Below are 57064 nucleotides of genomic sequence, written 5' to 3'. Positions count from 1 at the left end.
AATCTTCTTACAAAAATGATACAAAAAAATATAGCCTTGATTGCTATGCATACAAATTTTGATTTAAGTCATTTAAATACTTATTTTACTAGCGAAATTTTGGGTTTTAAGATCAAAGAACAAAATGAATTTTTGATCTATTGTGATGTAGATTTTCAATTAGATACATTAGTTGATCATGTTAAAAAGTGTTTAAAACTTAATCATATTAGGGTTGTTAATGCTCATCAAGAAAAAATAAAAACTTTAGCAATATGTACAGGCAGTGGTGGAGATTTGATTTCTAGTGTAAAAGCAGATTGTTTTTTAAGTGGGGATTTTAAGTATCATCAGGCCTTAGAAAGTTATCATAATAAACTCAATTTGATTGATATGGGTCACTATGAAAGTGAGTCATACTTTGGTGAAATTTTAGCAAAAGATTTGCAAAAATTTCATTTAGAAGTTATAATATCAGTTTCAAAAAATCCATTTCAATATTTTTAAGGAAAAAATCAATGAATAAATATTTAGAACAACTTATAGCTTTATCGCAAATTGATAAAGAGTTAGATGGTTTTGCAAATAAAGTAGAAGATGCTACAAAGGATTTAAAAGAAAAGCGCAATTTGCTTGATAAAACTGAAGAAGAAATTGCAGGTTTTGAAAAAGATATTAAAGATATAGAAAATCAAAAAATACAAAACAATAACCATATTGCAGAATTTGGTGTGAAAATTAAAGAAATAGCCAAAAAAAGTGCTGCAGTGAAAACTGAAAAAGAAGCAAATGCTTTAAAAATCGAAGAAGATATAGCTAAAGAGCAACTTGATGCAGCAAATGAAGAGATAGAAAGATTAGATAAAATTTTAGAAAACAAAGAAAAATTTATACAAGAATTGCAAGCTAAGAGAACTGAACTTGAAAATGAAGTGGATCAAATAGATGCTCAAACAAAAGTTGTATTAGTTGATATTGAAAAAGAAAGATTAGAGATTTATGATAAAAAAGTAAAGCTGGTTGGCGAAATAAATCAAAAAGTTTTAACTTTTTATGAAAAAATTAGAAAATGGGCGGGAAATAGTGCTGTAGTTCCTGTGAAAAAACATGCTTGTTATGGCTGTTTTATGAGAATTTATGATAAAACTTATTTAGCAGTTTTAAAAGGTGATGAAATCGTAACTTGTCCGCATTGTGGAAGAATTTTATATAAAGAAAAAGAAGAAAATCAAAATTGATTTTTTTTTATTACATTTTTGCTGTGATTATATATGTAATCGCAGTTCCTTTTTTGTTGATTTTAAGTTTTTGTAAAGAAAAATATAAAGTATCTCTAAAATCTAGATTTTTTCTTTACAAAAACTTAAAACAAGAACAAGGAGATATATATTTTCATGCTTGCTCCTTTGGGGAGATTAAAAGCATTGTTCCCTTAATAAAACTTTTTCCAACTTGTAAAATTTCAACTATCACGCAAACCGGATTTAATGAAGCTTTAAGACATTCTAAAAAAGTAAATTTTTTACCATTTGAAATTTTTATACCTTTTTGGATGAAACCTTGCAAAGTTTTGATTATTTTTGAAGCAGAGCTTTGGCTTATGCTTGTATTGATGGCTAAATTTTATAATGCAAAAGTTATTTTATTAAATGCTAGGATTAGTGATAGATCTTTAAAAAACTACAAGCGTTTTAGCTTTTTTTATCGTTTGATTTTTAAATATATTGATGTTGTGTTTGCGCAAAGTCAAAAAGACAAAGAAAGGTTAGAGCGTTTGGGTGCTAAAAATGTTGCAGCATATAAAAATATCAAAGCATATATAAAACAAGAACAAGTGAAAAATTATTCAAAACCTAAGGCTAGGGTTATTATATTTGCTAGTACGCATGAAAATGAAGAACTATTATTGCTTAATGAGATTAAACTAGAAGAAAATGATAGATTAATTATCGCTCCAAGACATCCGGAGCGTTTTGGCGAGGTTGAGGGGATTTTAAAAGATTTTTGCCAAAAAAATCATTATAATATGCAAAAATTTTCAGACTTTACTTTAAGTGAAAATGATTTTGCAAATTTTTTTAAGACCAAGTGTTTATTACTAGATACTTTGGGTGAGCTAGAAAGTTTTTATAAGATTAGTGATGTGGTTTTTTTGTGTGGCTCTTTTGTAAATAATATAGGCGGGCATAATCCTATAGAGGCAGCTAGATGGAATAATGTTATTATCTCAGGGAAATATTATTTTAATCAAGAAAGTTTATATCAAGAAGTTGATGATTTGTATATTTGTGAGAGTGTAAAAGATATAAATGATTTTTTAAAGCAAAAATTATCACAAGCACGAGTCAAAGAGCAAAATGATTTAAATGAAATTATATTAAGTATAAAAGAAGGTTTAGATGCAAGAAAAAGCTTATAAGTTGCTTGCAATGCAAGAAAAAATTTCCAATAATGCAGCAAAAGATTTGATTGATAAAGGTTGTGTTTTTGCTATGGGAAAAAAGGTTGTTATAGCTAGAGCTTTGATGAGCTCAAAAACAAGATTTGTCGTGCAAAAAATAAAAAAAGCAAAAATACTTTTTGAAGATGATAAAATCATAGCTTTAAATAAGCCTTATGGGGAAATTAGCGAGAATTTAGAAGGTGTTTATAATGCTAAATTAATTAACAGGCTTGATAAAGAAACAAGCGGGGTTTTGCTTTTAAGCAAAGATGAGGAATTTAGACTAAAATGCATTCAAGAGTATAAAAAACAAAATGTTCATAAAAGCTATTTAGCTATTGTCGATGGAGTAATTGCTGAAGAACTTGAAATTTGTGAAAAAATAACTACTATAAAAAATAAATCCGGAGCCTTTAGTAAAATCGATAAATTTGGCTTAGAAGCTCATACTCAGGTTATACCTTTAATGGTAAATGCAAAAAAAACTTTAATAAAAGCAGTCATTAAAACAGGTAGAACACATCAAATCAGAGTGCATTTAAATCATATAAAACATGGTATTATTGGCGATGAAAAATATGCAAAAAATAGCTCTTCTAGAATGTATTTGCATTCTTATGAAACGCATATTTTTGATTATCAATTTAAAGCTTTACTTGACGAGAGTTTTAATGCTTATGGTTTTGAAATAAAAAATTTAAATTTTTAAAGGCGTTTAAAGCTAAAAGGGTTTATAATTTAGCTTTTTAAAATTTTAATAAAGGGAAAATAAAGTGTTTGAAATAGTTAGTGAGTCATTTAAATCCGCGGTTAATAAACTTCGTTTTGTTGATGATGAAAAAGCTTTAAAAAATGCTCTTGACACTTTAAAAAAAGCCCTTTTAAAAGCAGATGTACATCATAAAGTTACGAAAGAATTACTCACTTTAGTAGAAAATGATGTAAAAACTAATGGCATAGGCCAAAAGCAATTTTTAGACTCAATTAAGAAAAATTTAGAAGAAATTCTTAGTGTTAAAGGTAAAAATCAAGGTTTTGTATTTGCTAGTAAGCCACCTACGGTTGTTTTGATGTGTGGTTTGCAAGGTGGTGGTAAAACAACTACTACGGTAAAAATTGCTAATTACTTAAAACTAAGAAATAAAAAAGTATTAATTGCTGCATGTGACTTGCAAAGATTAGCTGCGGTAGAGCAATTAAGACAACTCACTCAAGCTAATGAGCTTGATTTATTTTTCATAGAAAATGAAAGTAATCCTTTAAATGTAGCTAAACAAGCTTTAGAAAAAGCAAAAAATTCTATGTATGATGTTTTGCTTGTAGATACTGCCGGCCGTTTGGCAATTGATATAGCTTTGATGAATGAGCTTAAAGAAGTAAAAGCTATTTTAAATCCTGATGAAGTATTTTATGTAGCTGATGCTATGAGTGGTCAAGATGGAGTTAAAACAGCAAGTAGCTTTAATGAAGCTTTAGAAATCACTGGGGTTATTTTAAGTAAATTTGATGCAGATACTAAAGGTGGTGTTGCGCTAGGTATAGCTAAACAAATTGGTGTGCCTTTAAGATTTATTGGTGTTGGTGAGAAAGTAGCTGATTTAGAAGTGTTTATCCCTGATAGAATTGTTAATCGTATCATGGGCGAGGGTGATTTAGCGACTTTGGCTGAAAAAACTGCCGCTATTATAGATGAAAAAGAAGCAAAAAAACTTAATAAAAAAATCAAAAAAGGTGAATTTAATTTCAATGACTTTTTAAATCAAATGGAAAGTGTTAAAAAACTTGGTAGTATGAAATCAATCATTGGTATGATACCTGGTTTATCATCTATGGCAGCAAATATTAAAGATATTGATTTGGATAATTCTAAAGAAATTATTCATATTAAAGCAATGATTTCATCAATGACGCCAAAAGAAAGAGAAAATCCTGATTTGTTAAACAACGCAAGAAAGCGTCGTATTGCAGAGGGTGCTGGTTTATCTCAAATGGAAGTAAATCGCTTTTTAAAACAATTTAGTAATGCGGCTAAGTTGGCAAAGAAATTTTCAAACAAAAAAGGAATGGAAAATTTTATGAATATGTTGCAGCAAGCTAAAAGACCGCAATAATTAAAGCTTTTTTATGGATATATGAGTTAAAATATCTATAACAAAATTTTAATTTTTTTAGGAGTATTAAAATGACAGTAATCAGACTTACAAAAATGGGACGCAAAAAAAGACCATTTTATCGTATAGTTGTAACTGATAGTAGAAAAAGACGCGATGGTAGTTGGATAGAAAGCATTGGATATTATAATCCTATGGTTGAACCTGAAGTAGTAAAATTTGATGCTGAGCGTTTAGCTTATTGGAAGAGCGTAGGTGCTAAATTAAGCGATAGAGTAGCAGCTATTACAAGCAAATAAAAATGGTTGAAAATTTTTTAAGAGAATACGCAAAATTAATTGTTGATTTTCCTGAAAAAGTTGATATACAAAAACAAAATTTAGAAAACAATTTTGCTGAAATTATCATTTATGTTGATCCAACTGATACTGGTAAGTTGATCGGAAAAAACGGGAAATTAATCAACGCAATAAAAACAGTTATTATGGCTTATAAAGTTAAAGATGCAACTTCATATCGTATAACGGTAAAAGCTATTGAAGAATGATTTGGTCCAAGTTGCTAAACTTGGGAAAAGTGTTGGTTTGAAAGGTTATGTAAAATTACATAACTTAAGTGATTTTTATGAGCAGTTTAAAGCAGGTGCTAAATTTTTTGATGGTAATCAAAAAATTTACACCATAAAAGCTTTTGATAAAACAAGATCTTTGGTTTTATTTGAAGATTTTGAGAATTTAGAATCTGCAAAAAAACTAACTAATATTACACTATTTCAAAGCATAAAAACTACAAAAGAAACTTGTAAGTTAAAAAAAGATGAGTATTTTTATTTTGATATTATAGGCTGTGAAATTTTTGAAAATGAACAAAAATTAGGTGTAGTTGAAGATATTTTAGAAAATGGAGTTGGATTTTTATTCTATATAAAATGCGATGAAAAACTACAGACAAAGGTTAAAAACTTTTATATTCCTTATGTTGATAAATATATTCAAAAAGTTGATATAGAAAATAAAAAAATATTCACACAATCTGCTTTAGATATTTTAGAAAATTCATGAAATATACTTTTGTAAGTTTATTCCCAGAGCTTATTGAGCCTTATTTTAAAACTTCTATTTTGGCAAGGGCAAAAGAAAAAGGAATTTTAGAATTTGATTTTGTTAATCCTAGAAATTTTACTACAAATAAACATCTAAAAGTAGATGATTATAAAATAGGCGGTGGTGCGGGACTTTTATTACAAGCTCAGCCTTTATATGATTGTTTAACGCATATTAAAAGCCAAGATAAAAATACGCATTTTATTTTTCTTTTACCATGTGCTAAAACTTTTAAGCAAATAGATGCTAAAAGATTAAGCGTCAAAGAGCATATTTGTTTTGTATGTAGTAGATATGAGGGTTTAGATGAGCGTATTGTGGAAGAATTTGCTAATGAAGTGTTTTCTATAGGAGATTTTATACTTACAGGTGGAGAGTTGGCATCTTTGGTGATGTGTGATGCTATTAGTAGAAATATTCAAGATGTTCTTGGAAATAGTGAAAGTTTAAGTGAAGAAAGTTTTGAAAATGATTTATTAGAAGCACCATCATTTTCTAAGCCATTTGTTTTTGAAAAGGAAAATAAAAAATTTTATGTTCCTTCAGAGTTTTTAAAGGGAAATCACGCTAAAATCACAGCTTTAAAAACTACTTTGGCGTCTTGCAAAACGAAATATTTTCGTCCTGATTTGTATCAAAAGCATGAACGCAAATTTTAAGGAATATCGTTATGAAAAATAAATACATTGAGCAATTTGAGCAAAAACAAATTGAAGGTAAAAATGTTCCAGAATTTCGTGCTGGAGATACTTTAAGACTTGCTATTCGCATTAAAGAAGGCGATAAAACAAGAATTCAAAATTTTGAAGGTATTTGTATAGCGCGTAGAGGAAATGGTGTAGATGAAACTTTCATTGTGCGTAAAATAGGCGCTAATAATGTAGGTGTTGAAAGAATTTTCCCTATTTATAGTGAAAGTTTAGAAAGTATTACAGTATTAAGAAGAGGTCGTGTACGCCGTGCTAGATTATTCTATTTAAGAGATAGAAGAGGTAAGGCTGCTCGTATTAAAGAACTTAAAAAATAAAATGAAATTTAGAACTCAAATGCATGAAGTAATTTCTTGGGAACAAGAAATTGAAAATGGCATAAATATATCTAAAAAAATAGAAAATGCTTATGCTAAGGAAATATGCATAAATATGTCAAAGGATAGCTTTATGAAAGATCATAAAGCACCTTTTGATATTACTATACAAGTATTAAAAGGCTCTATTGATTTTGGAGTTTTAAATCAGCAAATTCTACTTAAATCTTTAGATAGCATTAGTTTAAAAGCTAATGAAATTCATAATCTTTTAGCACTAGAAGATTCTATAGTGCGTTTAACTCTATATAAACAAGATAGCCTTGAACGCGTTGAGAGTGTTTTGAAATCTTAATTTAAGTCTCATTTTGTATAATTTTAGCTTACTTAAAATTAGGAAGTTAAGCTATGAAATGGACTAAAGATTCTTGGAAAAATTATAAAATTCAGCAACAGCCGCAATATCCTGATGAAAATGAATTACAAGATGTTGTTAAAAAATTAGAAAAATTACCACCACTTGTTTTTGCAGGTGAGGTAGATAAGTTAAAAAAATCCCTTGCTAAGGTTGTAAATTCTCAAGCATTTTTACTCCAAGGAGGAGATTGTGCAGAGAGTTTTGTAAATTTTGGTGCTGATAATATAAGAGATATGTTTAAAGTTATGCTTCAAATGGCCATAGTACTTACTTTTGCAGGATCTTGTCCTATTGTTAAAGTAGGGCGTGTTGCAGGACAATTTGCAAAGCCAAGAAGTAGTGATTTTGAAGAAGTAGATGGAGTAACACTTCCAAGTTATCGTGGGGATATTATTAATGGTTTTGAATTTAATGAAAAATCAAGAATAGCCGATCCTAAAAGAATGTTAGAAGCGTATTATCAAAGTGCTACAACTTTAAATTTATTAAGAGCTTTTTCAAGAGGTGGTTTAGCGGATTTAAGAGTAGTGCATAAGTGGAATTTGGGTTTTTTAAAAAAAGCAGAGCTTGGGAAAAAATATAATGAACTTAGTGAAAAAATCACTCAAGCTTTAGCTTTTATGCAAGCTTGTGGTATCACTGATACCCCAAATCTTTCCCAAACAGCCTTTTATACTTCCCATGAAGCCTTGCTTTTGCCTTATGAAGAAGCTTTAACTAGAGTAGATAGTTTAAGCGGGGAAATTTATGATTGTTCAGCACATATGCTTTGGATAGGTGAGCGTACTAGAAAAGCAGATGAAGCACATGTGCATTTTTTAAGTGGAGTAAAAAATCCACTCGGTGTTAAGCTTAGTGCTAATTATGATTTAGATGAAATAAAAAAGCTAGCAAGTATTTTAAATCCGCATAATGAAGCAGGAAGATTAAATTTCATCATCCGTATGGGATGTGATAAGATAGAAAATGCCTTGCCAAAATTATTTAAAGAGTTAAAACAAGAAGGGTTTAATATACTTTATAGCATAGATCCTATGCATGCAAATACGGTTAAATCAGGTAATTTTAAAACAAGAGAATTTGATAAAATTATTCAAGAAGTGCGTGCGTTTTTTGAGATAGCTATGAGTGAAGGAGTGTATCCTGGTGGGGTACATTTGGAAATGACAGGGCAAAATGTAACAGAATGTGTAGGAGGCTCTTTAAATATCACTCAAGAAGAACTTTCCAAACGCTATGAAACACAATGTGATCCAAGATTAAATGCTGACCAAGCTTTAGAATTAGCATTTATCATAGCAGACTTAGTTAAAAAGGCAAGAAAATGTTAAAATTTTATGGTATTAAAAATTGTAATAGTGTTAAAAAGGCCATGGATTATTTAAATTCTAAGCAAATTGAATTTGAATTTTTAGACATTAAAAAGCTAGATGAAGAAACTTTAAATTTTTGGCTTAGCAAAAGGAGTGTTTTAGAGCTTGTAAATACAGCGGGTATGAGTGCTAGAAAATTAGGGTTAAATAAAGAAAAACTTCAAAATTTAAACCAAGATGAAATTAAAGTGATGATTTTGCAAAATCCAACGCTTATAAAACGCCCATTAATTATAAAAGATGATGAAGTTTTTATAGCTAAAGAGTATGAGAGTTTTTAAAATGCTAGAGTGAAAAACTCTAGCATTTAGGAGTTTCTCAAAAAATATTTTTTTTAGAATTTGTATTTAAAACCTACTTGACCACTTACATAAGTTTCATTTTTACCATCTGTTTTACCAGCTAGTATTTGTTTAGCCCCAACACCTGCATTTAGGCTAAATTGCTCGTTAATATCTACATTTCCACCTATGATGATTTGTCCATAAGTTTTTTTCTTATCATCACTTTTTACGCTAGGTAGTGCTACTCCATTTAAACTCGCTACATAATCATCTCCATTATTCATTACATATTGTTCTATTTTTGGAGTGATAAATAAATACGATGTTTCGCTCATATATTTTCTAAATTCAGCACCAAGTTCTAAAGAAATAGAATTATTACTAGCGCTATTGACATCTTTTCCTGCAATTCCGTTTTCTTTATAGCTTGGGGTATGTGCATAGTAGTAGTTTGCTCCGGCAAAAGGTTTGATAAATAAGGTATTACTACTAAAATCAAAAATATATCCCATGTTAGCACTCAAACCAAGGAATTTTCTATTAAAGTCAGCACTATTTGTAGTGTTAAATCCTCTATTTACAATATCTTGATCTGTTGGAGAAATTTGAGCATAAGCCTTAACATTAACTTCTACCTTTGGACTTATATGGATATTAGAATAAGCACCAAATTGGAAATTATCTGATTTTTGGGTTAAAAGATTATCTTTTATTTCAGCGTTTGCATAAGTAAAATAAGCACCAATAATAACATCATCATTGACTTTTCTATCCATACCTATAGTGGCTCCATATAAAGCACCACTATCTCCATCTATGATGTTTGCACCGCCTATTACATTACCCCAAATGCTGTTATTATAATTATCAACATAATTTCCTCTATAATCATTAGTAGCAAATCTTATTTGAGATAATTTTGTAGCGTAATTTCCATAAGGATTATTTAACATAGCTACACGAGAACCTATGGATACATCATTTGATACATTGATAGTCGAGTTTATACCTGATGAGGCTTGATTTACATTTGAGATAGATTTAGCTGAATCTTTTATATCATTTGCTACTTGTTCCCCGACTTTATCAAATTTAATACTACCTATTGCATTTAAATCTCCACCAATTTTAAGTCCATCTAAAATTTTAGAAACAAAGTCTTTGTTAGAAGCTGAAACACTAGAATCGTTTTTAATATAATCATCATTAGAGATTTCTCCACTTCCAGCATTGCTAATCATATCTTGAATTTGTTTTATTTGCTCATTAATTTTTGCAATAGCTTCATCAATTTTTTCTATATTAACACCTTCATCATCTTTGGCATCTTCTAAATCAGTTTTAACTAATTCTAGATATTTTTTATCGCTTTCTAGAATCATCTTATTGTTATTTACATTTTCATTTGCACCACCACTAATTAAAAGCTTATTATCTTTTGTAGAAAGTTCATATTCAACAAAATCTTTTACATCCATAGCTCTTACAACTTCATAATCAAGTCCTAAGTCTTTGTTGCTCATACCAACAATGCTTTCAAAATTTTTACTTATGTTTGCACTTGCTTTGTTTGAGCTTGTTATATCTTCATTAAATCCTTCACTTGCACTCATAAAAACATAATTATTTAAAGCTAAATCACCAAAACTTGTTGTTCCTATGGAAAAGTTTGAATTTGTGATATTTGTTTTACCATTTACTTGTATATGATTTTGACTTTTATTACCACCTATAGTAAATAGAGTAGATTGATCTGCTGTAAAATTTCCATTTACTTCAAGAGAGCCTCGTAGGCCATGTCCATCGCCGATTAAAATAGCTGAAGATTTTATATCATCTAAAACACCTTCTGTAGGACTAGATGAACCTTTTATACTAAAATCTCCATTTACGATAGATTTTCCATTTGTGCTTTGAAATATTACATCTATAGCTTCAGTTTTTTTAGCATTGATGGTATAATTTGTTACATAGGTAGAAATATCTCCATGTGAAATATTTTTAATAGTAAGATCATTAGAGCCTAAATTAATATTCACTGTCGCAAGATCTTCATAGCCTTCTTTTGCTATGCTGTTAGGTAGATCTGTATTGTTGATATTTATGGTTAAATTGCCATTAGTATAATCATTTTTTAAAGTAAAATGTTGCCCATCATTTGTTTCAAAATGTTGTTCCATACTACCATCGCCATCAGCAATAGTAATTTCTTGAGCTAAAGCAGCACCGCTTAATAAAGCACTAATGCTAACTCCCATTAAAACTTTACTTGTGTAATAAGAAAGTTTCATTTGATTACTCCTTGTAAATTTAAATTGAAAAAAGCATTATACCCCCCCCCATAAATTTAAGTTTAAAGTAAATGAAAAAAATATAAATATTAGATTATTGCAAAGTAAGAAAGTTTTTAAGTAGCTTTTTGCCATTTTGACTTAGTATGGCTTCAGGGTGGAATTGAACTCCATAAATATCGTATTTTTTATGTTTTAAAGCTATGATGATATTATCTTCACTATGGGCTAAAATTTCACATTTTTTACCTATATGATTAACATAAAGAGAGTGATATAAACAAATTTTAAAATTTTGCTCAAGGTTTTTAAAAAGTGGGTTTGGTTTAAATTTTATAGTTTTTACCTTACCATGAGTTGGATTTGGAAGTTTAGAAATTTTACCACCAAAAGCATGTGCTATGCATTGGTGTCCTAGACAAATTCCAAGAATTTTTTTATCTTTTTTAAAATACTTTATAGCTTTTAAACTTAACTTTGATTCTTTTGGAGAATTTGGTCCAGGGGAGATTAAAAGATGGGTAAAATCATATTTTTTAAGCTTTTTTGGATTTTTGATTTTATCGTTTTTAATAATTTTATAAGCAATGTTTAATTCTTTTAAATAAAAGGCTATGGTGTAGGTAAAAGAATCATAATTATCTATAATCAAAACTTTCACAAAAATACCTTTTTTAAGCCTCTTAAAGAATTAATAGCATAAATTTCTTTAGCATTTAAAAGCTCATCTTTAGTGATATCTTTTTCTTTGATGAGCTTGTGTTTTAAGAGTGTTTGTCTATAAATACCATTTAGGCAGTTTTTAGCATAAGGGGTAAAATACTCATCATTTAAATTTATAATAATGTTACTTCTTGAACCCTCACAAAGTATGCCTTTTTCATCAAAAAAAACTATGTCATAGCAAATATTTTCTTTCCATAGATGAGAATTTGTCTCATATAAACTACGCAGAGAAGTTTTATGGTGTGTTAAAAGATTTACTTTTATGATGTCTTTATTTATGAGTAGTTTTTTGCTTGAATTTTCTTGTATATTGCTAAAATCAAACTCATAAAGGCCATTTTTAAAAAGTTTTAATTTAATAGCCTTTGAGCCTTTTTGAGTAAAATTACTTTTTGTAAAAAAATGATGATGATTGAAAACAAAATTGTTAAAATTTTGTAAAGATTTAAAATGGAATTTTTTATCTTTGCTCTCTAGTATATTTTTAAAATCATGTTTTAATCTTTGAGTATCAAAGCCAAAAAAATTAGCTGAGTTTAAAATTCTTGTCAAATGTTCTTTGAAAAATAAAATAGAGTGATTTTTATAATACATTGTTTCAAATAAATAAAAGTTAGGTTTTAAAATTTTACTTTTTAGTTTTAATTCTTCAAATTCATCTTGTTTTTGTGAGTCCCACACAAGTCCGCTTCCTACACCATATCTTAAAAAATCATCATTATTTTTTTTCTCTAAAGTGCGTATGGCTACGCTAAATTTTGCTTTATCTTTATGGATTAAACCTATCGCTCCACAATAAATCCCGCGTTTTCTTTGCTCTAAATTTTCTATGAGTTTAATAGTTTCTATTTTGGGCGCACCTGTGATAGATCCACATGGAAAAAGGGCTTTGAAAATTTTAAAATAATCATTTTCTTGTTTTAATTTCCCACTTATTTTTGAAATGAGTTGGTGTAAGGTAGGGTAGGTTTTAACCTTAAAAAGTTTGCATTTTAAAGAATGTTTTTTGATGAGTTTTGAAATATCATTGCGTAATAAATCAACTATCATTACATTTTCGCTAATAGTTTTTTCATCGCATTTTAAAAAGTTTTTTAGATTTTCATCTTCTTTTGGATTATTTGAGCGTTTGATTGTGCCTTTCATGGGTTTTGTGATGATTTTTTTATTTTTGATTTTAAAAAAAAGTTCAGGTGAAAATGAAGCCAATTCTAAAAATTCATTTTTCATATAAGCTTTATAGGGGGTATTTTGCTTAGGATAAAGGCTTAAAAAACTCTCATACACATTAAGATTTGATTGTAAATGTAGTTCTTGAGTAAGATTAACTTGATAACTTTGACCTTTAGCTATGGCTTCTTTGACTTTGTCAAAGTTTTCAAAATACTTTTCTTGGTTTAAATTGGATGAAAAACTTGGATAAAAGTCTAAATTTTTTTCTTCGTTTGTAAAGATTTTTTTTGATTTAAAAGCAAAAAAATATAAAAAAGGCTCTTTGCTTTTATAATTTTTATCTTCTAGATATTTATAGAATTCATATTGAATATAGCCTAAAAAATAATATTGATTTTTATATTTTTCTATGATTTTAAAAGCTTTTTTACTTTCTTTTTGAGTGTGAGCTTTAAGAGTGAAGGCAAGATTATCATAAAGGTATTTTCCAAATATAGCAAATGCCATTTAAAATCTTTGATTTAGAAAAATACAAATAAAGCTAATAATACACATATTTTTGCTCTAAATTGCTAAGTTAAAAAGCTTTTGACGAGATTTTGTATAAGCAAATTCCATCCATCTACCAAAACAAAAATAAGCAATTTAAAAGGCATGGAAATCATAACAGGTGGTAACATCATCATACCCATAGCCATTAGCACTGAGCTTACTACCATATCAATAACTAAAAATGGCAAGAAAAGTAAAAAGCCTATTTCAAAGGCAGTTTTGAGTTCACTTATCATAAAAGCAGGCACTAAAACCGTTAAAGGAACATCATCTATGGTTTTTGGATTTTCTAAATTTCTGATCCTATAAAAAAGTGCTAAGTCTTTTTCTCTGGTATTTTTTAACATGAAATCTTTAAAAGGTTTAACGCCTTTAGCAAAGGCTTCTTCATAGCCTATTTGTTCAGCAATATATGGTTTTATGCCTTCATTGTATGATTTTGTAGCAACAGGTTCCATAATAAAAAAAGTTAAAATCAAAGCTAGTGTCGCTAAGATGGTATTTGGAGGCATGGTTTGTGTGCCAAGAGCAGTTCTTAGAAAAGAAAAAACTACTATAAGTCTTAAAAATGAAGTCATTACAAAGATGATAGTTGGAGCAAGTGCTAGTATAGTTAAAACTATAATTATATTTAAAGTTGTTACGAGCTGTTGAGGGCTATTTGGGGCACTAAGGCTTAAATTTACAGTTGGTATAGTTGCTTCAGCGCCAAAAAGAGCTAGGCTTGATAAAAATAAAACTAGTAAAACCCTCAAAATATTTCCTTGGTTAAAATTAAAAGCATTATTTTAGCAATTTTACTCTTAAAAATGCAATTTATATGATTGAATTAATGGTTTATTTTTAAAATGCTAGAGTGAAAAACTCTAGCATTTAGGAGTTTCTCAAAAAATATTTTTTTTAGAATTTGTATTTAAAACCTACTTGACCACTTACATAAGTTTCATTTTTACCATCTGTTTTACCAGCTAGTATTTGTTTAGCTCCAACACCTGCATTTAAGCTAAATTGCTCACTAATATCTACATTTCCACCTATGATGATTTGTCCATAAGTTTTTTTCTTATCATTACCTTTGATGATAAAATTTGAATTTGATCCAACAAATCCAGCTACATAATCATCTCCATTATTCATTACATATTGTTCTATTTTTGGAGTGATAAATAAATATGATGTTTCGCTCATATATTTTCTAAATTCAGTACCAAGTTCTAAAGATATGGAATTATTTGTCATACTTTGAACATCTTTTGCAAACATACCACTTTCTTTATAACTTGGAGTGTGTGCGTAGTAGTAATTTATACCAGCAAAAGGCTTGATGAATAATGATGATGAATTTGGATTAAAAATTCTACCGGCATTAGCACTTAAACCAAAGAATTTACTATCAAAATCAGCCTTATTAGAATCATTTAACATTACAACACTTTGATCTGTTGGAGAAATTTGCCCGTAAGCTCTTAGATTAATTTCCCATTGATCGTTTGGATTAATTAAAGAATAAATACCAAATTGATAGTTATCTGATTTTTGTTCCATAACTCCATCTTTGATAGTTGAATCAGCATAAGTAAAGTAAAAACCAAGCAAAGCATTATCATTGATTTTTCTATCAGCACCTAGTGTAAATCCATATAAAGCACCACTATCTCCATCTATGATATTTGCACCACCAAAAACATTACCCCAAAAGCTATTATTAAATGAAGAATTTCCATAATAATTATAAACATCGCTTGCTAGTGCTGCTATATGGGTTGTAGCAAATTTTTCTACTAAAGCTTTATCTTGATAAGGATTTGAAAGTTTTGCTATTCTTGTTCCAATTGCTAGGTCATTTGCTACACCTATAGATGAATTAACAGAAGAATTTTGAGCATTATTTACTATAGCTTTTGCACTTGCTTTTGTATTTGTGGTAAGTGTGTTTAGATTTTTTCCTGTGGTATCTAGAGTGAGTGCTGCGATAGCATCATTGCTAAGTTTAGAATCTAAAATACTATTTAGCATATTTACAGCTAAATTTTTATTTTCTAAGCTAACATCTTTCATATTTTCAACTAAATCACTACCATCAAATTTTCCATCATTATCTTGTATATCTTGGATTTGTTGTTCTAATTTTTTAATTTGTTCTTGCAGTTCTTTTTCTGCTTGTGCTATGGCTTCAAGCATAGCATCATCGCCAATATATCCTGGTTTTTGGTAGGTTCCAAATCCAGAATTTTCTAAATTTTCATTTCTTTTAATATCTTCTTTTATATTATTAAAGCTATCTAAAGCTTCTTTTCTAATATCAATTTCAGATTTTAATATTTTTGATAAATCTCTTACATTTTCATTAGCACCACCGCTAATTAAAAGACTTTTGCCATCATTAGAAACACTAAGTTTATAATCTGTAAATTGAGCCAAATCAGTATCTTCAAAAAATTCATTTTTTGGAAGTAAATTTAAATTGAAAAAAGCATTATACCCCCCCCATAAATTTAAGTTTAAAGTAAATGAAAATCTGTAAAAAACAAATAACAACTAGTAAGAATTTTTACTTTAGCTTGTTAAAATAAGCAATAATTTTTAAAACAAAGGTAAATTATGAAAATTTCTGTGCTTATTTTGGCTGCTGGACTTGGCACGCGTATGAAATCACACAATCCAAAAGTGCTTCAAAAAATTTGCTCAAAAGCAATGATTTTACATATTTTAAAACAAGCATATAAAATTAGTGATGATGTATGTGTGGTGCTTTCTCATCAAAAAGAAAAGGTTGAACAAGTTGTTTTAGAGTATTTTCCAAATACACGCTTTTTAGAACAAGACTTGCAAAATTTTCCAGGTACTGCAGGGGCTTTAAGGGGTTATGAGAGTAAGCATGAAAAAGTATTGATTTTATGTGGCGATATGCCTTTAGTTAAAGCAGATGGTTTAGAAAAAATAGCTTTAAATGAGAGTGATTTTAATGTGGCAGTTTTTGAGGCAAAAGATCCAAAAAGTTATGGAAGAATAGTTTTAAAAGAAAATAAAATTCAAAAAATAGTAGAAACAAAAGATGCAAGCAAAGAAGAGCTTGCTATAAACATTTGCAATAGTGGTGTTTATGCTATAAAAGCACAAATTTTAAAAGAAGTATTGCCTTTGATAAAAAATGATAATAAAGCTAAAGAGTATTATTTAACCGATGCGGTTTATTTAGCAAAAGAAAAGGGCTATGAAATCGATGCGGTGTTTGTAAATGAGCAAGATTTTATGGGGGTAAATGATAAAATTGAGCTTTGCCTAGCTCAAGATCTTATGCAAGAAGCGATTAAAAAAGAATGGATGAAGCAAGGAGTGATTTTTCACATGCCTGCGACGACTTTTATTTCAGATGAAGTTGAGTTTGTAGGTGAGTGTGAAGTGTATGAAAATGTGCGTATAGAAGGAAAATCAAAAATCATTAATTCTATCATTAAAAGTTCAAGTGTGATTGAAGATAGTATAGTAGAAAATAGCGATGTAGGGCCTTTAGCGCATTTGCGTCCAAAATGCCAGCTTAAAAATACCCATATAGGAAATTTCGTAGAATGTAAAAATGCTTTATTAAATGGAGTTAAAGCAGGGCATTTGAGTTATTTAGGGGATTGTGAGATAGATGAGGGAACTAACATAGGTTGTGGCACTATCACTTGTAATTATGATGGGGTTAAAAAGCATAAGACCAAAATAGGTAAAAATGTTTTTGTGGGTTCAGATACGCAATTTATCGCTCCGGTTGAGATAAAAGATGAGGTAATCATCGCAGCAGGAAGCACCGTGTGTAAGGATGTAGAAAAAGGCTCTTTGTATATTAATAGAGCAAAGACGCAAATTATAGAAGATTTTTACTATAAAAAACTAGGTAAAAAATGAAAACAATCTTACTAGCAGTAAGTGGAAGCATAGCCTTTTATAAAGCTTATGAGCTGATTTCTTTATTAAAAAAAGAAGGCTTTAGGGTTAAAGTTTTGCTAAGTTTGGGAGTTTTAAAATTTGGCACTAAGCTTAGCTTTGAAGCTTTAGCGGATGAAATTTTATGTGAAGATAATGAAAGTTGGCAAAATACTAATAATCATATAGCTTTTAGCAAGACTTGCGATTGTGTGCTTTTTGCGCCTGCTAGTATAAATTCTATTAATAAATTAAACTATGGTATAGCAGATAATTTATTTATTCAAACTTTAATAGCAGTAGATAAAAATAAACCATTTTTAATCGCACCCGCTGCAAATACAAACATGTATTTACATTTTAGCACTCAAAATTCTTTAAAAAATTTAAAAGAGCAAGGTTATATTATCATTGATCCTATAGTTAAAACTCTAGCTTGTAAAGATGAGGGCTTAGGAGCTTTGGCTGAGCTTGATAGTATTATAAATGCTTTAAAAAGAAGTCTAATGCAAGAAGATTTTTTTAAAGATAAAAGTTTTGTTATAAGCGGTGGCGGTACTAAAGAAAAGATCGATGATGTAAGATGTATTAGTAATTTTTCAAGTGGAAAAATGGCAAAGGCGGTTGCTGATGCTTTATATTTTTTAGGTGCTAAGGTGGTGCTAGTTAGCTCAGTAGAGTTTAAAACACCTTATAAATTAGAAAAATTTGAATCTTCTTTAGAACTAAAAGAAAAATTGCAAAAATACAAAGATTTTGATGCTTTAATTATGGCTGCTGCTGTGAGTGATTTTACTCTAAAAGCTTATAAGGGGAAGATTAAGAAAAATGAGCATTTAAACGGACTTGATTTAAAATTAAAGCTTAATGAGGATATCTTAAAAAATTTAGATTTTAAAGGCAAAAAAATAGGCTTTAAAATGGAATTTGATGCGCAAAATGCTTTAGAAAATGCTAAAAAATCTTTAGTTAGTAAAAATTTAGATATGGTGTGTTTAAATGTCTTAAATGAGCAAATGAACTTTGGAAGTGATGAAAATAGCATTTGTTTTATCACTAAAGATAGCATCTCTCAAAGTTCTAAACAAAGCAAAGAAAAACTTGGTTTTATTTTAGCACAAGAATTAAGGAAACTTTGGTGAATATCATCAACTCAACCTTACCTGTAAGAATGCAAATTTTAGAAAAACGCGCATATAATCGCTATGTATTGCTTTTAAACACTAAAAAGCTTGAAACAAAAAGTATGATAGAGCTTGAAGTAGGGGAGGAGTATTTAGCTGAAGTTTATGAAGACAAAGGCGTGATTTCTTTTAAAAATCTTTTGAAAAAGCCTAAAATTAGACTTTTTGAAGAAGGGACTGAACTTATAGAAAAGCTTTTACAAGAAGGTGATGAAAAAGCTTGGTATAAAAAATTCATTATCCAAAGACTTATGGAAAGCAAAAGCGCATATGAGTTTGAAATTTATAAGGAAATGTTTTTTGCGTTTTTTGAAGGAATTTATCATATACCTTTTGTTTATGAGGGAAATAGAGCTTTATTTGAAGCTAAGAAAAATGGAAATATTTTAGAGGTGTATTTGTATTTTGAAATTTTTGGTGCTTTAAAAATTATAATTGATAATGGTAAAATCACACGCATACAAACACCTTTTGCCAAAGTAGCACATTTTTTAAACGAGTATTTTAAATTTGAAGTAGTTAATACGCTCAATCCTATGTTTGTTTTTAAAAGATTGATGGATATAAAGGGATAGAATGAATGAGTTAAAGCATCTTGCCGTAGTAATGGATGGTAATAGAAGATGGGCTAGAAAAAATGGACTTTTAGAAAAAATTGGCTATAGTCAAGGTGCTAAAGTTGTTGAAAAAATTATAGAAGTATGTATAGATGAAAAAATTCAAAATCTAACCCTTTATGCTTTTAGTACAGAAAATTGGCAAAGACCAAAAGAAGAAGTGGAGTTTCTTTTTAAACTATTAAATAAATATCTTGATGAATCTTTAAACAAATTTGTAGCTAATGAAGTGCGTTTTAAAGCTATAGGAAATTTAAGTCTTTTAGATGAATTAACCTTGAAAAAAATACAAAATTTTCAAGAACAAACTAAAAATTACACAAAATTATGCGTAAATTTAGCTATTTCTTATGGAAGCAAGGATGAAATAGTTAGAGCGGTTAAAAAGGTGATTGAAAAAAATCTTGAAATTAATGAAGCAAATATACAAGCTAATCTTGACTTAAGTGAAGATGTGGATTTGTTTTTAAGGGTAGGGAGCGCTAAAAGAATTTCAAATTTTTTATTATGGCAATCAAGTTATGCAGAAATTTATTTTAGTCAAACCTTATTTCCTGCACTTACTAAAAAAGAAATCACAAATATCATTACTGAGTTTAAAAAACGCAAAAGAACTTTTGGTAAATGATATTTTTATTTTTATTACTAGGGCTTTGTGTGGGTTCTTTTGTCAATGTTTTGATTTTAAGAACGATTAATAAAGAAAGTATAATAAGTCCAGGATCAAAATGCCCTAAGTGTTTTAAAACTTTGAAATTTTATCATCTTTTTCCTTTGTTATCTTTTGTATTTTTAAAAGGCAAATGTGCCTTTTGTAAAGAAAGAATTTCTTTGATTTATCCTTTTAATGAATTTATTTGTGCGTGTTTGTTTGTCTTTGCTTTTTATTTAATTGAAGATGTTTTTCAAATTTTAATTTTTGCTTGTATGCTAGCTGTATTATTAGCACTTTCTTGGATGGATTATTATCTAAAAGCAGTGAGTGAGCTATGGCTTTGGATTTTATTTATTTTAGCTTTTTGTTTTGATTTTTTGCAAAATGGTTTAAATTTAGAGGATTTTCAAGATAGCTTTTTATTTAGAGTGTGTTTTGGAGCGGGGTTAATTTTTATACTAAAAAGTGTGATTAATTTTATTAAAAATTTTAAAAAAAGAGATGAAATTTTAGAAAGTTTAGGGGAAGGTGATGTTATAATAATAGCTTTGATTTTTGGAATTTTTGGCTATGAAAAAGGCTTTTTGATTTTATTTATTGCAAGTTTTTTAAGTCTTTTGATGTTTATAAAAATAGCCAAGAAAGATTATCAAATGCCTATGATTCCTTTTTTATTTTGTGGAATTTTGATTAATCTAAGTATAGAAAGTATATTATGAAACTAGTTTATAAGTATTTGCTTAATCAGTTTTTAAGTACAATGTTATCTTTATTTTTTACTTTATTTATTATTGTTTCGATTATTTTTTTTATACAACTTGCTAAAATTACTGCTTATATTGAAATTACTTTTTTTGAATTAATCAAATTATATATTTTTCTTTTACCAAAGATATTAATTTTTACTCTACCCATATCTTTTTTCATAGCTTTGACTTTGGCCTTTTATAGGCTTTCTAGGGAAAATGAAAGCACAGTGTTATTTGCTTTGAGTATAGCTCCAAGCATGATAGCAAGTTTTTTTGCAAAAATTGCAGCTTTGGTAAGTGCTTTTATGCTTGTGGTGGTTTTGGTTTTTATACCTATATCTTTTGAACTTTTTGATAATTTTGTAGATTATAAAAAAATTAGTGCTAAAGTAAGTATAAAAACAGGGGAATTTGGACAAAGATATGGAGAATGGCTTGTTTTTATCGATGCCAAAAATTCTGATGAAACTTATAAAAATATCATAATGTATCATCCAAAGAAAAACCCACAAGATAAAGAACAAGTGATTTTAGCTAAAGAAGGAAAGTTAGAAACAAATGATGGTGTTATTACTTTTAAACTAGATGAAGGAAAAGCTTATGAGATTAAAGAAGAAGATTGGCATATTTCTAGTTTTAAAAATTTATTAATTAAAAGCAAACTTTCTTCTAAAGAATTAAATACTCAAAGTTTTTATGGGTATTGGTCTGATGTAACAAGCAATAAAGAAAAAGCAAAAGAATTTGTTATTTATATTCTTATAGCTTTATTTCCTTTAGCTAGCGTGCTTTTTGCACTCTCTTTTGGTATAGTAACTTATCGTTATGAAAAAGGTTTTGCTTATTTTGGAATTTTTGTGATTATTTTTGCTTATTTTATGCTTTTGATTAGTTTTTATAATCCTCCTTTTGTAGCTATTGCTGTGATTTTTTCAAGCTTTTTAATTACTTCTTTGTTTTATTTTAAAGCAAAAATTGCAAGTAAGTATTAATGCTTTTAAAATTAACTTTTTCTTATGATGGTTCTAAATTTCAAGGTTCAGCCACCCAGCCACATAAGCTTAGTGTTCAAGATACCTTAGCGCAGGCCTTGTCGCATTTGGGTATTTATGAAAAGCCTTTATTTGCTTCAAGAACTGATAAAGGTGTGCATGCATTTAATGCAGTCGCTTGCGTAAAAGCGGGAGAACATTTTAAAGATTTTGTATATTTAAAAAATAAAATCAATCATTTTGTACACCCATTTATACATATAAAGCATATCCAAAGAATGCAAGAAAATTTCCAAGTACGTTTTGATGTGCAAAAAAGAGCATATCGCTATATTATAAGTCATGGAAAATATAATCCCTTTTTAGCCTCATATGTGTATTTTTATCCAAAAATAAATATTAAATTAGCCAAGGAAATTGCTTTTTTATTTGAAGGAGAGCATAATTTTAAACTCTTTCAAAAAGAAGGCTCTGATAATAAAACAAGTATAAGAAAAATGTATAAAACTAGAGTTTATGCTTATAAAAATTACACTGTGTTTTATTTTGAAGCAAATGGTTTTTTAAGATCTCAAATTAGAATGATGATGGCAAGTATTTTAAAAGTATTAGAAGGAAAAATGAGCAAAAATGAGCTTTTAGATCAAATCAATGCCAAAAAAGCTCATTATAGATTTTTAGCTCCTGCTAGTGGTTTGTATTTGAGTAAGATTTCTTATTATAATAATGCATGATTTTTTTATGTATAAAAAATGAAAAAAGAATGATCAAGGTCCCTATGCAAAAAGGTAGTAGCTCTACATCTACTCCAAAAATACTCATATTGATAAAAATACTTATAGGTATAATGGCATTATTCATCAAAGCTAAAACCCCGCTATCTACTTCAGTAGAGCCTTTGTTCCATAAAAAATATCCAAATCCTGAAGCAATAGTCCCAAGATAAATCAAAGCTATCCAAGAACTTAAATTGGATGGTAAATTATTATAATCTCCAAAAAATAAAAAAGCAGGTAAGGTTATACTGGTTGCGCCTAAATAAAAATAAGCGAAAGCTTCTTTTTGATTTAAGTTTGTATTTTTTTCTAATAAAATTTTATAAAAACTTTGTCCAGCGCCAAATACTAAATTAGCTCCTTGAATAAGTAAAAAGCCATATAAAAAATTAGAGTTAATATTATCAAATTTAACTACAAAAGCACCTACAATACATATAAAAATACTTATAAAATATAAATATCTAAGATTTTTTGAAAAAAGCCCATAAAAAAGTACAACATAAAAAGGTGTAAAAATCGTAAAAAGTGCCACTTCGCTTACACTTAAATATAAAAAAGAATGATAATAAAATAAATTCATCACACCAAGTTGTAAAGCTCCAATGCTTATGAGTTTTAGTTTTAAATGCAAATTCAGCTTAAAATTTAAAAAAGGTAAAAATACTAATAAAGACAAAAAAACTTTTGCAAATGCAGCAAAAAAACTATCCATTTCTAAGGTTATAAAATGCCCAATTAATGGAAAAGAAAAAGCCCAAATAAAACTTGCTAGTAATAAACTTGGCATTTTAAAGCACACCTTCTAATTTAAGTAAAGCTTCTTTGATAAATAAACCACCATTGTATCCGCCTAAGTGATTTTTAGCTACCACTCTATGACAAGGTATAAAAATTGCAAGTTTGTTTTTAGAATTTGCATTACCTACCGCTCTAAAAGCTTTTGGATGATTGATAAAAGAAGCAATTTCTTGATATGTTTTAGTTTGTCCATAGGGAATTTTAATTAAAGCTTTATATACTTTTTGCTCAAATTCGCTCCCCTGAAGAGCTAGGGGTGTATTAAAGAAAAAAAGTTTTTTATTAAAATAAAGGTCTAACTCTTCTAAGGCTTGTTCTAAAATAGCGTGTTTATCTTTAGTAAAATTGGGCTTATATGTTATAAAATCAACATTGATAAGTTTATTTTCATTGCTCTGCAAAAGAATATAAGCAAAACTAGCTTTGTAAAAACTTTGATACATTTTTTCCTCATTTTAAAATAATCATTGTATGAATTTTAAATTAATTAATTGTTATTAAAGCAAAAATTTAGTTAAAATAGTGATTTAATTTATATCAAAGGAAAATATTTGAGGATTTTATTATTTAGTTTGATTATAAGTTTAAATGCATTAGCTTTAGATTACACTTGTGGGTATGTCAAAGAAAATAAGATGGATTTTTTTAAAGAGTTTAAACCACAAGTTTCTCAAGATTTTGCTCAAGTAGATTTAAATTGCGATTTTTCTTTAAAAAATAGTCAAATTACAAAAAGATTATATGAGCTTGCTAATGAAATTAGAGGAAGTAATAGTGCCTGTATGGGAGGGGAATATTTTAGCGATTTGAGAAAATTTGATTTTAAATTATTAGAAATTGCGCTTGATCCGCAAGTTTATCAAAAAACTTTACAAGATCCTATAATACTTGAAGAAAAATTTGCAAAATTAAAAGCTTATTTTAGATTTTGGGCTTATCAAAGTATAGGAAATTTTAAGCTCTTTAAGGAATTTTGGAAAGAATATAATAATGCGATTAATCCTTTAACAAAATATTTTCAAAACGAATTTAATCTAGATAAAGCAAGTGCTATTTACTTTGCTAGTAATGCTTTGAATGAATTTTTAAATTGGGCAGTTGGCGAGACTAAAATCTTTAAAGATATTTCGGACTTTGAAAAATTTGTGGCTAATAAAAACAACTCTTTAGAACAAATAAAAGAATATATTTATTCTAAAAAAATTAGCAATTTAGAATTAAATAATGGTTTTAAATCTGCTTTGTTAAACAATAGAGAAAGTCAAATTATAAGTGAGTTTATAAAATTAGGTGTAAAAATAAATGAAGGTTATGAGTCTGCTTTGTTTTTTGCATTAGATAGTGCAGATAATGTCAAGCTTTTATTAGAAAATGGGGCTATTATTGATTATAGAAATTCTTTTGGAAAAACACCTTTGTTTTATGCAGTTGAATACAACAATTATAAGGTTGCAAAAGTTTTATTAGAAAATGGAGCTAATGTAAATCAAAAATACATTAACGATAATGAAAAACTTTCTATTGCTAGTATGGGAAGTAATACGCCATATTTCATTACTTTATGTGCACTTGAGCATACTTCTAAAAATATTTTTATGCATGGAGCAAACTATGCAGATGTAAAAATGCTTAAGTTACTTATAGATTACAAAGCAAATTATAAAGAAATTGATGATTTGGGATTTAACGCTCTTGATTTTGCCATAATTGCAAAAAAAGAACAAAATATTAAATATCTAAAAAAACTTGGTTTAAAGGAAAATGAGAATTTGATGCTATATGAAGAGACACAACCATGAAAACTGCTTTAATAACTGGAGTAAGTTCAGGTTTTGGACTAGAGAGTTTAAAAGCTTTAATAGAACTTGATTATAAAGTTATAGCTATAGCAAGACGCAAAGATAGATTAGAAAAACTACAAGAGCTTTATGGGGATAAAATTTATCCCATAGAACTTGATGTTAGAGATAAACAAGCAGTTTTTGCATCAATTGAAAATTTACCTCAAGATTTTGGCAATATTTCTTTGCTTATTAACAACGCAGGTCTTGCTTTAGGTTTAAATGAATTTGATTCTTTGGATATTGAAGATATTGAAGCCATGGTAGATACTAATATCAAAGGCTTTTTATATGTAGCAAGAGCTGCTTTACCTTTACTTAGAAAAGTAAAAAATGCCCACATAATTAATCTTGGCTCAATTGCAGCTAATGTACCTTATTATGGAGGTAATGTTTATTGTGGTACGAAAGCTTTTGTGGCACAATTTTCTAAAGCTTTAAGAACGGATTTGCGCGGAAGCAATATAAAAGTAACAAATATTGCTCCAGGGCTTTGTAAAACTGAATTTAGTGAAGTGAGATTTAAAGGTGATATTAAAAAAGCTGATGAGGTTTATGAAAATACTAAATATATCAAAGCTGAAGATATAGCAAAAATTATTACTTTTATCATTAGCTTACCTGAGCATATTAATATTAATGAAATAGAGCTTATGCCTGTGACTCAAACATGGGCGGGAACTTTTAGCGAAAAAATATAAAAACTTAAGGATAATTATGAAAATTTTTTATTTATTATTAGCTCCTTTGTTGTTATTTGCTGATACACAAGCAAATGCAGAACTTTTTGGAGCTTGGACGCTTTTACCACCGGTGATAGCTATTATTTTAGCTTTTGTTACTAAAGATGTAGTACTTTCGTTATTTATTGGTGCATTAAGTGGTACTTTTATGTTAGGACTTATTGAAAATAGTATTTACCATGCTATCATTGCTTCTTTTGCAGGCTTTATTTCCAAAGTGGTAAATGCCATGGCAAGTCCGGGTAATGCAGGAATTTTATTGCAAGTTTTAACTATAGGTGGTGTTGTAGCTCTTATTACCAAAACAGGGGGGACAAAAGCAGTAGCTATTTGGCTTTCTACTAAAGCTAAACAAGCAAAAAGCTCACAATTTGCTACTTGGTGCATGGGAATTTTTATTTTCTTTGATGATTATGCCAATTCATTAATCGTAGGTCCTATCATGCGTCCGGTAACAGATAAATTTAGAGTAAGCCGTGAAAAGCTTGCTTTTATAATGGATGCAACTGCAGCACCAATTACCGGTCTTGCTATCATTTCTACTTGGATAGGACTTGAAATTTCTTTAATTCGCAGCGGATATGATCTAATTGATAATGCAACTTTTGCACATTTAGGTGTAGTAAAAGAAGAAATTAACGCTTTTGAAATCTTTGTACAAACCTTACCTTATAGATTTTATAATCTTTTTATGTTGATTTTTGTTGTTTTGACTATTTATACAGGTAGGGAATTTGGACCTATGTTAAAAGCTGAGCTTAGAGCTAGAGCGGGTAAATTTTCTCATGGTCATGAACAAATTGATAATATAGAAGATAAGGTCTTAGAGCCAAAAGAGCATGTAAAATTGCAAGCTTCTAATGCTATTATACCTTTGGCTGTCTTGATTGTGTTTTCATTTATAGGTTTTTATTTTAGTGGTTATAATGCCTTAGATGATGTGAGTGTTAAAGCACAAATTGATGCAGCACCGCTTAGTTTATTTGCTTTTAGAGAGACTTTTGGCGCAGCTGATGCTTCAGTTGTATTATTTCAAGCAGCACTTTTAGCTACTATAGTAGCTATTATTTTGGGAATGTATAGAAAAATATTTACTTTAAAAGAAGCTATTGCGGTTTGGACTCATGGCTGGAGAACTATGATTATGACTGTGATTATTTTACTTTGTGCATGGTCATTAGCTTCTGTGATTAAAGATTTGGGAACTTCTAAATATTTAATTGACTTATTTTCAGATAAAACACCTCTTTATTTGCTTCCTACAGCAATTTTTATTTTTGCTTCTATTATTTCTTTTTCAACGGGAACTAGTTATGGAACTATGGGTATTTTAATGCCTTTGGCTATTCCTTTAGCTATGGCTGTTGGGGTTCATAATGAATTAAGCGGAGCAGAGTTACACCAATATATGATTATTAATATTTCAGGGGTTTTAACAGGAGCTATTTTTGGAGATCATTGCTCGCCAATTTCTGATACAACTATACTTTCGTCTATGGGAAGTAAGTGTGATCTTTTAGCTCATGTTAGTACACAAATGCCTTATGCTTTGAGTGTTTGTGCTATTAGTATACTTTGTGGTTATTTACCGGTAGCATTAGGACTTAATGTGTGGCTAGGACTTGTTTTTGGAATCTTAGCTATGATAGTTTTACTTTTTGTGGTTGGCAAAAAGGTAGATGCGTAAATGCATTTTGAAGAAAAAATTGCTTTAAACAAAGCATTGTTTTCTTCTTTATATGATGGAGAAATTCAGTGCTTTAAATCACCTTTAAAAGCTTATAGAACTAGGGCGGAATTTTCTATATATCATCATGAAAATGGGAAAATTTCTTATGCAATGTTTGAAAATAAGAAAAAAATTCCTATTGAAAATTTTGATATAGCAGATGAAAAAATTCAAAAATATATGCCTATTTTATTAAATAATCTAAATGAAAATTTAAAAGAAAAGCTTTTTGGAGTAGAGTTTTTAGCTACAAAATTAGATTTAAGTATAACTTTACTTTTCCATAAAAATATAGAGCTAATCACACAAGATTTACAAGAATTAGCAGAAAAATTAAATCTCAAGCTCATAGCAAGAAGTAGGGGTAAAAAACTTGTATTTAATGGAGAAAATTTAAGACAAATTTTAAACATCAATACAAATGAATTTTTATATGAGTTTAATAATGATTGTTTTATCCAGCCCAATACTTTTATTAATGAAAAGATGATCGAATGGGTTGTATCTTGTATAGAGAGTGATTTTAAGCAAGATTTATTAGAGCTTTATTGTGGTTATGGAAATTTTACCATAGCTTTAGCAAGAAATTTTAAAAAAGTTTTAGCAACTGAAATTTCTAAGAAAAATATTGAGTTTGCTTTAAAAAATTGCGTTTTAAATTCTATTGAAAATATAACTTTTACAAGGCTTTCTAGTGAAGAGTTAAGTCAAGCATTGAAAAAAGAAAGGGAATTTAATCGCTTAAAAGACATAGATTTAGATGGTTTTAAAATATCTCATGTCTTAGTTGATCCTCCAAGAGCAGGACTTAATTTAAGTGTGATTGAACTTATTAAAAATTATGAAAATATCATTTATATATCGTGCAATCCTATCACTTTAAAAGAAAACCTTGAGAAATTATGCAAAACTCATAAAATATCCAAATTTGCATTTTTTGATCAATTTGCAAACACAAATCATCTTGAATGTGGTGTTTATTTGAAAATCAAATAACAATATAAAACATTAATTTTGCACATATTACAATAATTATAGTAAAAATAAATACAATAGGATGAATATATGCATGAAAAGGATTTTGTTTTTTTAAGATTATTTTATAAAAAAGAGAAAATAGTATTAATATAAAAATACATAAAGCAAAGAATATTTTGCAAATAAATATCCAATTTAATGAATTTAAGTGAAAATGAGCTAAATATAAACCGCTAAGAAATAAAATCAATACAATAGGTGGCATTATTTTAATTGTATTTTTTATATCCAAATTTAATTTTCTTAATAAGAATACATCGGTAAATAAAAATCCTATAAAAAATATAGCGCAAAATAAATGTATTATTAGTATATAAGGATAAATATCGATCATGATTACAACCTTTATTGCGATAATTTTTAATATTTTACAATACTCAGTGGTAAAATTTATTGACTTATGTTAAATTATATTAAGCATTATAAAATAATAATGCAAGTTTTATTAGTATAAATAAAGTCTCTAATGTCATAGTTTAATCTAAGCTAAATTGAGTTTGTCAATACTACAAATATTTGTAAATTTAAAATATTATAACAAAGTTACAAGCTTTAATTTTTTGATATTTTTTATCTTAAATGCAGAATGTATTTAAGGAAAAAACTTATATAAGTTAGAATTTATGTAATCTTTGTTACTATTAAAATAGTTGATTTAATCAATTAATTTTTACAAAGGATTTCTCATATTTTTTCAAAAAATTACTTATACAAATAGAAAAATACTCTATAAAGTCAATGAAATTTTAAAGCCATTTGGATTGAAATCAAGTGATTGGAGAGTTTTTGTTTATTTAAGCCATCATCAAAATAGCACTTTAGCTCCAATATGTGAATTTTATCAAATGGATAAAGCTATACTTTCTAGAGTTGTTTCCAAACTAGCAAAACTTGAATATATAGAGTTTTTAAAAGCTGATGATAAAAGAGAAAAGATCATTACTTTAAGTGCCAAGGGTAAAGAAATTTTTTTTGATGCAAATGTTTGTATAAGAAAATATGAAAAAGAAATCTTAGATATATTAGATGAACAAGATCAAGAAGTGCTTTTAAAATTACTTGATTATATCAATGAAAAAATTTAAGAAAGGTTTTTTCATGGGTCTTAGTAAGAAATATAATTTATTTAATATAAATTTTTTCTGTATTTTTGGGATAAATTTTGTTATTTGTCTTGTTTTTTATATGAGTACTATTTCTAGTACAGATTATGTTTTGGGTGTTTTAAATCTTCAAACTAGCACCGCAGGACTTATAATGGGTGCTTTTGTTATAGGTGCTTTGCTTTCTAGACTTTATTTTGGTTCTATTATTGATGGTATTAATATAAAAAAAGTGATTATATTTTCACTTTTATTTTATCTTTTTATTAATTTAATGTATTTGAAATTTTATAATGTGTATTTTTTGGTATTGATACGCTTTTTAGCTGGAGTTTGCTATGGAATTTGTTCTTGTGCTTGTGGGGCAGCTATTGCTAGAATAATACCTAGTAATAAAAGAGGAATTGGTATAGGGTATTATGCTACGAGTGTTGTTTTAACTTCAGCTTTAGGACCTTTTTTGGCCATAAAACTTGACTCTATCAACTTATTTCAACTAAGCTTTTTAATTGCAAGTGTGAGTATTATCTTTGCATTAGTTTTATCAATTTTTTTAAAAGTAAGAAGATTTAAAAAACATTATCATGTAAAAAGAAAATTTAGTATTTATAATTATTTTGAAAAATCAGTTTTAAATTTGGCTTTGATTACTTTTTTGATCGCATGTCCTTTTGGAGCTATTATAGCTTATATGAGTGCTTATACTCAAAGTTTAAATTTAAGCTTTGCTGGATCTATGTTTTTTGTAATATATGCTGGATTTTCTATAGTTTTTAGACCTCTTGCTGGAAAGGTATTTGATAAACATGGAGCTAATATTGTAATAATTTTTTCATTATTTAGTTTTATATTGTGTTTACTTTTACTTGCGTTTGCAAAAAATTTTTATATGATTATTATCGCCGGTATATTTTGTGCACTAGGTTATGCAAATGCTACTTCAAGTGCACAAGCTTTGGCTATCAAACTAGCTCCTAAAGAAAAAATGGGGTTAGCTAATTCTACTTTTTTTCTATCTTTGGATTTTGGCATAGGAGTTAGTCCTTACTTGTTGGGTATTGTTGAACCAAGTATAGGTTTTGCTAATGTCTATGCACTTTGTGCTGTACTTGTTTTGTTTGCTCTTGTTTTATATTATTTATTAATAGTTAAAAAAACTTTTTGTTAATTTTATTTTAGATACAATGCTTTTTTAAAAATAAGGAAAAAGCATTGTGTGATACTCATAAAATACTAAGTTCTATGAAAAATATCGCCATTATAGGACTTAGTCCTAATCAAGAAAAACCTTCGTATTTTGTAAGCAAATATTTACAAGATTTATCTTATACAATTTATCCTATCTATCCTAAAGAAGATTTTATTTTAAACGAGAAAGTTTATAGAAATTTAAGGGAAATTCCTTCTGAAATTGACACGGTTGTAATGTTTAGAAAAGCAAGTTACGCAAATGAAATTTTTGAAGATCTTTTAGCTAAAAATGTTAAAAATTTTTGGATGCAACTTGGTATTATTAACGATGAAATAATGCAAAAATGTAAAAAATTTGGTATAAATTGCGTTCAAGATCGTTGTATTAAAATAGAATTAGATAAAAAGGTAAATCATGATTGAGTTAAATAAAATTTATCAAGCAAAGCAAAAAATTGCAGATTTTGTATTAAAAACCCCTTTGGTGCACTCTTCTTTTTTAAGTGAGTTTTTAGATACTGATGTTTTTCTAAAATGTGAAAATTTACAAAAAACAGGTGCTTATAAAATCAGAGGTGCTTATAATGCTATTGCTAATTTAAGTAAAGAACAAAAGCAAGCAGGTGTAATAGCTGCAAGCGCTGGAAATCATGCACAAGGAGTTGCAATTAGTGCTAAAAAATTTGGGATAGAAGCTGTGATTGTTATGCCTGAAGCTACACCTTTGCTAAAAGTAAGTGCGACTAAAAATTTAGGCGCAAAAGTGATTTTAAAAGGAGATAATTTTGATGAGGCTTATGCTTATGCGTTAAATTATGCTAAAGAACATCATTTAAATTTTATTCATCCTTTTGAAAATGAAAGTATTATAGCAGGGCAGGGTACTTTAATGCTTGAAATGCTTGATGAAATAAGTGATTTAGATATGATTTTAGCTCCAGTTGGTGGTGGAGGTTTGATTAGTGGAGTGGCGAGTGCTGCTAAGCAGATTAATCCTAATATAAAAGTTATTGGAGTGAGTGCTAAAGGAGCTCCTGCTATGTATGAGAGTTTTAAAAGTAAAAAAATAATCAATTCAAAGGCTGTGAGAACCATAGCTGATGGTATTGCAGTGCGTGATGTAAATAAAATTAATTTTGATATTATTCTTGAATGTGTTGATGATTTTATTCAAGTTGATGATGAAGAAATAGCTAATGCGGTGTTATATTTACTTGAAAAACATAAAATCACAGTTGAAGGTGCTGGAGCATCAGCAGTTGCTGCACTTTTACATAAAAAAATAGATTTAAAAAATCATAAAAAAATAGGCGTGATTTTAAGCGGTGGAAATATTGATGTACAAATGTTAAATATTATCATAGAAAAAGGTTTGTTTAAAGCTTTTAGAAAAATGCTTATCAATGTTACTTTGGTTGATAAACCAGGAGCTTTGAGTACTTTGAGTGATGCTATAAAAGAAGCTCAAGCTAATATAGTTAAAATTGATTATGATAGATTTTCCACTAAGTTAGAATATGGTGATGCGATGATTTCAATTACTTTAGAAACAAAAGGAAAAGAACATCAAGAATTAGTCAGAAAGATACTTTATGACAAAGGTTTTAATTTCAATGAAATTTTATGATAAATGAAATATAATATTTTGTAAATAAATTATAAGGAAAAAAATGTCGCAAGAAAAAATTTTAGAACCAGATACATTAATAACCTCTAAGACAGATTTAAAAGGGGATATTATTTATGCTAATGATGATTTTTTAAAATATGCGGGTTATAAAATGGAGGAAATTTTATATAAACCTCACAATATTGTGCGTCATCCTGATATGCCAAAAACTGTTTTTAAATGTTTATGGGATTATATACAAGATGGAAAAGAAATTTTTGCTTTTGTTAAAAATAAAACCAAACAAAATGATTATTATTGGGTTTTTACTAATGTTACAGCTTCTTTTGATGAACAAGGAAATATTATAAATTATTATTCAGTTAGAAGAAAACCTAAAAGAGAGGCAATATCAACCATAGAGCAAGTTTATAAAATTCTTTTAGAAATAGAAGAAAAAGATGGTATAAAAGCCGGAGTGGATGAACTTGTTAAGATAGTTAATTCTTATGGTATGAGTTATAATCAATTAATTTTAGAGCTTCAAAGATGAATTTGATAAATTTTGTTTATAAATTATTATTTTGTATTAAGATATAATCACTCTCTTTTTAATTTTAAACTAAGGAGATTGTGTTATGTCTTTAGAAAAAATTCTAACCTCGGATGTTTTAATAACATCAAAAACTAATTTAAAAGGTGAGATTATTTATGCAAATGAGGATTTTTTGAGATATTCTGATTATAAAATTGATGAAATTTTATACAAACCTCACAGTATTATGCGTCATCCTGATATGCCAAGAACGGTTTTTAAATATTTATGGGATAACATTCAGCTTAAAAAAGAAATTTTTGCTTTTGTAAAAAATAAAACAAAATATAATGATTATTATTGGGTTTTTGCTAATGTAACTGCTTCATGTGATGAAAATGGAAGCATTTTAAATTATTATTCAGTTAGAAGAAAACCTAATGTTGATGCTATCAAAACAATAGAAGAAATTTATAAAGTTCTTTTGTTGAAAGAAAAAGATGGTGGTATTAAATCTGGAATAGAGGAGTTAAAAGCAATAGTAAAATCTTATGGGATGACCTATAATGAACTAATGATGAAAATTCAAAAATAAAAAAAGGATTTCTTATGAAAAATATTTTGTTTCTTGGTATAGTTTTAAGTATAGTAGCCTGTATTAATTCTTTGCTTTATGCAGAGTTTATTTCTTTAGGTTTCTTTTTAGTTTTGTTTTGTTTATTTATATATGGATTGTTTATTTTAAAAAAAGAAGAACAATTTAGTGATAAGATTTTACATCTTAGTAGAGAGTTAAAAAATGGTAATTTTGATTCAAGAATTGTATATATTAAATGTACTAATAAAAAATTAAAAGAAATTGCTGATAATCTTAATAACACAATAGATGGTTTAGAGGCTTATTTAAGAGAAATAAATACTTCAATTGCTTGTTCTCAAAAAGGTGAATATTTTAGAAGAGCTATCCCTGAAGGTTTAAAAGGTATTTTTGTTCATAATATTAACTTTATTAATAAAGCTTTGGATGAGATAGAAAAAACTGGAAAATTGGTGTTTAAGAATGCTTTATCAAGAGAACTTATGGACTTGAGTTTAAATAGTCAAAATAAAAATTTATTAAAATTATCTACAGATTTAAATGCTATCATTAAACTTATGAGGAAAGTTTTTGGTGATATTAAAGTTATTTCCAATACAGCGCAAAAAAATGGTATCGAGATTGGTGGCTTACAAGAATCAATTGGTTTTATGATGCAAGTAGCCAATGAAAGTAAAAATGCTGTTGATACTTTTGCTTCAAATTCTCAAAACATTAATGCGATTGTTGAAGTAATTAGGGATATTGCAGATCAAACTAACCTACTTGCTTTAAATGCAGCTATTGAGGCAGCTCGTGCGGGAGAGCATGGTAGAGGTTTTGCGGTAGTTGCAGATGAAGTAAGACAACTTGCTGAAAAAACACAAAAAGCAACAGGTGAAATTACTTTAGCAATTCAAGTAATGAATCAAGAAATAGGCTTAATACAAGAAAATAGTGAGAAGGTTTATGGTATAGCTAGTTCTTCTGATGCTAAAATTTTAGATTTTAGCCAAGCTTTTAAAGATCTTGAAGGAAAGAGTTTGCATTTAGGAGAAGATTTTGTTAATTTTGCATCTGATTTAACTCTTTCTGCTATGAAAATAGATCATATATTATATAAATCTGATGTTTATTTAACTCTAAATGGTTCTCAAGAAAATCTTCAAAATCTAGATCCTATTTCAACTTTATGTAAAGATGAAGATGCAAAAAGCATTTTTTGTCCTTTAATTCCTCCTAAAGAATTAGAGTCTAAAAGTGAATTTATTCAAAATGTAGCTAACAAAGCAGTGAAGCTTTCTAAAAAGGAAAGCATTTCTAAAGAGGATTATGATTGTATTATAGAAGATATACAAAATTTAGAAAGAGAAAGTAAAGCTATTATAGATAAATTAGAAGCTTAAAGCTTCTAATTTAGATAAGAGCTATTTTTAAAACTTCTTGTAAATTTTTTACCCCAATAATTTTCATATTTTTTACTACTTCTTCAGGAATATCTTTTAAATCTCTTTCATAGTTTTTATGTGGGATAATGGCTGTTTTAATATCAGCTTTATAAGCAGCAATAAGTTTTTCTTTTAAACCACCTATTGGTAGAACATTGCCCATTAGATCAATTTCTCCAGTCATTGCAACATTTGATTTTACTTTCTTGTCGCTAAAAATAGAAGCAATGGCTGTGGTAATAGTTATGCCTGCACTTGGTCCGTCTTTTGGAGTGGCTCCATCTGGTACATGAATGTGAAGATTGTATTGATTGTATATGTTTTCATCTTCTTTGTAGAAAAGTTTCTTTGAGACTTTAATTTGTTCATCATCGATTAAATTCTTAACAAGACTTTGAGCAATTTTTGCTGATTCTTTCATTACATCGCCTAAGCTCCCTGTTAAAGTTAGATCACCCTTGCCTTTGATTTTAATGGCTTCGATTTTCAATACATCTCCACCTACTGCAGTCCAAGCAAGTCCATTTACCTGTCCGATTTTATTTTCTTTTTCGTGCTTTTCTATTTCAAAGACTTTTTTACTTAAAAAATCTTTTAAATTTTTATCATTAATTTCAATATTTTTAATATCTTTTTCTAAAAGAAGTTTTTTAACACATTTTCTACAAATTTCAGCAATTTTTCTTCTTAAATTTCTTACACCTGATTCTCTAGTATATTCATTCACTATTAATTCTATAGCATCATCACTAAAGCTTATTTCTTCTTTTTTTAATCCATGTTTTTTTATTTCATCAGGTATGAGATAGTTTTTGGCTATTTGGAATTTCTCTTGAGGAGTGTAAGAGCTAAGTTCTATAAATTCCATTCTATCTTTTAGAGCAGGTGGAATTAAACTTGCATCATTTGCAGTAGCTATGAAAATGATTTTGCTTAAATCGATGTTGAAATTTAGATAATAATCTCTAAATTTAGTATTTTGTTCAGGATCTAAGATTTCAAGTAAAACTGCACTTGGATCTCCTCTATGATTGCGACTTAGTTTATCAATCTCATCAAGCACAACTACTGGGTTGCTTTGTTTTGCTTCTATAAGTCCTTGTATAATGCGTCCTGGCATAGCTCCTATATAGGTTCTTCTATGTCCTCTTAGTTCATTAACATCTTCTAAACCACCTAAAGCTATGCGCACTAACTCTCTTTTTAATGCCTTTGCGACTGAATTTGCTAAAGAAGTCTTGCCAACACCAGGAGGACCAACTAAGCACAAGATGACTTTTGCACCATCTCTATCTTTAATCTTGCGTTTTTCTAAAAGTTCTTTAACTGCAAAGTATTCTTCAATACGCTCTTTTGGTTTTTCTAGGGCATAGTGATCACTATTGAGTTGTAAAGATACATCTTTTAAATTTAGTTTTTTCTTTGAGGAGTGCTCAAAAGGTATATCTAAAACCGTTTCTATGTAAGTTTGCACCATAGAAGCTTCTGAATTATCTTGATGAATTCTTTCATATTTTTGAATTTGCTTTTTGATTTCTTTATAAGCCTCTTCATACATAAAAGCTTTTTTCTTTTCTAATTTTTTATTATATTCCTCTACTTCGCTTTCTTTTTGTATATCGCTTCCAAGCTCTCTTTGAATTTGTTTGAGTTGTTCTTTTAAAAAGTATTCTTTATTAACCTTGTCAATTTTAGAGTGAACTTTATTTTTGATTTCTTTTTGGATTTTATTTGCTTCAATTTCTTTAGCTAAATAATCAATTAAATTTAAAAGCTTAGTTTCTAAATTAGTTTCGATAAAAAATTCATAAGCTTGTTGTTTTTTGATTTTAATAGAATTTAATATTAGATCACAAATTCTGCTAGGCTCGACATCTTCTTCTATAGTTCTTAAAAGATCAGGTGGAAAATAATGACTCACAGTCGATAAAGCTTTGGCTTTTTCTCTAACTACTTCTATAATAGCTTCTTTTTTTGTATTGCAAATTGGCTCTTGATGAATTAAATCAACTAAAGCATATAAAGGATCATCCGAAATTCTCTCAACAATCTTGGCTTTTGCATATCCTTGGAATAAAATTTTAATCCTGCCATCAGGCAGTGGAACTTTTCTCATAATACTCCCAATGACACCACAATCATATATATCATCAAAGCCACGCCCACCTTCAATTTTTGATGGTGCTACAAAAATCATACTTTCATTTTGTAAAGCGGTATCTAAGGCTTTAATATTTTGCATATCATTTAAAAAAATAGGTGTTATCATAAAAGGGTATAAAAAAAGCTCATCTTCTACAAGAATGGGAAGTTTTGTTGGATAGTTTTGAGTATTTTCTAATTTCATTACATTATACCTTCTTCAAATATTTTTCTATACCATGGAAGTTCTGGTTTAATCATATCGATTTTATTAAAATCGGAATTTTCGATTTTTTGCTTATAAATCTCATAGCTTTGTTCTCTGTTTTTTTTCTGATATAACTCTGCTATACTTGTATCAAGGTAAAAAACTGCAAGATTAAATTTAGTTAGCATAGTATCGATTAAATCATTATATTGTACATTAGGATAGTTTTGATTATATTCTTTGATTTCTTCTATTGTTTTTAGCATTAAAGCTTGGTTACGATTTGGAACAGCAAAAGAGTCAAATTTAGCTTTGATTTTTAAATATCTTATATAAGCTACATTTTTAGAATCACCAAATTTGTTTAAATATTCATCAAGATAAAAATTTGCCATTTCATATTCTTCTTCACTAATATGAGCTTGAGCTAATATAAGTAAAGTTTGTTCTAATAATGGATCAGCAATATGTTCACCTGCCATTGAAGTATAGTGTTTATCAGCTGCTTCAAGATTTTTTTCTTGTAAATCTTTTATAATTTGTTGATACCATTCCATAGAACTTAGATTATATAAATCTTCAGCTTTTTTCGAGCTACATGCTCCTAAAAATAAACCTGCAATAATAAGTGAAAAAATAAAAAGTTTTTTCATTGTGTTACCTTATAAATTTAATAATTGTAATTATAATGTTTTTATGTTTATGAAATTGTTAATTTTTAAAACTAAAATTATAGTCAAAAACTCTTAATTAGTGTAATTTTTAAAATTGGAACTAAAATTGCTTAATGAGTTGTAATTTCTTAGTCAATAGATTTTAGGAGGCAAGATGAACTTAGAAGTTAAATGTCCTATTTTAGGTTTTGAAGATACCAAAAATATGAATTTTTATAAAATAGACGAGGTTTTTTATAGACTTAAAAGCCTTGATGGTAAAGATTTTTCTTTTGTGATGATTGATCCTTATATGATCCGTCCTGATTATGATTTTGAAGTGCCTGATTATTATCAAGAATTATTAGCTTTAAATGAGCAAACTAATTTTGGTGTGTTTGTTATAGTGGCTATTAATGAGCCATTAGAAGAATCTACGGTAAATTTTTTAGCACCTGTTGTGATGAATTATGATAATAACTCTTTAGTGCAAGTGATTTTAGATACAAGCAAATATCCTAATTATTTTCAGTCTGAAAAGATTTCAGCTTTTATTAAACAAACAAAATAATGTCTGAAATTTATATTTTAGGAAATGGTGCTATGGCAAGTGCTATAGCTAAAGGTTTAGAGGATACTTATAAAGTAGTTATTGTTGCTAGGGATTTAAAAAAAGCCAGTGGTTTAAATTTAAAAGTATTATCGTATGATGAGTTTGATATGGATAATAAAAATATTATTTTGGCTTTTAAACCTTATGCATTAGAAGAAGTAGCTGTTAAATTAAAAGGCAAGGCAAGATGGCTTATTTCGGTTTTAGCAAACACTACTTTTGAGCGGCTTCATTGTATTGATGCACAAAATTATGTGAAAATTATGCCAAATACAGCAGCCGAATTTAAAGCTTCTACAACTGCTTATTTAATGGAAAAAGATTTATTTAAAGATGAAATTTTATCTTTGCTAAATACTTTTGGTAAAGCCATAAGTTTGCAAAATGAAAAAGAATTTGATATAGCTATGGTTTTGAGTGGTTGTGCTCCTGCATTTTTGGCTTTGGTAGCAGAAAGTTTAGCTAATGCAGGTGTGAAAAATGGTTTAAAAAATGAGCTTAGTTATGAGCTTACTCGTGCAAGTTTTGAAAGCTTTAGTGCTTTGTTTAATCATGCTCATCCTGCTATTATTAAAGAAAAAATTTGTTCTCCAGCAGGAGTAACTATAAAAGGAATTGAAGCTTTGGAAAAAAGAGCTTTGCGCGGTGCCTTTTTTGAAGCTTTTAATGCAAGTTTAAATAAATGAAGCAAGCTTTTAGTCTCCTAGAGCTTGCTTTTTGTATTGTAATTTTATCTTTTATTTTTGGATCTTATTATCTTGTATTTGCAAATAAATCTTTAAATGTTATATGGCAAAATCAAACCCTTTTTAATGAAGAAAAAGAATTGCTAAAGAAAATTCCTTTATATAAAGCAAAAGAGATAAATATAAATAATTACAACTTTTTAGAATACACTAGTGATGAATTTAAACTCAAATCTTTAAAAATAAAAGATTTATCCTATAAAGAAGCTTTTGTAGATGAAAAAGGCTTTTAGTTTATTAGAACTTGCGTTAAGCCTTGTTATTTTGGGTATTTTGATTACTATTTTAATTAATCCAGCTATGTATATTTATAATTATAGTTTTAATGTTAAAAAATCTAGTGAAATATTTTTTGATTTAAATCAAGCTTTACTTAGCATGGAGAAAATTTATAATTCTTGCTTGAATGCAATATTTACAAGTAATTCTTTTGAGTGTTATATGAGTGCAAATGATGATATTTTTTATGATTTGTCATTAAAAAAAATAAACTTCAGTGGTATTATTTTAGAAAATAATGGAAGTTTTTTTAGCCCAAAAAGTAATTTGCATTTTATAGAAAATGGAATTTCTGAAGGAATTTTGAGCAATTATAAAGATATGCATAGTATGAAGAAGTTGAAAATATATACTAGTGATTATATGTATATTTATGATATAAAAAATTCAAAAATCTATAAAATATTAGTTGATGATAGAGAAAAAATCAATTTTTTTGATGAGAGTTTTAGCGGATTTTATACTATTTTATATGCTTATATTAAGGTGTATTTGAAAAATAAAAATATTTATATGCAAATTGATGATTTAAATCATAACAAACAAGTATTTTTATTAGCTCAAAATATTTCAAAACTTATTTTCAAGCATGATGGTGAGTTATTAAAAATTACAATTTGCAGTAATACTCAAAATAGATGTTTAGATAAATGGATGCTTTTGTGAAAAAATCATTTGCAATGATATATACAATATTTTTTATTTTATTTATTTCTTTTATTATGGCGTTTATAATAAAAATTTCTTCATATCCACCAAGAATTATGAAAGATTTAACGCTTTATACCCAAGGAAATATTTTACTTCATGATGCAAAAGAGTTTGCTAAATATTTTTTATATCAAGCCTATTTGGAGGGTAAAGAATGTTTAAGTGAATATAATTTTGAATATAATAATACAAAAATACGAATTGATTATGCTTATCCTTTGGGTGAATGTAAAAATAATAAATTAATTGCAAAGTATATTCATGCAAAAAGTATTATAGTGGTAAATATTAGTGTGTTGTTAAATACTAATAAAGCAGTAAATGAAGAAGTGTTTTTACAAAAAAGTTTTTTTATTTATCCTAGGTAGATTGAATGTAAGTTTGAATTCCAATAGCTATCATTTTTACTCCCATAGCCATAATAAAAACTAAAGCAATGCGTGAAAAAACATAAAGCACAAGCTTACCGATAACTTTTTCAATAGTAGCTGAAAAGTGAAATAAAGCAAAAATAAAAGCAAAAGTAAGTAATACAGAAGCTATGGCTATAGCTAAATTTTGATCTTCTGAAATAACTACTATGGTAGAAAGTGTTCCAGGTCCTACAAGCATAGGAAATGCCATTGGCACTATGCTTTTTTTTAATAATTCTTTGTGGCTTAATCCTTGATAGTGTTGAAATTGAGTGCTTGATGGGGTGAAAAGTAGATTTTTTGTACTCATAATGATTAAAATCAAACCACCTGCAACTCGTAAATCATTAATATCTATTTTAAATAAATATTTCATGATAAATGGTCCAGAAAGTAAAAAAACTAAAACAATACAAAATGCAGTGTAAATGATATTTCTAAAAAGTTTTTTTCTTATATCAGCATCTAGACCTTCAGTCATTGCAATAAATTGTGGAAGATTTCCAAAAGGATTTAAAACTGCTATAATAGCAACGGATGCAAGTAAAATAACATAAATTTCAGATTCTATATCTGAAAACATAAAACAACCTTTTATTTTCCCAAGCTTAAAAAGCTTGGGTTTGATTTAATAATTATAGTCCTTCAAAAGGATTAGTAACAACTTCTTTTCTATCTACGATATAAGGGATAAGTGCTACATGTCTTGCACGCTTAATAGCAACTTCAACCATTTCTTGGTGTTTTTTGCTAGTGCCTGTTAAACGGCGTGGCATGATTTTAAATCTTTCTGATAAAGCATGTTTTAGCAATGCTGTATCTTTATAGTCTATAAAATCAACTTTAGCTTCAGTATATTTACAATATTTGCGTGAGTATTTTCTTTTTTCTGCCATGTTTTTTCCTTTAAAATGGTAATTCTGTATCATCATCATATTTATCAATATCAATTTCCTTCATAGGGGCTTCCTTTTGAGGATTTTGATAGGTATTATTAGATGAATTTGTTCTAGTTTGTACTTGAGCATAAGGATCAAAGCTTTGTTGTTGATTAAAATTTTGATTATAACCATAATTTTGATTTTCAAAATTACTTTGTTGATTATTTTGTACAGTTGAACCTAGCATTTCTAAATTTTCAACTTGAATACTATGCTTTGATCTGTTTTGCCCATTTTGATCGCTCCATTGCTCAAATCTCAAACGACCTTCGATTAAAATTTTACTACCTTTATTAAGGTATTGATTAGCAATTTCTGCAGTTCTTCCAAAAAAGCTAATGTCGATAAAGCAGGTTTCCTCTCTTTTTTCTCCTGTATTTGTACTAAATCTTCTTGTTACAGCTATAGCAGAAGAGCCTATTGCGCTACCTGATGGAGCATAACGCATTTCTATGTCCCTTGTAAGATTCCCTACTAAAACGACTTTGTTAAACATTAATTAGCCTTCTGTGCTTTCACTAGCTTTAATTTCTTTTTTATTTTGTTTGATACCCTTGCTTAGTCTTTCCCAAGCTGCAATTTCTTTTTTATTTTCATATTTTACGATTAAAAATCTGATTACTTCTTCAGTGATTCTTAATACCCTTTCAAGCTCTGCTATTAAATTTGTAGGAGCTTTGAAATAAATCACAAAATAAGTTCCTCTTTCGTATTTTTTAATTTTGTACGCAAGTTTTCTTGTTCCCATTGGAACTACGCTTTCAATTTCTGCGCCATTTTTTGTAAGGACTTCTTTTACGAATTCCAACTTAGCACTTACTTCTTCTTCTGTAAGTGTTGGTTTTAATATGAATAAAACTTCATAATGTCTCATTTAATTTCTCCTTATGGATATAAAGCCTAAAATTTTAGGCAAGGATTTGCATAAAATGCAAATTTCATTTTACCATAAGTTTTCTTAATTTAACTTTTTAATATGGAGCTAAGTTGTAAAAGTGTTGCGATTAAAAATTCTTTTTTTTCTATTTTAGAATTCTTTTTTAATTCATATTCGCAATTACAAAGTGTCAAAAAGATATTTTTGTATTGTGATATTTTGATCATAAGAGCTTGTTTTTGAAGATTTTGTGCCACAGAAATAGGTGGAGCATAGCCTAAAATTTCTTTTAAGTCTAAATTTCCATAAATTTTAATATGTAAAGCTATTTTAAAAAGTCTAGAAAAATTTGCATATAAGGCATTAATCAATGCTATTTCATTATAATTTTCTAAAATATTTTCAAGTTCGTTTCTTAAATCTTGTTTTTGCATTAATTTATCAAAAAAACTTTCAAAGCTAATAGTACTTAAACTATAACAATGCTCTTGGATGATTTTTTCATTGATATTTAGACCACTAAATTTATTTAACTCATTAGCCGCTAAATATAAATTTTCATTAAAATTATAAAAAAGAGCATAAAGGGCATTTTGAGTAATGTTAATATTTAATTCTTTAGCTTTTAAAGCTAGTAATTCCATGCCTTCCTTAGCTGAATTTACTTTATAAAATCTACAAAAATTATTAGCAAAAATTTTCTCCGCTTCACTTTGTTTGGAGCTTTCATCATAAATTTCAAGTAAAAAATAATTATCTTGCGAATTTTGACAAAGCTGTAAAAGTTGCTTGAGTTCTTTACTTGAGATTTTCTTTTGAGTTTTGATTTCTAGCAGTTTTCTCTCGCTAAATAAAGAAGCGCTAGATAAATAATCATATGCTTGCTTAAAATCATATTCTTCAAAATAAAATCTTAAACTCTCATCAAAAGAGTATTTGTCTTTAATAAATTTAGTATAAAGCTCTATTTGGAAATTATCCGCTCCATAAAGCAAGAAATAATTGGGAAAACTATTACCATTAAGTAAGCTTTGGAGTTGATTTTTATACATTTTGGTTTCTTTCTAAACTAAAATGCTTAGTGATTTTACCAAAAATTTTAGCACTAACAATATCTACTTCAGTGATTTCCACTTCTATGTTTTCTAATAAATTTGCCCTTGAACCTATGATGGTAATCAAAGCTCCCTTAATTTCATCATTTAATTTTACTTGCAATGAACTTTGATTTTCTACCACTAAAGCCTTAAATCTTTTTCCTATATTTTCTTTTGCCCATCTTGCAAATTTTCTATCCATAAAATGCCAAGCAACCTTATCTGCTTCTCTTTCTAATAAACTTAATTCCTCGCAAGTACTTTGTATATTTAAAAGCAAATAATTAAACATTTTTTCATCATTGTTGATTTTAGCTTTTAAAAGTCTATGCAATATAAGATCAGAATATCTTCTAATAGGACTTGTAAAATGGGTATATTTATCAAAACCTAAGCCAAAATGCCCTGCATTTTCACTAGAATATTCTGCTTTTTTTTGCGCTTTGATGATGAGTTTATCTACTTCTTCTCTTATATTTAGCTCATTTGCTAAGACTTGAATGTCTTTAAATAATTCTATGACATTATTTTTAGGATTAATATCTATACTAAGTGTTGAAAGATCAGCTAGCAATTGATCTATTTTTTTATAATCAGGATTTAAATGATTTCTAAAAACTCCTATATCAATGAGTTTTGCTGCAGCTTTATTAGCTAAAAGCATGCAATCTTCGATTAAATTATGCGAGGCAGTGTCATTTTCAAGGCGTGTTTTTATGAGTTTATTATTTTCATCTAAAGTCATTCTTAGCTCTTGGGTTTTAAACTCACAAGCATTTTTTAATCGTTTTTTTCGTAAATTTTGAGTGATTTTGAAAACCTCATAAAGCCAATTGATTGTGCCTAAATCTTCTTGCTTTTGTAAATACTCATCAACTTCATCGTAATTAAAACGGCGTTTTGAGTTGATAATAGCCTCAAAAAGCTCTTCTTTAATCACTTCATTGTTTTGATCTAAGCTTATTTTAAAACAAAATGCTAACCTATCTTCATTAGGTTTTAGTGAGCAAATATTTTCACTCAAAGCTCTTGGTAACATAGGTATGGCAATATGAGGAAAATAAATCGAAAAACCCCTTGATCTTGCTTCTTTATCAATAGCACTATAAGCATGCACATAAGCACTTACATCAGCTATGGCTACATAAATAGCATGCTCATTTTTATCATAATAAATTGCATCATCAAAATCTTTTGCATCAATTGGATCAATGGTGCAAAAATTTAAATTTCTAAGATCTTTTCTTGATGGATACATACTCGCATCAACTTCATTTCCATAAGCTCTTGCTTCATTTTCACATAAATTATCAAAAACTGCATTTTTATTAAAAAGTGCTAAGGAAATTTTTTCATCTACAAAATCATCATTAATATGCCCTATCACTTCAGTGATATTATTATCATGATTTTCTATTTTTAAAATAGTTCCTAAAGGTAGAGTTTTTAAGGATTTTTGAGAGGCTTTTAAGGCACATGTGAGTCCTGTTTGAATATTTACTCCAAGGACTGCTTCACCGTATTTTTTAGTTATAACCAAAGAAGTTTCATGGGCTCTTTTAAGTATTAAGATAACTTTAGCACTTGGACGCTTTTTTTTAAGAGGAAGTAATTTTGCTACAACTATATCAGCATAATTTGCTCCTTTTAAATTTTTATTTTCTATGAGCAAATCACGCTTAAAAACAGGATCAAAACTTTCTAAAAATCCCGTTCCATTAGCTGAAATATCAATCTTACCAAAAGTAAAGCCATCTTTTAAATAGTATTTGTTTTTATAAAATTTAATGATATCGCAAGTTAGCAACTCTCTAATGATTTGCTTGCTTTTATTGGTAATTTCATCAGCATTTAGACCATAGCTTAGTTGATTAAATAATTCTTTCATAATACTCTTTATAGTAATTTTTCAAAACTTAAATTTTATCATAAAAGGATTAAATTTATATTTTTTAGTTATAATCTTTGCTTTAATTTTAATTTTAGGAGTGCATAATGGCTGTGTCAATTTATTATGATAAAGATTGTGATATTAATTTAATAAAATCAAAAAAAGTAGCTATTATAGGTTTTGGCTCTCAAGGTCATGCTCATGCTATGAATTTAAGAGATAGTGGTGTAGAAGTGATCATAGGCTTAAAAGAGGGTGGGCAAAGTTGGGCAAAAGCTCAAAAAGCAAATTTTATAGTAAAAAGTGTAAAAGAAGCTACTAAAGAAGCAGATTTGATTATGATTTTAGCTCCTGATGAAATTCAAAGTGAAATTTTTAATGAAGAAATTAAAACTGAATTAAAAGCAGGTAAAACTCTAGCATTTGCACATGGATTTAATATCCATTATGGACAAATTGTTGCTCCAAAAGGTATAGATGTGATTATGATAGCTCCTAAAGCTCCAGGTCATACTGTAAGACATGAATTTAGTATAGGCGGGGGTACTCCTTGTTTAATTGCTATCCACCAAGATGAAAGTAAAAATGCTAAAAATTTAGCTTTAAGTTATGCTAGTGCTATAGGTGGTGGTAGAACAGGTATTATAGAAACGACTTTTAAAGCTGAAACTGAAACAGATTTATTTGGCGAACAAGCGGTGCTTTGTGGAGGACTTAGTGCTTTAATCCAAGCTGGTTTTGAAACCTTAGTTGAAGCAGGGTATGAACCTGAAATGGCGTATTTTGAGTGTTTGCATGAAATGAAATTAATTGTAGATTTGATTTATCAAGGTGGTATTGCTGATATGAGATATTCTGTTTCTAATACTGCTGAATATGGAGATTATATCACAGGGCCTAAGATTATTACCAAAGAAACTAAAGAAGCTATGAAAGGTGTTTTAAAAGATATACAAAATGGAAGTTTTGCTAAAGATTTTATCTTAGAAAGAAGAGCGAATTTTGCAAGAATGCATGCAGAGCGTAAATTAATGAATGATTCTTTGATAGAAAAAACAGGACGCGAACTTCGCGCTATGATGCCTTGGATTAGTGCTAAAAAATTAGTTGATAAAGATAAAAACTAATTTGAAAACTATAAATAAAAAATACAAAGTGCTTTTAGCACTTTGTCTTGTTGTAATTGGAATTTTTCTTTTTGCATTTGGAGCTTTGTTTTTAAAAAAAGAAGAAAATAAAGGTTTAGATTACAATCAAACAATAAACAAAAAAGAACCATTACCTATAATAGAACAAGAAAATAATTTTAGTTTTAATGATATAAATTTGACTTTAGAAAATGAAAATTTAGAATTTTTAGATAAAAATATTAGTGAAATTTTAAATTTAAACCCTGTAAATACAGAGTTAAATCAAACTAAAGAAGATAATCAAACTTCAATTTTAGAAGTAATAGATCAAAATACAAGCAAAGAATCAAAAAATGAAGAGCAAAATATATCAGATAAAAGCGAGGATAATAAAACTCAAATTCTAGTACAAAAAAATACCAAGCCTCGTCTAGCAATTATCATAGATGATATGGCAAGTCACACTCATGTAGATATGCTTAAAAAAACAAATTTAAAATTAATCCCATCTTTTTTTCCACCTGATAAACGCCATCCTTATACAGCTGAGTTTGCAAAGGATTTTGACTTTTTTATGGTGCATTTGCCTCTTGCTGCTATAAAATATGACAAGGCAGAATTAAACACTTTACACCCTAGTGATGATATGGAAAAAATAAGCAAGCGCGTAGCTTTTGTAAAAGAACAATTTCCAAAAGTAAAATTTATTAACAACCATACAGGAAGTTTATTTACTGCAAATAAGCAGGCTATGGAAAAATTATTTAATGCTTTTAAACAAAATGATTTTATTTTTGTAGATTCAAGAACCATAGGAAATTCTAAAGCTAAAAATTTAGTAAGTCAATTTAATCAGCCTTATATAGCCAGAGATGTTTTTTTAGATAATGAAGATGATATAGCATATATTAAAAATCAACTCAAACAAGCAGTAGAAGAGGCAAGAAAGAAAGGTTTTGCTATAGCTATTGGTCATCCAAGAGAAAAGACTTTTAAAGCTTTGGTGCAAAGTAAAGATTTGTTAAATTCAGTTGAACTTGTATATTTAAATGAAATTTATTGAGAATATTGAAGATTTTAAAAATCTTTTAAATCCACCTTCAAAGATTTATTATAAAGGCAATTTAGAGCTTTTAAATGCTAGAAAAGTAGCTATTATAGGTTCTAGAAAAATGAGCGTTTATACTAAAAATTGTCTCATTGAGTTAGTATCTTTGTTAAAAAAAACTAAGGTTTGTGTAGTAAGTGGTGGGGCTTTGGGTGTGGATATCCAAGCAGCTAAAATAGCTTATCCTCAAACTATAGCCATATTTGCTAATGGACTTGATGAGATTTATCCAAAAGCTAATACAAATGAAATTTTAAATATTTATGAAAATGCATTAGCTTTAAGTGAAAATGAAGCAAAATATAAAGCAAAGCCATATGATTTTTTATTAAGAAATAGGCTTATTATTGCTTTAAGTGAGGTTGTTATAATAGCTCAAGCTGATTTAAAAAGTGGTTCTATGCAAAGTGCAAGGCTTGCTTTGAGTATGAATAAACCTATATATGTATTACCTCATAGGAAAGATGAAAGTGAAGGAACAAATTTACTTTTAGCCACAAAAAAAGCAAATTTAATTCATAATTTTGAGGAATTTGCAAAAATGTTTGGAGAGCTTTATCAAGAGCAAAGTGAGGATGATTTGTTAAGCTTTTTAAAGCATGAAAATGATTTAGAAAAAGTTTTGAAAAAATTTGGTGATAGAGTTTATGAATATGAACTTGAGGGTCTGGTGGAAATTTCTGGAGTGAAAATAAGAGCTTGCATATGAATACTTTAGCGTTAGATATAGGTTTAAAGCGTATTGGTGTTGCTTTGTGTATTAATAAAAGCATGGCCATGCCGCTTGAAGCTATCATTAGAAAAAACCGCAATCAAGCAGCAAATGAGGTAAAAAAATACATTAAAGACTATGATGTAAATACTTTGGTGGTAGGAATTCCTTTGGGCGGATCTAGTGAAGATGAAATGCGAAAAAGAATAGAGCATTTCATATCTTTACTTGATTTTGATAAAGAAGTTTTTTTTGTTGATGAGAGTTTTAGCTCTAAAAACGCACAAGAGCTTGGTGTAGTGAATTTAAAGAAAAAAGATGGCAAACTTGATTCTTTAGCTGCATATTTATTTTTAAAGGATTTTTATGGCCTTGCTTGATTTAAATACAGCTTTAGATGAAATTTATACAAAAGAGCAAAAAGAACAAATCCTTCAAAGTTTTAATCAAGAAAAATATGTCAATATTTTTAGAAATTCTTTGCTTATTGACAATGAAAAACTAGAAGAAATTCTAAATGAAAAAAATATAAAATTTGAAAAAATTGATTTGTATTGTTATAAAATACCTAGTGTTTTTAAAAGCAAATTAAGCTCAATGAATGCTTTTAATGAGGGTAAGTTTTATATACAAAATTATTCTTCGTATTTATGTGCTAAAACTTTGGGTGTTAAAGCTGGTGAGAATGTATTAGATATGTGTGCAGCTCCTGGTGGAAAAAGTTTAAATTTGGCCAATTTTATGCAAAATGAGGGTTATTTAGCAAGTTGTGAATTATCTAAAACACGCTTTTTTACCTTAAAAAAAACTATGGAAAATTATCAAGTTAAAATTGCAAAATGCTTTTTAAAAGACGCACGCACTATAGGTAAAGCTTGTCCTTTGAAATTTGATAAAATTTTGCTTGATGCGCCTTGTTCAACTTTTGCAAAAATGGGTTTTGAAATACAAAAAAACACAAAAGAAATTAAGCAAATAGCAAATTTACAAAAAAAACTTTTACATTCAGCATTACTAGCCTTAAAACATGGTGGGGAATTGGTTTATAGTACTTGTACATTTTTAAGAGAAGAAAATGAAGCTGTTTTAGAAAATGCGTTAAGAAGTGAAAATTTTAAATTAGAATTACTAGATTTTGATTTATTAAATGTTAACTTCATTAATGCAAAAAGTGATGATTTTGATTTGTCATTTGCCAAAAGAGTTTTACCAGATAATTATGCAGATGGATTTTTTATAGCAAAAGTGAAAAAACATTAAAAATCAATAAAATTAAATGTGAAAAATATTTTTACTCATAAAACTTAAAGTGCTATTTTTAGATACTTAGAAGCTAAAATCACATCGTGAAACTCTTGTGAATAAAATATTGAAATTTTGAAAACTTAAATTAAAGAAGTGGTAAATAACTAAAATAAAATATATTAAAGATAAATAAGCACGAGGCTTATTTATCTCTTAAATTTAATTCGCTGATTAATTTAGAATAAGCTTGATAATCTTTTCTTTTTAGATAAAATAAAAGTCTTTTTCTTTGACCAACAAGCTTTAAAAGACCTAAACGAGAAGAAAAATCTTTTTTGTAGATTTTTAAATGTTCTGTTAAATCTGAAATTCTTGCGCTTAAAAGTGCGATTTGAACTTCTGGAGAACCAGTATCTCCTTCTTTTCTAGCAAATTTTGCAACTATTTCTGCTTTTTTAGCCGAATCTAAAGCCATAATAGACCTCCTGAGCGGTATTTAAAATAAAAAGTGCAATTATAACTAAAAAAAACAAAAAAAATGCTGAAATTTAAAAAATAAGAAATTTAATATTTAACAACACATATTTTTGATATAATTAAAATTTTTATTTAAAATTAAAAATAGATATTGTTTATTAATATTTCAATGAAAGGAAAAAAGTGTTATTTACCAAAGCTAGCGAATATGCTTTATTGTCTTTAATTCATATAGCAAAATCCCAAGAACCACAAGATGTAGATACCATGTCAAGTGTTTTAGATATACCAAAAAGTTTTTTAGCAAAAATTTTACAAGCACTTGCTAAAGACGCACTTTTGAAATCTTATAAGGGTGCTAAAGGTGGATTTATGCTTGTTAAAAAGCCAAGTGAATACACTTTAAAAGAAATTATTAATAGTGTAGAGAAAAAATCTATCAATGTATTTGAGTGTAGTAATGGAATTTGTCCTTCGCAAAAAGAAGAAAATTGTAAAATTATGCCTGTGTTGGTGAAGCTTCAAAATAAGATAGATTATTTTTTAGTTTCTATTACTCTAGAGGATATTATTCAAAATAATGGCTAAAAGGGATATTTTTAGCTTAGTATTGCCTTGGATTGCTCCACTTGTTGCACCTATTTTAAAGGCAAAGAGTCTAACTATAGTAGCTGTAATTATTGCAATTTTAGCTATTATTATAGTACCTTTACCAAGTATAGTTTTAGATTTTTTTCTTGCATTAAGTATAGCAATTTCAGTTTTAATTATTTTAATTTCTTTATATATACCAAAACCTACAGATTTAACAACTTTTCCAACTATGATTTTAATTATTACGCTTTTTAGACTTTCACTTAACATAGCTACAACGCGTATGATTTTAAGCGAAGGTCATCAAGGTCCAGCTGCTGTTAGTGATATAGTGGCAAGTTTTGGTGAATTTGTTGTTGGTGGAAATTATGTTATAGGTATGGTTGTTTTTTGTATTTTAGTTTTAATCAATTTTATGGTTGTAACTAAAGGTAGTACAAGGGTTTCTGAAGTTCAAGCAAGATTTACCCTTGATGCAATGCCAGGTAAGCAAATGGCTATTGATGCGGATTTAAATGCAGGTTTGATTGATGAAAAAACTGCACGCGCAAGACGCCAAGAAATCATAGCTGAAGCAAATTTTTATGGAGCAATGGATGGTTCTTCTAAATTTATAAAAGGGGATGCTGTTGCTGGGATTATTATCACCATTGTAAATTTAATTGGTGGGTTTATGATAGGTTATTTTCAGCATGATATGGAGCTTGGAGAATGTGCTTCAACTTATACTATATTAACAATAGGTGATGGACTTGTTTCTCAAATTCCTGGACTTATAACTTCAACGGCAACTGCAATTATCATCACGCGTGCTAGTAAAGATGAGGATAATTTTGCTGAAGGTTCTATCAATCAGCTTTTAGGGGAATACAAAACTTTATTAATTGTAGGCTTTGTTTTATTTATATTTGCTTTAGTACCAGGCTTACCACATTTTTCTTTGGGCTTTATGGCTTTGGTGTTTTTAGGACTTGGTTATATGATAAAGCAAGTGCAAGAAGGTAAAATTCAAATCAATGCAATTTCAGCTAAAAAGTCTCAAGAAACCCATGAAGAAGAACAAGCTAAACCTCAAAAACGCAGCGAAGAAGAAATCTTAAAAGAAGAAGAAAATAAAATCACAGATATTTTAAAATTAGAAATTTTAGAATTAGAATTAGGTTATGGACTTATCAAACTAGCAGAAAGTGAATTAACAGAGCGTATTAGATCAACAAGACGCAATATAGCTCAAAGTTTAGGTTTTTTAATGCCAAAAATTAGAATTAGAGATAATTTGCAATTAAAACCAAATGAATATACTTTTAAACTCAAAGGTGTGGGTATAGCTAGTGCTGAAATTTATCCTGATAAATATCTAGCTATGGATAGTGGTTTTATCACTGAACCTATCGAAGGTATAGCTACTAAAGAACCTGCTTTTAATTCTGATGCTTTATGGATAGAATCATCTTTAAAAGATGAGGCAACGCTAAATGGTTATATTGTAATTGATCCAGCAAGTGTGATTTCAACCCATATGAGTGAGCTTATAAAAGCTAATGCTTCAGAGCTTTTAACTAAACAAGAGGTTCAAAATTTATTGGATAAAATCAAAAATGATTATCCTATCGTAGTAGATGATTGTTTAAGAGTTGCTAGTATAGGTTTAATCCAAAAAGTTTTAAAAGCTTTACTTAAAGAACATATTCCTATTAAAGATATGCTTACAATTTTAGAATCAATTAGTGATATAGCTGAAGTAAGTAAGAGTTTGGATATGATTATTGAGCATGTAAGGGCTTCTTTAGCAAGAGCGATTACAAATTTATATGTGGATGAAAAAGGGCAAATTAGTTTTTATATTTTTGATGCAGCTGCTGCTGCAAAATTAATGGAGCATGTGCAGTTTAAAGATGGTTCGTATCATTTAATGATAAATGTAGCTCAAACTGGTGCTTTAGTAGAAGCTTTAAAAGCTGAACTTGCAAGTGTGGCAAATACAAGAATTAAACCTTTCTTGCTTTGTGTTGAGCCGCAACTTAGAAAATTCATTGCCGATATTTGTTCTAATTTTGGTATTAATATTACGGTCTTAAGTTTTGCTGAGATTGCAGAAAATACCAAATTTGAAACAGAAGGTATTATAAAAGTTGATAATTTATAAAGGAAAAATATGAAAATTTATCATCTTTCACATACGGATTTAGATGGTTATGCTTGTCAGTATGTGCTAGATTTTTATTTTAAGAATTGTTATTTTTATAATTCTAATTACGGTAAAGAAATTAATGAAAATTTTAATGTGATTTTTAAAAATATAGAGGAAGATTTAAAGCAAAATCCTAATGAAGAATTTGTGATTTTAATCACGGATTTAAATTTAACATTAAGTCAATGTGAAGATTTTCAAAAAGCTATAGAAGGCAAAAAAATCAAACTTTTACTTTTAGATCATCATCAAAGTGGCTTAGAATGTATGCAAAAATATCCTTGGTATTTTTTAGATGATAAAAGATGTGCTACTAAGATTGTTTATGATTTTTTTAGTAAATGTTATGGCGAAAATAAGGCTTTGTCAGAATTTGTGGATGTGGTAAATGCAGTAGATATTTGGTTGAGTGAAGATGAGAATTTTGAGCTTGGAAAAGTACTGCTTGGTATGGTTTCTGGAGCAAAAGAAATCAATAGGGTAATGTTTGCACAAGAAAATATCAAATATCTTTTTTATCTTTTTGATGTTTGTAGAAAATACATTCATCAAAAAAATGCTCATATTAATTTAGATGATGATTTACATGGCTTAAAAAAATCTTTTTTTAAAAAAGAAAATGATGATACTTTAAGCAATTTAATTTCTAAATTTGTGGTAGAAAGATTAAGTGTAAATAAAGAAAAATTTAGTGTATTTTATAAAGGAAGTAAAGGTTTATTAACTTCAAATATAGGCAATACTTCCGTAATTGGAAATGATTTTTTAATACAAAATCCTGATTTTGATTTTTTTGTTGATCTTAGTTCGAGAAAAACCTTAAGTTTTAGAGCAAATAATAAAATCGATGTGAGTTTGATGGCTAAAAGTTTGGTTAATGGGGGAGGGCATAAAAATGCTAGCGGAGGATTATTTGCTGCGTATAAAGATAGCTCTAATTATGATTTTATAAAAGCACAATTTGTAGATTTAATTAAAAGTAAAGAATTAAAGGAAAATAATGAAAACAAATCATGATTTTAAAGAAGAAATAGAAAATTTACAATATGAATTAAGTATAGTTTTAGAAGCAATGCTCTTGTTTGCTGGGGTAAAAAGAGTAAAATTAGAAAAAGCAATTGGAGTTTATATTGATTGTATTGATGAGGTTTGTCAAAATACCCAAAAAGAAGGAGTTGATGAGATCTTAGAAGTAGTAGAGTACTTAAAAATTCATCATAAAGATTTATTTGAATGAAAAATTTATTATTGCTTTTTATAGGAATTTTTTCTTATGCAAATATCTATGAAGATTTAAGTGATTTTGCTTATAATAAACAAAACACGCTAAATTTAAGCTCTAGTCAAGCTTTATTTTTAGAATACAAACAAAACAAACAAGCTTGTGTGGATATAGTGCTTGCTAAAGATAAGGCTTTCGTGGTTAAATTTTATCCATTGTGTGAAAATTTAAACGAAAAAAATCTAAATGAATACTTAAATACGCAATTTATAAGTTTATACACTAAAGATTTATCAAAACTAAGAAAAGAAATTGCTGATATTAAAAATATTATGCGCGATTTTATGATTTATTATACCTTACATCAATCTTTTGCAAATGAAATTAATAAAATGAGTAAAAATGATAAATTACAAGTGTATGAACTAGATGAGAAGAAAGGTGGAAAAATTCTCTACAAGGTCAATGATCAAGCTTGTGTAATTTTTGATTTATATTTAGATGAAAATTTGCAAGCTAGTATGCAAGTAAGTGGAATGGAAAATTTGGATAAAACTTGTATGGAGTTAATCTCATCCCCTGATTTTAAAGACTTATCTTTTACAAAAGAGGGTATGAGAAAATATAAATTAAAAAACTAATCTAAAAAATCTTAAATAATATAACTTTAAAATTCTACTTAAAGCCATTTTTTTTCTTTCTATATTGGAAAACACATAAGCTTCAAGATCTTGCTTTTCTCTTAAAGTAAGATTTTTCATTATTATAAACCTTTTAAAAAATATTGCTAGACGCAATTATATTATCTTTTCTTTTAAAAAAACTGAAAAATAAGTTTTTATATATTATATATAAATGGCTAAATAAACTTTAGTTATATAGACTAAATAATTTTAAATATTTTTATTTAAAAATAACTTGACATTATTATACTAAAGTTGTATAATTATCTTGTCACTTAAAAACATTGAGTGCTAAAATAAAAAATTTAAGGTTTTATAGTGAAGTCTTATAGTAAAAAAGATTTAATTTTAAAAACTATCATTGAAACCTATCTAGAGGGTAATAACCCTGTGGGTTCTAATGAGTTAAATCATAAAGTTAGCATACCTGCTTCTACTATAAGAGTTTATTTTAAAAAATTAAGCGATGAGGGTGTATTAACGCAACTTCATATTAGCAGTGGTCGCATACCAACTTTTAGTGCTATGAAGGCTTATTGGTATGAGCAACTTTGCGAAGATGAGATTGTGATTAACGATCTTGCATTATTAGAATTTTTGCTTGATAAGTTTGAAATTTATACCTTAGTTTATGGTGGCGATGAGCTTATTTTGCAAGATATTACCAAGGTTAATGATAAATTTATCATACTTGATTTTGGACAAAATGAGTTGGTTTTAAGATTTAGCCAAGATAGTCTGGTTTTCTTACAAAGGCTAGTAGGACTTGATCTAAAAAGTATTGAAAATTTAGCTTTTAGAGTTGAGTTTAAAGAGTTATTGGAAAAAATAACTATGCTAAAAGAAGCTATGGTTTATTATAGATATAATGAGAGTAAAGCTTATCAAATTTATCAAAATGATGAATTTGCTAAGCTTTTATCTCCTCAAATTGGATTTTATTTTAACGATAAATTGCAATTTGATCCTTTATTTGAAGAGGGTTTTATGGGATTAAAGCTTAAGAGTACATTTTTAGGCAAAGAATCTAATGTGGTTTTTGCTGGTAGTGTGTATTCTGATTTTAAAACAATGTTAAATATTATAAAGGAGGCTGCGTGAGCGAAGAAAAGCAAAATGAGCAAATGCAAGAAGAAGCAGTGGAAAATTCAGAAAATCAAAACAATGAATTAGAAAAACTTCAAGCAGAGTATAATGAGTTAAAAGATACTTATTTAAGAGCAAATGCTGAATTTGAAAATATCAAAAAAAGAATGGAAAAAGAAAAAATTTCAGCAACAATTTATGCAAATGAAAGTTTTGCTAAAGATTTGCTTGATGTAGTTGATGCATTAGAGGCGGCTATTAATGTAGAAGCTAATGATGAATTAAGTTTGAAAATAAAAGAAGGGGTTCAAAACACTTTAGACTTGCTTTTGAAAAAACTTGAAAAACATATGGTTAAAGCAATAGAAGCAAATGGTGAGTTTGATCCAAATTTACATGAAGCAATGTTTCATGTTGAAAGCACTGATCATGAAAGTAATCATATTGTCCAACTTTTACAAAAGGGCTATATGATGAATGATAGAGTAATTAGATCAGCAAAAGTTAGTGTTGCAAAATAAAATTTAATAAAAAGGATAAAAAATGGCAAAAGTTATAGGTATAGATTTAGGTACAACAAATTCTTGTGTGAGTGTATATGAAAGAGGTGAGAGTAAAGTTATCCCAAATAAAGAAGGTAAAAACACTACCCCTTCAGTAGTTGCTTTTACAGATAAAGGTGAAGTTTTAGTTGGAGATAGCGCTAAGCGTCAAGCTGTGACTAATCCTGAAAAAACTATTTATTCCATAAAAAGAATCATGGGTTTGATGATTAATGAAGAAGCAGCAAAAGAAGCTAAAAATCGCTTACCTTATCATATCACAGAGAGAAATGGGGCTTGTGCGATTGAAATAGCAGGTAAAATTTATACTCCACAAGAAATTTCAGCAAAAGTTTTAATGAAATTAAAAGAAGATGCAGAAGCTTTCTTGGGTGAAAAAGTAGAAGATGCGGTTATTACTGTTCCAGCGTATTTTAATGATGCACAAAGAAAAGCTACAAAAGAAGCAGGACAAATTGCAGGATTGAATGTATTAAGAATTATTAACGAACCAACTGCAGCA

General features: G+C 28.1%; 65 protein-coding genes and 1 pseudogene (2 of these 66 only partly in view). 49 read left to right on the top strand and 17 right to left on the bottom strand.

Annotation, left to right across the window (positions count from 1 at the left end; genetic code table 11):
• The 13 genes from L8X50_RS00600 to L8X50_RS00540 all read left to right on the top strand — a co-directional run.
• A protein-coding gene (locus tag L8X50_RS00600) for a Nif3-like dinuclear metal center hexameric protein (RefSeq protein ID WP_263660112.1) crosses the window boundary here: on the top strand, positions 1–486 show its 3' portion. Its footprint begins 240 nt before the window's first position; 486 of the gene's 726 nt are visible here — the last part of the coding sequence; its start codon lies off the left edge, out of view; the stop codon is at positions 484–486.
• 11 nt (positions 487–497) lie between these two features.
• A complete protein-coding gene (locus L8X50_RS00595; protein ID WP_263660111.1) occupies positions 498–1217 on the top strand; it encodes a zinc ribbon domain-containing protein in 720 nt (239 codons plus the stop codon).
• Positions 1214–2398: a lipid IV(A) 3-deoxy-D-manno-octulosonic acid transferase gene (gene waaA, locus L8X50_RS00590; protein ID WP_263660110.1), complete on the top strand. Its 1185-nt coding sequence runs from the start codon at positions 1214–1216 to the stop codon at positions 2396–2398. The genes L8X50_RS00595 and waaA overlap by 4 nt, the downstream gene beginning before the upstream one ends.
• Positions 2379–3131, top strand: coding sequence for a pseudouridine synthase family protein (locus L8X50_RS00585; RefSeq protein WP_263660109.1), 753 nt, complete (start codon positions 2379–2381; stop codon positions 3129–3131). The genes waaA and L8X50_RS00585 overlap by 20 nt, the downstream gene beginning before the upstream one ends.
• A gap of 64 nt (positions 3132–3195) precedes the next feature.
• The gene (ffh, locus tag L8X50_RS00580; RefSeq protein WP_220566836.1) at positions 3196–4533 is read left to right on the top strand and encodes a signal recognition particle protein; all 1338 of its coding nucleotides are present in this window, start codon (positions 3196–3198) and stop codon (positions 4531–4533) included.
• Between the two features lie 71 nt (positions 4534–4604).
• The gene (gene rpsP, locus L8X50_RS00575) at positions 4605–4832 is read left to right on the top strand and encodes a 30S ribosomal protein S16 (protein WP_012661702.1); all 228 of its coding nucleotides are present in this window, start codon (positions 4605–4607) and stop codon (positions 4830–4832) included.
• A gap of 2 nt (positions 4833–4834) precedes the next feature.
• Entirely contained in the window at positions 4835–5080 is a 246-nt protein-coding gene (locus tag L8X50_RS00570; RefSeq protein ID WP_043019956.1) for a KH domain-containing protein, read from the top strand.
• Positions 5070–5594 carry a ribosome maturation factor RimM gene (gene rimM / locus L8X50_RS00565; RefSeq protein ID WP_263660108.1) on the top strand — a complete coding sequence of 175 codons (525 nt, stop codon included), beginning with the start codon at positions 5070–5072 and terminating at the stop codon, positions 5592–5594. Before L8X50_RS00570 ends, rimM begins: the two co-directional genes overlap by 11 nt.
• The gene (gene trmD, locus L8X50_RS00560) at positions 5591–6295 is read left to right on the top strand and encodes a tRNA (guanosine(37)-N1)-methyltransferase TrmD (RefSeq protein ID WP_133318752.1); all 705 of its coding nucleotides are present in this window, start codon (positions 5591–5593) and stop codon (positions 6293–6295) included. Before rimM ends, trmD begins: the two co-directional genes overlap by 4 nt.
• 11 nt (positions 6296–6306) lie before the next feature.
• Positions 6307–6663 (top strand): 50S ribosomal protein L19, encoded by a 357-nt coding sequence (rplS, locus tag L8X50_RS00555; protein ID WP_012661698.1) that lies wholly within the window; start codon positions 6307–6309, stop codon positions 6661–6663.
• Between the two features lies 1 nt (position 6664).
• Complete coding sequence (locus L8X50_RS00550; RefSeq protein WP_243705616.1) at positions 6665–7018, top strand: cupin domain-containing protein; 354 nt, start codon at positions 6665–6667, stop codon at positions 7016–7018.
• A gap of 53 nt (positions 7019–7071) precedes the next feature.
• Positions 7072–8412 (top strand): class II 3-deoxy-7-phosphoheptulonate synthase, encoded by a 1341-nt coding sequence (locus L8X50_RS00545; RefSeq protein WP_263660107.1) that lies wholly within the window; start codon positions 7072–7074, stop codon positions 8410–8412.
• Positions 8406–8735: a Spx/MgsR family RNA polymerase-binding regulatory protein gene (locus L8X50_RS00540; RefSeq protein ID WP_263660106.1), complete on the top strand. Its 330-nt coding sequence runs from the start codon at positions 8406–8408 to the stop codon at positions 8733–8735. The genes L8X50_RS00545 and L8X50_RS00540 overlap by 7 nt, the downstream gene beginning before the upstream one ends.
• A gap of 53 nt (positions 8736–8788) precedes the next feature.
• Here the strand turns inward: L8X50_RS00540 and L8X50_RS00535 are convergent, their stop codons facing one another.
• The 5 genes from L8X50_RS00535 to L8X50_RS00515 all read right to left on the bottom strand — a co-directional run bounded on the left by L8X50_RS00535 (position 8789) and on the right by L8X50_RS00515 (position 15496).
• Positions 8789–11029, bottom strand: coding sequence for an autotransporter outer membrane beta-barrel domain-containing protein (locus L8X50_RS00535; protein ID WP_263660105.1), 2241 nt, complete (start codon positions 11027–11029; stop codon positions 8789–8791).
• 94 nt (positions 11030–11123) lie between these two features.
• A complete protein-coding gene (locus L8X50_RS00530; protein WP_263660104.1) occupies positions 11124–11690 on the bottom strand; it encodes an anthranilate synthase component II in 567 nt (188 codons plus the stop codon).
• Entirely contained in the window at positions 11687–13435 is a 1749-nt protein-coding gene (locus L8X50_RS00525) for a bifunctional anthranilate synthase component I family protein/class IV aminotransferase (RefSeq protein WP_263660103.1), read from the bottom strand. Before L8X50_RS00525 ends, L8X50_RS00530 begins: the two co-directional genes overlap by 4 nt.
• 65 nt (positions 13436–13500) lie before the next feature.
• A complete protein-coding gene (fliP, locus tag L8X50_RS00520) occupies positions 13501–14235 on the bottom strand; it encodes a flagellar type III secretion system pore protein FliP (protein WP_133318758.1) in 735 nt (244 codons plus the stop codon).
• A gap of 145 nt (positions 14236–14380) precedes the next feature.
• Positions 14381–15496: an autotransporter outer membrane beta-barrel domain-containing protein gene (locus L8X50_RS00515; protein WP_412175480.1), complete on the bottom strand. Its 1116-nt coding sequence runs from the start codon at positions 15494–15496 to the stop codon at positions 14381–14383.
• Positions 15497–16081: 585 nt separating this feature from the next.
• Between L8X50_RS00515 and glmU the strand changes: the two genes are divergently transcribed.
• Genes glmU through truA form a run of 7 tightly spaced genes read left to right on the top strand, consistent with a single transcriptional unit; the run spans position 16082 to position 22323 of the window.
• The gene (gene glmU / locus L8X50_RS00510) at positions 16082–17374 is read left to right on the top strand and encodes a bifunctional UDP-N-acetylglucosamine diphosphorylase/glucosamine-1-phosphate N-acetyltransferase GlmU (protein WP_263660101.1); all 1293 of its coding nucleotides are present in this window, start codon (positions 16082–16084) and stop codon (positions 17372–17374) included.
• Positions 17371–18534: a bifunctional phosphopantothenoylcysteine decarboxylase/phosphopantothenate--cysteine ligase CoaBC gene (coaBC, locus tag L8X50_RS00505; RefSeq protein WP_263660100.1), complete on the top strand. Its 1164-nt coding sequence runs from the start codon at positions 17371–17373 to the stop codon at positions 18532–18534. The genes glmU and coaBC overlap by 4 nt, the downstream gene beginning before the upstream one ends.
• Positions 18531–19151 (top strand): hypothetical protein, encoded by a 621-nt coding sequence (locus L8X50_RS00500; RefSeq protein WP_047208387.1) that lies wholly within the window; start codon positions 18531–18533, stop codon positions 19149–19151. The genes coaBC and L8X50_RS00500 overlap by 4 nt, the downstream gene beginning before the upstream one ends.
• A gap of 1 nt (position 19152) precedes the next feature.
• Complete coding sequence (gene uppS / locus L8X50_RS00495) at positions 19153–19821, top strand: polyprenyl diphosphate synthase (RefSeq protein WP_263659070.1); 669 nt, start codon at positions 19153–19155, stop codon at positions 19819–19821.
• Complete coding sequence (locus L8X50_RS00490; protein WP_263660099.1) at positions 19818–20567, top strand: prepilin peptidase; 750 nt, start codon at positions 19818–19820, stop codon at positions 20565–20567. The genes uppS and L8X50_RS00490 overlap by 4 nt, the downstream gene beginning before the upstream one ends.
• On the top strand, positions 20564–21589 hold the full coding sequence (locus L8X50_RS00485) for an LptF/LptG family permease (RefSeq protein ID WP_263660098.1): 1026 nt from the start codon (positions 20564–20566) through the stop codon (positions 21587–21589). Before L8X50_RS00490 ends, L8X50_RS00485 begins: the two co-directional genes overlap by 4 nt.
• Positions 21589–22323, top strand: coding sequence for a tRNA pseudouridine(38-40) synthase TruA (gene truA, locus L8X50_RS00480; RefSeq protein ID WP_263660097.1), 735 nt, complete (start codon positions 21589–21591; stop codon positions 22321–22323). The genes L8X50_RS00485 and truA overlap by 1 nt, the downstream gene beginning before the upstream one ends.
• Here truA and L8X50_RS00475 read toward each other — a convergent pair.
• On the bottom strand, positions 22277–23155 hold the full coding sequence (locus tag L8X50_RS00475) for an EamA family transporter (protein WP_263660096.1): 879 nt from the start codon (positions 23153–23155) through the stop codon (positions 22277–22279). The genes truA and L8X50_RS00475 overlap by 47 nt on opposite strands.
• Before the next feature lies 1 nt (position 23156).
• Entirely contained in the window at positions 23157–23609 is a 453-nt protein-coding gene (locus tag L8X50_RS00470) for a methylated-DNA--[protein]-cysteine S-methyltransferase (protein ID WP_263660095.1), read from the bottom strand.
• Positions 23610–23717: 108 nt separating this feature from the next.
• On the opposite strand from L8X50_RS00470, the gene L8X50_RS00465 reads away from it, so the two are divergent.
• From L8X50_RS00465 to L8X50_RS08285, 11 genes and pseudogenes are all read left to right on the top strand, one after another.
• A complete protein-coding gene (locus L8X50_RS00465; RefSeq protein ID WP_412175055.1) occupies positions 23718–24965 on the top strand; it encodes an ankyrin repeat domain-containing protein in 1248 nt (415 codons plus the stop codon).
• Positions 24962–25708 carry an SDR family NAD(P)-dependent oxidoreductase gene (locus tag L8X50_RS00460; protein WP_263659074.1) on the top strand — a complete coding sequence of 249 codons (747 nt, stop codon included), beginning with the start codon at positions 24962–24964 and terminating at the stop codon, positions 25706–25708. The genes L8X50_RS00465 and L8X50_RS00460 overlap by 4 nt, the downstream gene beginning before the upstream one ends.
• A 16-nt stretch (positions 25709–25724) precedes the next feature.
• Positions 25725–27437 carry a Na+/H+ antiporter NhaC family protein gene (locus L8X50_RS00455; protein WP_263660094.1) on the top strand — a complete coding sequence of 571 codons (1713 nt, stop codon included), beginning with the start codon at positions 25725–25727 and terminating at the stop codon, positions 27435–27437.
• Positions 27438–28475 (top strand): tRNA (uridine(54)-C5)-methyltransferase TrmA, encoded by a 1038-nt coding sequence (gene trmA, locus L8X50_RS00450; RefSeq protein ID WP_263660093.1) that lies wholly within the window; start codon positions 27438–27440, stop codon positions 28473–28475. It begins immediately after the preceding gene.
• Positions 28476–29278: 803 nt separating this feature from the next.
• Complete coding sequence (locus L8X50_RS00445; RefSeq protein ID WP_133318774.1) at positions 29279–29602, top strand: MarR family winged helix-turn-helix transcriptional regulator; 324 nt, start codon at positions 29279–29281, stop codon at positions 29600–29602.
• A 13-nt stretch (positions 29603–29615) separates the two neighbouring features.
• Entirely contained in the window at positions 29616–30788 is a 1173-nt protein-coding gene (locus tag L8X50_RS00440) for an MFS transporter (RefSeq protein ID WP_263659077.1), read from the top strand.
• A 74-nt stretch (positions 30789–30862) separates the two neighbouring features.
• Positions 30863–31234, top strand: a complete 372-nt coding sequence (locus tag L8X50_RS00435; RefSeq protein WP_220567274.1) for a CoA-binding protein — start codon at positions 30863–30865, stop codon at positions 31232–31234.
• A complete protein-coding gene (gene ilvA / locus L8X50_RS00430) occupies positions 31227–32438 on the top strand; it encodes a threonine ammonia-lyase (RefSeq protein ID WP_220567254.1) in 1212 nt (403 codons plus the stop codon). Before L8X50_RS00435 ends, ilvA begins: the two co-directional genes overlap by 8 nt.
• 43 nt (positions 32439–32481) lie before the next feature.
• Positions 32482–32973: a PAS domain-containing protein gene (locus tag L8X50_RS00425; RefSeq protein ID WP_133318778.1), complete on the top strand. Its 492-nt coding sequence runs from the start codon at positions 32482–32484 to the stop codon at positions 32971–32973.
• 85 nt (positions 32974–33058) lie between these two features.
• The gene (locus L8X50_RS00420; protein ID WP_263660092.1) at positions 33059–33550 is read left to right on the top strand and encodes a PAS domain-containing protein; all 492 of its coding nucleotides are present in this window, start codon (positions 33059–33061) and stop codon (positions 33548–33550) included.
• 716 nt (positions 33551–34266) lie between these two features.
• A pseudogene (locus L8X50_RS08285) lies at positions 34267–34938 on the top strand (methyl-accepting chemotaxis protein); the annotation flags it as partial.
• A gap of 10 nt (positions 34939–34948) precedes the next feature.
• Here L8X50_RS08285 and lon read toward each other — a convergent pair.
• Both lon and bamD read right to left on the bottom strand, forming a co-directional pair.
• The gene (lon, locus tag L8X50_RS00410) at positions 34949–37327 is read right to left on the bottom strand and encodes an endopeptidase La (protein ID WP_133318781.1); all 2379 of its coding nucleotides are present in this window, start codon (positions 37325–37327) and stop codon (positions 34949–34951) included.
• The gene (bamD, locus tag L8X50_RS00405) at positions 37327–37983 is read right to left on the bottom strand and encodes an outer membrane protein assembly factor BamD (RefSeq protein ID WP_133318782.1); all 657 of its coding nucleotides are present in this window, start codon (positions 37981–37983) and stop codon (positions 37327–37329) included. Before bamD ends, lon begins: the two co-directional genes overlap by 1 nt.
• Before the next feature lie 175 nt (positions 37984–38158).
• On the opposite strand from bamD, the gene fliW reads away from it, so the two are divergent.
• The 5 genes from fliW (at position 38159) to L8X50_RS00380 (ending at position 40700) form a co-directional block, all read left to right on the top strand.
• Positions 38159–38554, top strand: a complete 396-nt coding sequence (gene fliW / locus L8X50_RS00400) for a flagellar assembly protein FliW (protein WP_012661666.1) — start codon at positions 38159–38161, stop codon at positions 38552–38554.
• Positions 38554–39282: a pyrroline-5-carboxylate reductase gene (locus L8X50_RS00395; RefSeq protein WP_263659080.1), complete on the top strand. Its 729-nt coding sequence runs from the start codon at positions 38554–38556 to the stop codon at positions 39280–39282. Before fliW ends, L8X50_RS00395 begins: the two co-directional genes overlap by 1 nt.
• The gene (locus L8X50_RS00390; RefSeq protein ID WP_263660091.1) at positions 39279–39575 is read left to right on the top strand and encodes a hypothetical protein; all 297 of its coding nucleotides are present in this window, start codon (positions 39279–39281) and stop codon (positions 39573–39575) included. The genes L8X50_RS00395 and L8X50_RS00390 overlap by 4 nt, the downstream gene beginning before the upstream one ends.
• On the top strand, positions 39559–40287 hold the full coding sequence (locus tag L8X50_RS00385; RefSeq protein WP_263660090.1) for a prepilin-type N-terminal cleavage/methylation domain-containing protein: 729 nt from the start codon (positions 39559–39561) through the stop codon (positions 40285–40287). The genes L8X50_RS00390 and L8X50_RS00385 overlap by 17 nt, the downstream gene beginning before the upstream one ends.
• A gap of 98 nt (positions 40288–40385) precedes the next feature.
• On the top strand, positions 40386–40700 hold the full coding sequence (locus L8X50_RS00380; RefSeq protein WP_263660089.1) for a hypothetical protein: 315 nt from the start codon (positions 40386–40388) through the stop codon (positions 40698–40700).
• Here the strand turns inward: L8X50_RS00380 and L8X50_RS00375 are convergent.
• From L8X50_RS00375 to L8X50_RS00350, 6 genes are all read right to left on the bottom strand, one after another.
• Positions 40693–41328 carry a MarC family protein gene (locus tag L8X50_RS00375; protein ID WP_263659084.1) on the bottom strand — a complete coding sequence of 212 codons (636 nt, stop codon included), beginning with the start codon at positions 41326–41328 and terminating at the stop codon, positions 40693–40695. The genes L8X50_RS00380 and L8X50_RS00375 overlap by 8 nt on opposite strands.
• Before the next feature lie 52 nt (positions 41329–41380).
• Positions 41381–41641 carry a 30S ribosomal protein S18 gene (gene rpsR / locus L8X50_RS00370; RefSeq protein ID WP_039618521.1) on the bottom strand — a complete coding sequence of 87 codons (261 nt, stop codon included), beginning with the start codon at positions 41639–41641 and terminating at the stop codon, positions 41381–41383.
• 10 nt (positions 41642–41651) lie between these two features.
• The gene (locus tag L8X50_RS00365) at positions 41652–42182 is read right to left on the bottom strand and encodes a single-stranded DNA-binding protein (protein WP_133318788.1); all 531 of its coding nucleotides are present in this window, start codon (positions 42180–42182) and stop codon (positions 41652–41654) included.
• Between the two features lie 3 nt (positions 42183–42185).
• Positions 42186–42560: a 30S ribosomal protein S6 gene (rpsF, locus tag L8X50_RS00360; RefSeq protein WP_133318789.1), complete on the bottom strand. Its 375-nt coding sequence runs from the start codon at positions 42558–42560 to the stop codon at positions 42186–42188.
• A gap of 89 nt (positions 42561–42649) precedes the next feature.
• Positions 42650–43615: a DNA polymerase III subunit delta gene (gene holA / locus L8X50_RS00355; RefSeq protein WP_263660088.1), complete on the bottom strand. Its 966-nt coding sequence runs from the start codon at positions 43613–43615 to the stop codon at positions 42650–42652.
• Positions 43608–45548 carry a VacB/RNase II family 3'-5' exoribonuclease gene (locus L8X50_RS00350; RefSeq protein ID WP_263660087.1) on the bottom strand — a complete coding sequence of 647 codons (1941 nt, stop codon included), beginning with the start codon at positions 45546–45548 and terminating at the stop codon, positions 43608–43610. The genes holA and L8X50_RS00350 overlap by 8 nt, the downstream gene beginning before the upstream one ends.
• Positions 45549–45655: 107 nt before the next feature.
• Between L8X50_RS00350 and ilvC the strand changes: the two genes are divergently transcribed.
• From ilvC to L8X50_RS00325, 5 genes are read left to right on the top strand one after another with little or no spacing between them, the layout of a single operon-like run.
• Entirely contained in the window at positions 45656–46678 is a 1023-nt protein-coding gene (ilvC, locus tag L8X50_RS00345) for a ketol-acid reductoisomerase (RefSeq protein ID WP_263659087.1), read from the top strand.
• 1 nt (position 46679) lies between these two features.
• Complete coding sequence (locus L8X50_RS00340) at positions 46680–47744, top strand: divergent polysaccharide deacetylase family protein (RefSeq protein ID WP_263660086.1); 1065 nt, start codon at positions 46680–46682, stop codon at positions 47742–47744.
• Complete coding sequence (locus L8X50_RS00335) at positions 47731–48498, top strand: DNA-protecting protein DprA (RefSeq protein ID WP_263660085.1); 768 nt, start codon at positions 47731–47733, stop codon at positions 48496–48498. The genes L8X50_RS00340 and L8X50_RS00335 overlap by 14 nt, the downstream gene beginning before the upstream one ends.
• Positions 48495–48881: a Holliday junction resolvase RuvX gene (gene ruvX, locus L8X50_RS00330; protein ID WP_220567240.1), complete on the top strand. Its 387-nt coding sequence runs from the start codon at positions 48495–48497 to the stop codon at positions 48879–48881. Before L8X50_RS00335 ends, ruvX begins: the two co-directional genes overlap by 4 nt.
• Positions 48868–49761 carry an RsmB/NOP family class I SAM-dependent RNA methyltransferase gene (locus L8X50_RS00325; RefSeq protein WP_263660084.1) on the top strand — a complete coding sequence of 298 codons (894 nt, stop codon included), beginning with the start codon at positions 48868–48870 and terminating at the stop codon, positions 49759–49761. The genes ruvX and L8X50_RS00325 overlap by 14 nt, the downstream gene beginning before the upstream one ends.
• A 187-nt stretch (positions 49762–49948) precedes the next feature.
• Here the strand turns inward: L8X50_RS00325 and rpsO are convergent, their stop codons facing one another.
• Positions 49949–50221 carry a 30S ribosomal protein S15 gene (gene rpsO, locus L8X50_RS00320; protein ID WP_263660083.1) on the bottom strand — a complete coding sequence of 91 codons (273 nt, stop codon included), beginning with the start codon at positions 50219–50221 and terminating at the stop codon, positions 49949–49951.
• Positions 50222–50406: 185 nt separating this feature from the next.
• On the opposite strand from rpsO, the gene L8X50_RS00315 reads away from it, so the two are divergent.
• The 5 genes from L8X50_RS00315 to L8X50_RS00295 are packed head-to-tail and all read left to right on the top strand — an operon-like array spanning position 50407 to position 54871.
• Positions 50407–50811: an Rrf2 family transcriptional regulator gene (locus L8X50_RS00315; RefSeq protein ID WP_263660082.1), complete on the top strand. Its 405-nt coding sequence runs from the start codon at positions 50407–50409 to the stop codon at positions 50809–50811.
• Positions 50804–52963, top strand: coding sequence for a flagellar biosynthesis protein FlhA (gene flhA / locus L8X50_RS00310; RefSeq protein ID WP_133318796.1), 2160 nt, complete (start codon positions 50804–50806; stop codon positions 52961–52963). Before L8X50_RS00315 ends, flhA begins: the two co-directional genes overlap by 8 nt.
• A 9-nt stretch (positions 52964–52972) precedes the next feature.
• Positions 52973–54025, top strand: coding sequence for a DHH family phosphoesterase (locus L8X50_RS00305; RefSeq protein WP_263660081.1), 1053 nt, complete (start codon positions 52973–52975; stop codon positions 54023–54025).
• Positions 54009–54245 carry a hypothetical protein gene (locus L8X50_RS00300; protein WP_257942438.1) on the top strand — a complete coding sequence of 79 codons (237 nt, stop codon included), beginning with the start codon at positions 54009–54011 and terminating at the stop codon, positions 54243–54245. The genes L8X50_RS00305 and L8X50_RS00300 overlap by 17 nt, the downstream gene beginning before the upstream one ends.
• Entirely contained in the window at positions 54242–54871 is a 630-nt protein-coding gene (locus L8X50_RS00295; protein ID WP_263660080.1) for a hypothetical protein, read from the top strand. Before L8X50_RS00300 ends, L8X50_RS00295 begins: the two co-directional genes overlap by 4 nt.
• Here L8X50_RS00295 and L8X50_RS00290 read toward each other — a convergent pair.
• The gene (locus L8X50_RS00290; RefSeq protein ID WP_256374638.1) at positions 54860–54991 is read right to left on the bottom strand and encodes a hypothetical protein; all 132 of its coding nucleotides are present in this window, start codon (positions 54989–54991) and stop codon (positions 54860–54862) included. The two genes, L8X50_RS00295 and L8X50_RS00290, sit on opposite strands and share 12 nt — an antisense overlap.
• Positions 54992–55231: 240 nt before the next feature.
• On the opposite strand from L8X50_RS00290, the gene L8X50_RS00285 reads away from it, so the two are divergent.
• The 3 genes in view from L8X50_RS00285 to dnaK are tightly spaced (at most 22 nt apart) and all read left to right on the top strand, a layout consistent with a single transcriptional unit that may run on beyond the window.
• The gene (locus L8X50_RS00285; RefSeq protein WP_087700643.1) at positions 55232–56014 is read left to right on the top strand and encodes an HrcA family transcriptional regulator; all 783 of its coding nucleotides are present in this window, start codon (positions 55232–55234) and stop codon (positions 56012–56014) included.
• Positions 56011–56520, top strand: coding sequence for a nucleotide exchange factor GrpE (gene grpE / locus L8X50_RS00280; RefSeq protein ID WP_263660079.1), 510 nt, complete (start codon positions 56011–56013; stop codon positions 56518–56520). Before L8X50_RS00285 ends, grpE begins: the two co-directional genes overlap by 4 nt.
• Positions 56521–56542: 22 nt before the next feature.
• Positions 56543–57064, top strand: the 5' end (the start) of a protein-coding gene (gene dnaK, locus L8X50_RS00275) for a molecular chaperone DnaK (protein ID WP_114640400.1). The gene runs 1341 nt beyond the window's last position; the window shows 522 of its 1863 coding nt (coding positions 1–522); its start codon is at positions 56543–56545; the stop codon falls past the right edge of the window.

Source organism: Campylobacter sp. CNRCH_2013_0898h (assembly GCF_025772965.1).
Classification (GTDB): domain Bacteria; phylum Campylobacterota; class Campylobacteria; order Campylobacterales; family Campylobacteraceae; genus Campylobacter_D; species Campylobacter_D lari_D.
This window is presented reverse-complemented; position numbering and strand designations above follow the sequence as displayed.

Coding starts and splice junctions, on each gene's coding strand:
- L8X50_RS00595 (WP_263660111.1), top strand. CDS start 498: ATGAATAAATATTTAGAACAACTTATAGCTTTATCGCAAATTGATAAA.
- L8X50_RS00585 (WP_263660109.1), top strand. CDS start 2,379: ATGCAAGAAAAAGCTTATAAGTTGCTTGCAATGCAAGAAAAAATTTCC.
- rpsP (WP_012661702.1), top strand. CDS start 4,605: ATGACAGTAATCAGACTTACAAAAATGGGACGCAAAAAAAGACCATTT.
- L8X50_RS00570 (WP_043019956.1), top strand. CDS start 4,835: ATGGTTGAAAATTTTTTAAGAGAATACGCAAAATTAATTGTTGATTTT.
- trmD (WP_133318752.1), top strand. CDS start 5,591: ATGAAATATACTTTTGTAAGTTTATTCCCAGAGCTTATTGAGCCTTAT.
- rplS (WP_012661698.1), top strand. CDS start 6,307: ATGAAAAATAAATACATTGAGCAATTTGAGCAAAAACAAATTGAAGGT.
- L8X50_RS00550 (WP_243705616.1), top strand. CDS start 6,665: ATGAAATTTAGAACTCAAATGCATGAAGTAATTTCTTGGGAACAAGAA.
- L8X50_RS00545 (WP_263660107.1), top strand. CDS start 7,072: ATGAAATGGACTAAAGATTCTTGGAAAAATTATAAAATTCAGCAACAG.
- L8X50_RS00540 (WP_263660106.1), top strand. CDS start 8,406: ATGTTAAAATTTTATGGTATTAAAAATTGTAATAGTGTTAAAAAGGCC.
- L8X50_RS00535 (WP_263660105.1), bottom strand. CDS start 11,029: ATGAAACTTTCTTATTACACAAGTAAAGTTTTAATGGGAGTTAGCATT.
- L8X50_RS00525 (WP_263660103.1), bottom strand. CDS start 13,435: ATGGCATTTGCTATATTTGGAAAATACCTTTATGATAATCTTGCCTTC.
- L8X50_RS00515 (WP_412175480.1), bottom strand. CDS start 15,496: ATGCTAAATAGTATTTTAGATTCTAAACTTAGCAATGATGCTATCGCA.
- glmU (WP_263660101.1), top strand. CDS start 16,082: ATGAAAATTTCTGTGCTTATTTTGGCTGCTGGACTTGGCACGCGTATG.
- coaBC (WP_263660100.1), top strand. CDS start 17,371: ATGAAAACAATCTTACTAGCAGTAAGTGGAAGCATAGCCTTTTATAAA.
- uppS (WP_263659070.1), top strand. CDS start 19,153: ATGAATGAGTTAAAGCATCTTGCCGTAGTAATGGATGGTAATAGAAGA.
- L8X50_RS00490 (WP_263660099.1), top strand. CDS start 19,818: ATGATATTTTTATTTTTATTACTAGGGCTTTGTGTGGGTTCTTTTGTC.
- L8X50_RS00485 (WP_263660098.1), top strand. CDS start 20,564: ATGAAACTAGTTTATAAGTATTTGCTTAATCAGTTTTTAAGTACAATG.
- truA (WP_263660097.1), top strand. CDS start 21,589: ATGCTTTTAAAATTAACTTTTTCTTATGATGGTTCTAAATTTCAAGGT.
- L8X50_RS00475 (WP_263660096.1), bottom strand. CDS start 23,155: ATGCCAAGTTTATTACTAGCAAGTTTTATTTGGGCTTTTTCTTTTCCA.
- L8X50_RS00470 (WP_263660095.1), bottom strand. CDS start 23,609: ATGTATCAAAGTTTTTACAAAGCTAGTTTTGCTTATATTCTTTTGCAG.
- L8X50_RS00460 (WP_263659074.1), top strand. CDS start 24,962: ATGAAAACTGCTTTAATAACTGGAGTAAGTTCAGGTTTTGGACTAGAG.
- L8X50_RS00455 (WP_263660094.1), top strand. CDS start 25,725: ATGAAAATTTTTTATTTATTATTAGCTCCTTTGTTGTTATTTGCTGAT.
- trmA (WP_263660093.1), top strand. CDS start 27,438: ATGCATTTTGAAGAAAAAATTGCTTTAAACAAAGCATTGTTTTCTTCT.
- L8X50_RS00440 (WP_263659077.1), top strand. CDS start 29,616: ATGGGTCTTAGTAAGAAATATAATTTATTTAATATAAATTTTTTCTGT.
- L8X50_RS00435 (WP_220567274.1), top strand. CDS start 30,863: ATGAAAAATATCGCCATTATAGGACTTAGTCCTAATCAAGAAAAACCT.
- ilvA (WP_220567254.1), top strand. CDS start 31,227: ATGATTGAGTTAAATAAAATTTATCAAGCAAAGCAAAAAATTGCAGAT.
- L8X50_RS00425 (WP_133318778.1), top strand. CDS start 32,482: ATGTCGCAAGAAAAAATTTTAGAACCAGATACATTAATAACCTCTAAG.
- L8X50_RS00420 (WP_263660092.1), top strand. CDS start 33,059: ATGTCTTTAGAAAAAATTCTAACCTCGGATGTTTTAATAACATCAAAA.
- lon (WP_133318781.1), bottom strand. CDS start 37,327: ATGAAATTAGAAAATACTCAAAACTATCCAACAAAACTTCCCATTCTT.
- bamD (WP_133318782.1), bottom strand. CDS start 37,983: ATGAAAAAACTTTTTATTTTTTCACTTATTATTGCAGGTTTATTTTTA.
- fliW (WP_012661666.1), top strand. CDS start 38,159: ATGAACTTAGAAGTTAAATGTCCTATTTTAGGTTTTGAAGATACCAAA.
- L8X50_RS00395 (WP_263659080.1), top strand. CDS start 38,554: ATGTCTGAAATTTATATTTTAGGAAATGGTGCTATGGCAAGTGCTATA.
- L8X50_RS00390 (WP_263660091.1), top strand. CDS start 39,279: ATGAAGCAAGCTTTTAGTCTCCTAGAGCTTGCTTTTTGTATTGTAATT.
- L8X50_RS00385 (WP_263660090.1), top strand. CDS start 39,559: ATGAAAAAGGCTTTTAGTTTATTAGAACTTGCGTTAAGCCTTGTTATT.
- L8X50_RS00380 (WP_263660089.1), top strand. CDS start 40,386: ATGAAAGATTTAACGCTTTATACCCAAGGAAATATTTTACTTCATGAT.
- L8X50_RS00375 (WP_263659084.1), bottom strand. CDS start 41,328: ATGTTTTCAGATATAGAATCTGAAATTTATGTTATTTTACTTGCATCC.
- rpsR (WP_039618521.1), bottom strand. CDS start 41,641: ATGGCAGAAAAAAGAAAATACTCACGCAAATATTGTAAATATACTGAA.
- L8X50_RS00365 (WP_133318788.1), bottom strand. CDS start 42,182: ATGTTTAACAAAGTCGTTTTAGTAGGGAATCTTACAAGGGACATAGAA.
- rpsF (WP_133318789.1), bottom strand. CDS start 42,560: ATGAGACATTATGAAGTTTTATTCATATTAAAACCAACACTTACAGAA.
- holA (WP_263660088.1), bottom strand. CDS start 43,615: ATGTATAAAAATCAACTCCAAAGCTTACTTAATGGTAATAGTTTTCCC.
- L8X50_RS00350 (WP_263660087.1), bottom strand. CDS start 45,548: ATGAAAGAATTATTTAATCAACTAAGCTATGGTCTAAATGCTGATGAA.
- ilvC (WP_263659087.1), top strand. CDS start 45,656: ATGGCTGTGTCAATTTATTATGATAAAGATTGTGATATTAATTTAATA.
- L8X50_RS00335 (WP_263660085.1), top strand. CDS start 47,731: ATGAAATTTATTGAGAATATTGAAGATTTTAAAAATCTTTTAAATCCA.
- ruvX (WP_220567240.1), top strand. CDS start 48,495: ATGAATACTTTAGCGTTAGATATAGGTTTAAAGCGTATTGGTGTTGCT.
- L8X50_RS00325 (WP_263660084.1), top strand. CDS start 48,868: ATGGCCTTGCTTGATTTAAATACAGCTTTAGATGAAATTTATACAAAA.
- rpsO (WP_263660083.1), bottom strand. CDS start 50,221: ATGGCTTTAGATTCGGCTAAAAAAGCAGAAATAGTTGCAAAATTTGCT.
- flhA (WP_133318796.1), top strand. CDS start 50,804: ATGGCTAAAAGGGATATTTTTAGCTTAGTATTGCCTTGGATTGCTCCA.
- L8X50_RS00305 (WP_263660081.1), top strand. CDS start 52,973: ATGAAAATTTATCATCTTTCACATACGGATTTAGATGGTTATGCTTGT.
- L8X50_RS00300 (WP_257942438.1), top strand. CDS start 54,009: ATGAAAACAAATCATGATTTTAAAGAAGAAATAGAAAATTTACAATAT.
- L8X50_RS00295 (WP_263660080.1), top strand. CDS start 54,242: ATGAAAAATTTATTATTGCTTTTTATAGGAATTTTTTCTTATGCAAAT.
- L8X50_RS00290 (WP_256374638.1), bottom strand. CDS start 54,991: ATGAAAAATCTTACTTTAAGAGAAAAGCAAGATCTTGAAGCTTATGTG.